We start from the raw sequence: 55,934 nt of genomic DNA on the forward strand, positions 1-55,934 counted from the left end.
CGTACGGACGACAGCCGACAGTCGTCGGCTCGCCCAGGAGAACTCCGAGCTCAAGGGCCAGATGGACCGGCTCCGGCAGGAGGCCCAAGCAGCCCAGCAGGCCGCTCAGCAGGCCCAGCAGGCGGCATCTCGTGCCCAGGACGCCCAGCGTGGCAGCCAGCCTCAGATGGCCGGCGCGATGGGGGGTCTCACTTTCCGGAGAACCCGGCGGTGAGCAGGCGTTGCGGGTGCTCATGTTGGCACAGCGCACCGCCGACGATCACGTCGGGGAGGCCCGTCGGGAGGCTGAGAAGCTGCTCACCGACGCGCGCGCCAAGGCTGACGAGCTGACCCGCAACGCGCGGGCCAAGGCCGAGGCCCTGGAGCAGGAGGCCCGCCAGCGGCACCAGGAGGCCATGGGCAGCCTGGACGCGAAGCGCTCCGCCCTGCAGAAGCACATCGAGGAGCTCAAGTCCTTCGAGCGGGAGTACACAGGACCCGCCTGAAGGCGTTCTGGAGACCCAGTTTGCGCGACCTGACCGACCGTGGCCAGGCCATCGAGACCGAGAGCCGGAGCGACCGTTCGTCGGCCAGCACCAGCTCGACCGGGATCAACACTCTCGACCGGTGTGTCCGGCTCGTTCGGTGGCGGTGTGTCCGGGGCCTGGGCCTGGACAGCGGCCACGACAGCCGCTACTGATCGCGTACGAAGCACTGAACGGGAGCTGAGCGGGTGCTCGTCGGGAGCCTGCTGCTCATCGTGGCGGCCGCCGCGGTGCTGATCTATGGAGCGGTGACCAGCAATGTCCTGCTGATCACCGGTGCCATTGGCATCAGCGTGGTGGCCGCCGTTTTGCTGTACCTGGGAGCCCGCCAGGTCCGTCGACTGCCGGCCCGATCCGTCGCCGAACCGGTCAAGAAGGCGGCGAAGACCCCCGCCTCTCGCAGTTCTGAGAGCAAGACCGAGACCGCGGTGCTGCCGCGGGTCCCAGCCGCCGCTCCACCCGCGGCCCACCCATCGTCGGCCGTCCCGCCCGCTGTCGTCCCGCCTGCTGTCGTGCCGCCTGCTGTCGTACCGTCCGCGAAGAGGCCACCGGTGGTGGCCGAACGGGGCCGGCGCAAGCCCGTACCGCCAGAGGACCTGCCCTTCGCCCCGCCGCCGGCCGCCGACCGGTCTTCCACCAGCGGCATTCCGGCCCAGCCGGCCGGGAAGTCCGCGGAGCGCAGCGGGCCGGTCGGATCGGTGGATCCAGCGCTCGACAGCCCGACGACCCAACTGCCGGTCACGCCACCACCACCACCCGCCCTCAAAGCCGAGCCTCTCAAAGCTGAGCCTCTCAAAGCTGAGCCTCTCAAAGCTGAGCCCGCCAAGACTGAGTCGGCCAAGACTTCCCAGGTCAAGCCGCCGGTCAAGGCGCCGCCGGTCAAGGTTCCGCCGCTGAAAATCCCGCCGGTGAAGGTCCCGGTTGGCAAGATCCCGGTTGGCAAGGGCCCGGCGGAGAAGTCGAATGCGGCCGAGACCGCCGGCAAGGAGCCGGTCGAGCGGCGGGACGTGCTGCGCGATCCGGACGACCCGGCGGACGAGCCCGGCATCGAGCCGATCGGCACCGGGGTGGCCGACGAGTTCTCCGCCCGCGATGACGAGGTCTTCGTGGTAGATGGACGACCGCGGTTTCATCTGCCCACTTGTGCACACCTGGCGGACAAGGAGTCCGAGCCGGTGCCGGTGTGGGAGGCATTCGAGCTGGGTTTCACCCCCTGTGGCGGATGCCGTCCGGTGGCCGCCTTGATGGCCGTACGGCAATAGCGGTACGCATAACTTCCGGCTGCCGCGGTTTCCCGCTAGCGGATCCAGAATCCCCGCCTACCCTGGTCTGACAGCCACATGCATTGGCGCATGTCACGTTGTGGCGAACACGGACGTTACGTATCGTGTCTGCCTCGGGGAAGGCGTCTCGGCGAGACCTCGCGACCGGTGATACCGGGGTCGTGGGCGACAGCGGGGCCGCGCTCGCCGGCATGCAAGAGCGCAAGACAGGACATCCACTGTCGGACCGGATCCCGCCAGGTGCGCCGCGGCGGCGAGCAGAATGGACCAGGCCCGTGAGCCCCAACACCTCATCAGCGCCGCTGGCCGGCGCCAGCACGGAATATGCGGACATCAGAGCCGATCTGGCCGCCCGCGCCGACGACCTGCGCGGGGAACACGCCCGTGCCGTCGAAGAGATCTCCGAACTGCAGCGGGACCGGGTCTCCGACGGCGCCGGCGACGACCAGGCAGACGCCGGCAGCAAGGCCTTCGAGCGGGAGCAGGAGCTGTCGCTGGCGCGTGGCATCCAGGCCCGGCTGGACCAGGTCGAGCGTGCGCTGTCCGGTTGGACTCCGGCACGTACGGCATCTGCGAGCAGTGCGGCAACAAAATCCCGACCGCCCGGCTGGAGGCTTTCCCGTTCGTTACGCTGTGCGTGACCTGCAAACAGCTTGAGGAGCGACACTGAGCGCGATGTCCACCACCGGGGACGATGAGCCGGCCGCTGTTCGCCCCCGCCCACTGCTAGGGCGCATCCTGCCGTTCGCGGTGATCGCCGTGGTCGTCATCGGTTTGGACCAGCTGACCAAGGCACTTGTGGTCGCCTACCTGGAGGGCCGGCCGCCGATCTGGCTGATCGGCAACCTGGTGTCGCTGCAGCCGACGCGCAACACCGGTGCCGCGTTTTCGTTGGGGCAGACGTACACAGTGGTGTTGTCGCTGTTCGCCATTGGCGTGATCGGCTACATCATCCGGATCGCCCGGAAACTGAAGTCGCTGGGCTGGGCGATCGCGCTCGGGCTGATCCTGGGCGGCGCGGCCGGCAACCTGACCGACCGGATTTTCCGTGCGCCGGCACCATTGCAGGGCGGAGTGGTCGACTTCGTCAGCATCGGCTGGTGGCCGATCTTCAATGTCGCCGACTCGTGTCTGTGCGTTGGAGTGGGGCTGGTGGTGTTGCTGGTTTTCCGCGGCATCGGCGTCGACGGGCAACGAATGGGTGACCAGTCGGCGAAGTCTGACGGACCGGTGTCAGACTCGTCCTCGTGAGTGACTCCCTGACTGGCGACCGCCGGTCCATGCCGGTGCCCGACGGGTTGGACGGCATGCGGGTCGATGCCGCGCTGGCCCGAATGTTCGGCCTGTCGCGTACGACGGCCGCCGCGCTGGCCGCCGCCGGTGACGTCAGCGTCGATGGGGTGGCGCAGGGCAAGTCCGACCGGGTGACCGGCGGCGCGTGGCTGGAAGTGACGTTGCCGCCGCCGCCAGGCGCGCCGAAACTCGAGATCGCCACCGTCGAGGGGCTGAGTGTCGTCTATGCGGACGACGACATCGCCATCGTCGACAAGCCCGTTGGCGTCGCCGCACATCCGAGCCCCGGCTGGACCGGGCCGACGGTGATCGGCGGCCTGGCCGCGATGGGGCACCGCGTCTCCACCAGTGGCGCGGCCGAGCGACAGGGCGTGGTGCACCGGCTGGACGCGGGCACCACCGGGCTGATGGTCGTCGCGAAAAGCGAGCGCGCCTACACGTTGCTGAAGCGGGCTTTCAAGGAACGTACGGTCGACAAGGGTTATGCGGCTGTCGTGCAAGGACATCTGGATCCGCTGCGCGGCACCATCGACGCCCCGATCGACCGACACCCGTCGTCGGACTGGAAGTTCGCGGTGGTGGCCGGCGGCCGGCCGAGCGTCACGCACTACGAGACGGCGGAGGCTTTTCGGGCGGCCAGTTTGGTCGACGTGAAGCTGGAAACCGGTCGTACGCACCAAATCCGCGTGCACATGGCGGCGATGCGGCACCCATGTGTCGGCGATCTGACGTACGGGGCCGATCCCACGCTCGCCCAGCGGGTGGGCCTGACCCGGCAGTGGCTGCATGCCGCCCGGCTTGGTTTCGAGCATCCGGCGCACGGCCAGTGGGTCGAATTCACCTCGCCGTATCCGGCGGATCTGCAGCACGCCCTCGACCTGCTGCGTGACGCCTCGGTATGAACCCGCTCCGGCGGCTGCGGCGCGGCGCAGCCCGGTTGGTCGCGGGATTTCGCCGGCTCGCGGTTTTCTCGCAGGTTTTGCTGGGTTTGGCGGTCGTCGCGGTCCTGATCGGCGGAACAGTAGTTTTCGGTGCCGCGTCGGCGCCACCGCCGTCCAATGTGGACGACATTGACGTCGTACGAGCCGGTCCTTCCCAAGGCGCCAACATCGCGGCGTACCTCGCGTCGACCCGGCAATCGCTGGCCGCGTTGTCCGGAACCGAACCGGTGCTCGCTCTCGTGTCATTTCGGGACTATCAGACGGCTTCTTCGGCCGCTTCGGTTTTGTCCGGTACGACGGTAAAACTGGCCTTCGCGAGAGTGCCGCTGCCAGGCGTACAGACGCGCCTTTCGTCTTTTCCGGTCACCCATGCCGGCACCGACCTGGCAGCGGGAATGGCCCGGCTGGCCACCGAACGCTCCACCGAATCCACCCAGTTGCGGCAGTCCGCGGCCACCGACCCCGCCGGCCGAACCCAAGACCTCATCGGCGCCGACATCGCTCGTCGCGAGGCCACCGCCTACCGCTCCGGCTGCGGCTGCCTCTACGCCGCCGTCATCTCCGGCGCGCCGGCGGCCCTTCGCACCTTCGCCAGCCGGTCGGCCGTACGCGCCGTCGACCCCACCCCGCAGATTACCGACCCTTACTCCGCGGTCTTCACCCCGCTGCTCCCCGAACAACTCACCACCGTCGCACCGCCCCCAGACACCGCCGGTTAGGCGGGTTTGTTTTCGGCGGCGCGTACGAGCAGCTCGGCGGCCTCGACGTGGGTGGGTAAGCCGGTGACATCACCGAGCGTGGAGACGATGCCGGCGGCCAGCTGGTTGCCGAGCCACGCGGACGGCAGCTCGGCCAGCCCGCGGAGCCGACCGACCAGATAGCCGGCGGCGACCCGCGTCGCCGGCGCCGACCGGATCCACCACCGAGGAGGCCGCGGATGGCAGGTGGTACGTGTCAGCGCCGGCGTCGACCCACAGGCCGTCGGCGCCGGCCTTGACGACGGTCTCGGCGACGCCGGCCGAGCGGGCGGCGGCGATGATCGCGTCCGGGGCGTCGACGCCGAAGACCGGCAGCGCCTCGTCCGTACCGATGAACAGTCGGCCGCAGCCCTCCAGCAGCTCCCGAGAGCGCTTGCCCTGGCCCCTCACATCGCCCAACTGCGGGCGGATGTTCACGTCGAAGGCGACCTCGATGCCGGCCGCCGGCGCCTCCCGGCAGAGCCGGGCGACCAGCGCGTACGGGCCCTCGCCCAGGGCCGCGGTGAGGCCGGACGTGAGGATCGCGGTCGGCCGCGCCGCCAGCACCCCGGTCCGCGTCGGCGGCGGTCAGCCCGGCGGCCGCCGACCCGGCCCGGTAGTAGTAGACCCGGCGGGCGCCGTCGTCGGTCACGTCCTTGAGGAACAGCCCGGTGGGGCGCTCCGGGTCGGTGGCGATCAGGGTGGTGTCAATGCCGAGATCGGCGGCGGCGGCGATCAGCCGGGCGCCCAGCGGGTCGGCGCCCACCGCCGTACAGAGGGCTGTCCGGACGCCGAACCGGGCGGTGCCGGCCGCCACGTTCAGTTCGGCGCCGGCGACGTGTACGTCCAGCCTGGGGGCCGTCAGCAGGCGCTGGTCGGCCGGCGGCTGGAACAGGACCATCGGCTCGCCGACGGTGATGAGGTCGAGGGAGTCAGGCACGCGTTGCATTCTGCCTGCCCGCTGGCCTGTTCAGCGAACTCCGCAAGATCAGACGGCGGGCGCGATCTGGGCGTCCGGGTGGGCCGCGGTCTCCAGGGCGGCTGCGAGCGCGGCGACCTGGCCGATCTTGGCGGCGAGCGAGCTGGTCGGCGGTCCGGTCCCGGAGCGGGATGTGTACGAGCACCGCACGGTCGGCGAGCGTGACGAAGTCGGTGCTCACCGGCGCGAGGGCGGACCGTACAGCCGGCAGCGCCAGCAGCCGGGCGCCGTCCTGGTCCGCCTCGGCCAGCTTGAAGTGCTGGTTGCTCGGCAGGCCTTGGTCGACGAGCTCGGGGCCGACGTACCGGATGCCCAGCCGGAACTGTCCGGCGGGCCTTGCGAGGTGCGCGACCACGCTCATCATCGACAACCAGTCGGCCGGCCGCGGCCCGATCGCGGCGGCCCAGTCGTCGCGGCCAGCCAACACCGGCTGTCGCCACTCGAAGAGCTCGACCGGCACGGTCCCTACGGACCCGTACCAACCGTCTGAGACGGGCACGGGCCCGCCGGCGCGCCCGTCGATCTCCCGCGGGCCCAGCTCGGTCGCCCACACCCGGATGGCCCATGGCCACAGCGCTGTCCGCTGCAGACGGGCAGCGGTCGCTGCCGTGCCGACCAGCGCTGACATCTCATTCCCCTTCGGCTGGTGAAACCCACCCGCCGCCATTCTGCTGCTTACAGTGTGTTGCTGGCGTAAAGCGGTCCGGGTTCCATCGGACCGAACCGGTCCGACACGCGCCTTGGCCAACGCCAAAGTTGTCATACCGGCGTGCGAGGATCGCTGACGGACCCACACCACTTTGGGTCGTTGGTTTTGAAAAAAAGAGGGGGGTCAAGCCGAGGATGTCGTCGCCCGGCTCGTCCAGTGATTCGTTCGTACACCTGCACGTGCATACGGAATACTCGATGCTGGACGGCGCGGCGCGCCTGAAGGATCTGTTCGCCGAGGTGGCGCGCCAGGAGATGCCGGCGGTCGCGATGACCGACCACGGCAACATGCACGGCGCGAACGACTTCTACAAGCAGGCGATGAAGGCCGGCGTCACGCCGGTGATCGGCATTGAGGCGTATGTGGCGCCGCCTCGCGCGCTCACAAGCAGCCGGTGAAGTGGGGCGATCCGCACCAGAAGCGCGACGACGTCTCCGGTGGCGGCCACTACACCCACAAGACGCTGTGGGCGCGCAACGCGCAGGGCCTGCACAACCTCTTCAAGCTGACCTCCCGGGCGTATACAGAGGGTTTCGTACGCAAGTGGGCCCGGATGGACGACGAGACGCTGGCCGAGCACGCGGCCGGGGTGATGGCGACCACCGGCTGCCCGTCCGGCGAGGTGCAGACCCGCCTGCGGCTCGGTCAGTACGACCAGGCGCTCGCCTCGGCGGCCAAATACCGCGACATCTTCGGCGCGGACAACTACTTCATCGAGTTGATGGACCACGGGCTGGACATCGAACTGAAGGTGCGGGACGGGCTGCTGCGGATCGGCAAGGAGCTCGGCCTGCCGTTCGTGGTGACCAACGACTCGCACTACACGCACGAGGCGGACGCGGACTCGCACGACGCGTTGCTGTGCATCCAGACTGGCAAGACGCTCGCCGACCCGGATCGGTTCAAGTTCTCCGGCAGCGGCTACTACATCAAGACCGCGGACGAGATGCGCGGCATCGACTCGTCCGACGCCTGGCAGGAAGGCTGCCGGAACACCCTGCTGATCGCCGAGCGGGTGGACACCACCGGGATGTTCCAGTTCAAGGACCTGTCGCCGCGTTACCCCGTGCCGGAAGGGGAGACCGAGGAGTCCTGGTTCCGGATCGAGGTCGAGCGCGGGATGCGCCGGCGCTTCCCGGACGGCATTCCGCCCAAGCACCAGGAGCAGGCCGACTACGAGATGAAGGTCATCCTGGACAAGGGATACGCATCGTATTTCCTGGTCGTGGCCGACTTCATCGTGTGGTCCAAGAACAACGGCGTGCGGGTCGGCCCCGGCCGAGGCTCGGCCGCCGGTGCCATCGTCGCGTACGCGATGGGCATCACCGACCTGGACCCGTTGCTGCACGGCCTGTTCTTCGAGCGCTTCCTGAATCCCGAGCGCGAGTCGATGCCCGATATCGACATCGACTTCGACGAGCGTGGCCGCGGCGAGGTTATCAAGTATGTGACGGAAAAATGGGGCGAGGACAAGATCGCCCAGATCGCCACGTACGGCACGATCAAAGCGAAGGCGGCCATCAAGGACGCCGGCCGGATCCAGGGTTTCCCGTACGCGCTGGGCGACCGGATCACCAAGGCGTTCCCACCGGCGGTGATGGGCAAGGACATCCCGCTGTCCGGGGTGTTCGACGAGAAACACCCGCGCTACAACGAGGCCGGCGAGCTTCGCCGGCTCTACAACGACGAGGTCGACGTCCGGCAGGTTTTCGACCGTGCCAAGGGAATCGAGGGCCTGATCCGGCAGACCGGCGTGCACGCGGCCGGGGTGATCATGAGTTCGGAGACGATCACCGACTACATCCCGGTGATGCGGCGGGACTCCGACGGCGTGATCATCACCCAGTTCGACTACCCGACGTGCGAGTCGCTCGGCCTGCTGAAGAAGATGGACTTCCTGGGCCTGCGCAACCTGACCATCATCGAAGACGCGCTGCGCAACGTAAAACTCAACCACGACGTCGACATCGACCTGGACCACCTGGCCCTGGACGACCCGAAGACGTACGAGCTGCTCGGCCGCGGTGACACGCTCGGCGTCTTCCAGTTCGACGGCGGTCCGATGCGGTCGCTGCTGCGGTTGATGCAGCCGGACAACTTCGAGGACATCTCCGCGGTCGGCGCGCTTTACCGACCCGGACCGATGGGCGCGAACTCGCACATCAACTACGCGCTGCGCAAGAACAAGCAGCAGGACATCACGCCGATTCATCCCGAGCTCGAGGACGCTCTCAAGGACATCCTGTCCAAGACCTACGGCCTGATCGTTTATCAGGAGCAGGTCATGGAAATCGCGCAGAAGGTCGGCAACTACACGCTCGGTCAAGCGGACCTGCTCAGGCGTGCGATGGGCAAGAAGAAAAAAGAAGTCCTGGACAAGGAATTCGTGCCATTCAGTGAGGGCATGAAATCCAACGGCTTCTCGATGGCCGCGGTGAAGGCGCTGTGGGACATCCTGGTGCCGTTCTCCGACTACGCGTTCAACAAAGCGCACAGCGCCGCGTACGGTGTCGTCTCGTACTGGACGGCATTTCTGAAAGCCAACTATCCGGCCGAATACATGGCCGCGCTGCTGACTTCGGTACGGGATGACAAGGACAAGTCGGCGGTCTACCTGAACGAATGCCGCCGGATGGGCATCCAGGTGCTGCCGCCGGACGTGAACTCCTCCAGCGCCGACTACACCCCGGTCGGCACCGACATCCGCTTCGGCCTGGCGGCCGTGCGCAACGTCGGCGCCAACGTGGTTGCCGCGATCGAGCGCTGCCGCAAGGAAAAAGGCGCCTATACAGACTTTTACGATTTCCTCCGCAAAGTCGATGCGGTGGCCTGCAACAAGAAGACGATGGAAGCCCTGGTCAAGGCCGGGGCCTTCGACTCGCTCAACCACCCGCGCCGTGGCCTGCTGGCGATCCACGCCGATGCGGTCGACGCTTTCAGCGCCACCAAACGAAATGAGGCGATCGGCCAGTTCGACCTGTTCGGCGATGTCGGCGCCGACGAGGAAGCGGTCGTCGTCACGCCGGCGATCCCGGCAGGCGAGTGGGAGAAGGCCGATCTGCTCGCGTTCGAGCGGGAAATGCTCGGCCTCTACGTTTCGGACCACCCACTTTCCGGGGTGGAACACGTCCTTTCGGCGGCCGCGGACACTTCTTTGGTGGCGTTGAACGAAGACGCTGTGCCAGACGGCAAACTCGTCACCGTCGCCGGCATCCTCGGCGGCGTGACCCGCAAGGTCACCAAGGCCGGCAAGTCGTGGGCGATGGCCCAGCTGGAGGACTTGTCGGGCTCGGTCGAGGCGCTGTTCTTCCCAGCCACGTACGAGCTGGTCAGCATGCACATTGCCGAGGACGCGATCGTCGTGTTGAAGGCCCGCGTCGACAAACGTGACGACGTGCCGCGACTGATCGTCTCGGACCTGTCGATCCCGAACCTGACCGACATCTCCAAGGCCCCGGTGACCCTGTCGCTGGCCGCCAACCGCTGCACCCCGCCGCTGGTGAACCAGCTCCGCGAGGTGCTGGTCACCCACCCCGGCACCACCGAGGTCCGACTGAAAGTCACCAACGGCGGTCAAGCCACCATGCTCCGCCTCCAGGACGGCCTGCGTGTGACACCTTCTCCGGCGCTGATGGGCGACCTCAAAGCCCTCCTGGGCTCCGGCTGCATCGTCGCCTAGATGTGCCGGCGCATGCCTCGGCTAGGATGTCGTCAGCGGTTGGTGAGAGGAGGGTGTCATGAGTATTTCAGCACACGTGTCTGACGGTGATGGGCCGGGCGGCGAGGATCCTCGTGTCACTCTAGGGCAGCTGATTGTCTTCCACCGGGGGGGGGGGAATGGACAGAGGCCGACTACAACGCACTCCCAGAGGGCGTCCATGTCGAGCGCTGCACGACGGAAGGCTGATCCTGGTGCCCGAGCCGACGTATGAACATCAGTACGCGGCAAGAGTTCTTGCCAACGATCTATCCGAAGCGATCGGGGATCCGCACCTCGTGGTAGGACCGGTAGACGTACGGATGGCTGACGGTCATCGCTACAGGTCACCCGATCTGGTAGTCCTGCGAAGCCGTTACCGCGGTCGACCGGCTGATCCGCAGAACGTCCAACTCGTGGCCGAAATCGTGTCGCCTGGTGGAGGCGACGAGTACGACCAGAAGATGATCGTCTATGCCGAGGCTGGCATCGCGTGGTATCTGATCGTGCAGGAAACCCCAGCTGGGTATTTTGCCGAGCTTTACGAGCTCGAAACCACGTCGAACAAATACGTACGTCACTCGGCGACCGCGCCGGCTGGTGAGTTGGACCTGCCCGAGCCTTTCCACGGCACCCTGCGGCTGCGCCAGCTGTCCTGAGGTCCGATAGCGCAGCCGGTTGAGAAAAGGTCGACGCGCGGGCGCCCGTACCAGGAGCATGGTGGGTATGGGAACGGATATTTACGGATGGCTGGAGTGTCGGGCGTGGCCGGGCAATTTGGATGAGACCTCATGGTCGGCGGCGATCAACCTGTCGCTTTTGACCACAGCACGGGACTACGACGCCTTCGGCTGTCTTTTCGGAGTCCGGAACTACGCGAAGTTCGGTCCGATTGCTGCCGATCGTGGCCTGCCCGTGGATGTGTCCGACGTAGTGAGACAGGATCACGCCGAGTCGCTGGAGGACATGGGTTTCGGGGACACCTGGATCGGCTGGGACGAGCTGAAAGCGGTTGACTGGGACGAGTTCGCGGAGGCGCCGGACAGCCGGATCCATCAGTACGAGCGAGGCGCCGCCGGTGAGTTACGGATGGTGGAAAAGGCGGTCTGGAGCCGAAAGTTCACTGAAGTCGCCGGGATCACCGGTCCGGTCGGCGGCTATGGCGAGCGGAACTGGCCGGACGGTACCGAATGGGTGGACGGCACCACTGTCTTTCGGGCCGAGCGGCTTCGCCGCCGGGATGCCCTGTCCCTTGACTCGGGAGGCGATTGGCAGCCTTTGTGGGACGCCTGCGCGTTGCTGGCTTCGGTGCACGGCGACGAAAACGTACGACTCGTCGTCTGGTTCGTGTCCTAAAGGGCTGTGGCTACGTTCGGAGGGTGGCGACGGCGTTGGCGGCGGCCAGGCCAATGGCGGTGTTGATGTGGCTGTCGTTGGCGGGATGGGTCAGTGCTCGGGTGAAAACCGCGGCGGCGTAACGCGAGCCGTCCGGAAACTGGATCACGCCGGCCTCGTTGCGTACGACGCCGAGCAGCCCGCCGCTCTTAGCGGAAACCCTGACCGGGCGCGGAAAACCCATGGCCAGCCGGTGCCGGGTGAGTTGGGTCGCCATCAACTGTCTGACCTGCGCGCAGGCTTGCGGCGGGCCGGCTTCGTCGCGCCAGATCAGGCTCACCAGAGTGGCTGCTTCGCTTGCGGTCGTACGCATCGCCGTCGCCGGCCGCATAGCGCGAGACCGGGAAACCAGTTCGTCGACATGCGGGTCGGCGGAGGCGTTGACCAGCTCTTTCCAGTCGGCGAAGCCAGCGTCCGTGCCGACGGAGTCGAGCATGTCCCGCAATGTCGTCGGGATGATCGTACGCGTGAGCCCGAGCGAGGTCAGGGTGGCGTGGATGCTGTCCAGACCGACCTTGTCGATCAGTACGTCGGTGGCCGCGTTGTCACTGATCACCATCATCATCCGAGCCAGGTCCCGTACGGACACCTCAACGTCGTCGGCGAAGTTCGAGAATCCGGTTGGCCCGGCGGTGTTGCTGGTGGGGGAGAGGCGGACGCGCTCAGTCGGGTCGAGTTTTCCGCCGGAGATCTGCCTAAAGACCTCTAACGCCACTGGGGTCTTGGCCACCGAGGCGGAAACCACCAGATCATCGGCGCCGACGGCCACCTCGCCGGGGCCGTCGATTTCCCGTACGCACAGCCATCCCTCGCACCCGGCATCGGCGAAACACTCATAGGTTCAGTCTTACAAACGCAGTGCCTGCTTCACGAGAGAGAGCGCCTTGTCGGCGTCGATGCCGAGTTGCCGGACACGAGCCGCGTACGCGAGCGCCGCTTCGTGAGCGGCTTGCAGACCGGCGTCTGGACTGGCGGCCACAAAAGTGCCATGTCGGCCGCGGGTGACGACGACGCCGTCCTGCTCCAGCTCACGGTACGTACGGGCGACGGTGTTCGCGGCGATGCCCAGATCGGTGGCGAGTTGGCGGACCGGCGGCAGTCGGGTGCCGGCCGGCAGCACGCCCGAGCGGGCCTGCTCGGTGACCTGAACGCGCAGCTGCTCGTACGGCGGTGTCGCCGACCGCGGATCGATCTCGACGATCATGACAGCGACCTTTGGGTATGTTTTTCGTCGAGTGCGGGACATTGTGCCGCACTCGACGTCGAGTGCGGGGTTTTGTCCCGCAGTCGACGTGGCGGCCGACACCAGTGGGGTGTCGCGGACTCGGCGCGCCCTAAGCGAGGGCGGCGTCGATGGCGGAGGTGACGATCTCGTCCTCGGGCTCGGTGCGCGGACGGAAGCGAGTGACCGAGCCGTCGGCGGTGACCAGGAATTTCTCTCGAGTTCCACTGCACGTCGCCAGCTGCGCCCTCAGCGTCGGCGACCTTGGTCAGTTCGGCGTAGAGCGGGTGCCGGCTCTCGCCGTTGACGTCGATCTTCTCGAAGAGCGGGAAGCTCACGCCGTACGTGGTGGAGCAGAACTCCTGGATTTCCTCGGCGGAGCCGGGTTCCTGGCCGGCGAACTGGTTGCAGGGGAAGCCGACGACCGAGAATCCGCGGTCGGCGTAGCGCTTCTGTAGCCGCTCCAGGCCCTCGTACTGCGGGGTCAGTCCACATTTGGACGCCACGTTGACGACCAGCAGCGCCTTGTCGCCCAGCGCCCCGAGGGTGGACGGCGAGCCGTCCAGGGTGGTCAATGGAATGTCTTGAATGCCCATGTCAGTGCACCTTTGCTCGGTCGACTACTAAGTTAAAGCCTCTGACATTCAGCCGTTGGTGGCGAGTGTCAGCTCGTGTTAGGTGGGACACAGTCAGGACACTAGTGCGACTCGCGGGGCACGTCGTGTCCGCTCGCGCCGACCAGGAAGTCGAGGTCGACGCCTTGATCGGCTTGCAGAACATGCTCGCCGTAGAGCCGTACCCAACCGCGGGTGGCGTGTGGTGCGGGCGCCTTCCAGTCGGCCCGGCGGCGGGCCAACTCCTCGTCGTCGACCTCCATGGCGATCGTCCGTGCCGGCACGTCCAGCGAGACGATGTCCCCGGTGCGTACGAGTGCGAGCGGACCGCCGACCGCGGCTTCCGGCGAGACGTGCAGGACCACCGTGCCGTACGCGGTGCCGGACATCCTGCCGTCACAGATCCGTACCATGTCGGTGATGCCGCGCTTGAGCAGTTTCGTCGGCAGGGTCACGTTGCTGACCTCCGGCATCCCCGGATAGCCGCGCGGGCCGCAGTTTCTGATGACCAGCACGGTGTTCTCGTCGACCGGCATCTCCGGGTCGTCGGCGACCGCGTAATATTCCTCTGGAGACTCGAAAACCATCGCCGGGCCGCGGTGTGTCATGAGCTTCACCGAGGCCGCCGACTGTTTGATGACCGCTCCGTCCGGTGCCAGGTTGCCGCGCAGTACGGCGGTGCCGGTGCCGGCTTCCTGGAGCGGGTTTTCCAGCGTACGAATGACTTCCCGGTTATAGCATTCGGCGTCGGCGATGTTCTGGGCGAGCGTCGCGCCGGTCACTGTGATCGCGGACGTGTCGATCAGTGAACTGAGCTCGGCCATCACCGCCGGAATCCCGCCGGCGTAACAGAAATCCTCCATCAGGAAACGTCCGGACGGCATCAGGTCAACCAGGGTCGGAATGTCCCTTACCAGCCGGTCGAAATCGTCCAGCTCCAGCGGCACCCCGAGCCGGCCGGCGATCGCGGTCAAGTGAATCACCGCGTTTGTCGAGCCGCCAATGGCGGCATTGACACGAATGGCGTTCTCGAAAGCGGTACGCGTCATGATCTGGCTCGGCCGCAGGTCTTCCTCCACCATTTTCACGATCCGCTGGCCGGCCTGCGTCGCGGTCTTGTAACGGCGCGCGTCGACCGCTGGCCAGGTGGCCGAATAAGGCAGCTGCATCCCCAAAGCCTCGGCCATGCTGGCCATCGTGGACGCGGTGCCCATCGTCATGCAGTGACCGTTTGACCGGGACATGCAGCTTTCCGCGAAGAAACATTCCTCCTGAGTCATCCGACCGGCGCGTACTTCCTCGTCGAACTTCCACACGTGCGTACCGGATCCGATGTCCTGGCCCTTGAACTTGCCGTTCAGCATCGGCCCGCCGGTCACCATCAGCGCCGGAATGTCCACACTGGACGCGGCCATCAACAGACCCGGAGTTGTCTTGTCGCAGCCGGAAAGCAGCACTACGCCGTCCATCGGGTTGGCGCGCATCAGCTCTTCGGCTTCCATCGCGAGCAGGTTGCGATAAAGCATCGCGGTCGGACGCAACAAAGTTTCGCCCAGTGCCATCGCCGGAAACGCGAGCGGGAATCCGCCGGCCTGCCAAACCCCGGTTTTCACCGCGTCCGCGACCTGGGTCAGGTGCGCGTTGCAGGGCGCCAGATCGGAGGCGGTGACCGCGATCCCAATCACCGGCCGGCCGTCGAAAACCTCGTCGGTGTAGCCCTGGTTTCGCATCCAGGAACGGTGAATCATGCCGCTCTTGTCCGACCCGCCGAACCAGGTCGCGCTGCGCCGCCGCGTGTTGCCCTGCTCCACTGCGCTGTCTCCTCGCTGAAGCCGATGGTTAGCCAACTCGACCTCATCAGTCGATGACTCAGTACGCAAGCGAGGTCCTTGAGAGTGATACGAGAAACGGGTATGACAAGCTCAAACGGTCATGACGAGCGAGCAGAGCGCCACCGAAGCGGCCGAGGACGGCAGTCAGCCGCCGCCGCCCCGGAGCCCAACAGCCGGGTCCACCTGAGAAAGCCCGACCAGAGCCAGCCAACACAGGCCCAGGAGGACCCAGAGCAGGCTGACCCGTACGCCGACTGGCAACCGCCGGCTCTGTCGATCGGCCGCGCCTTCGCCGTCGCGGACCTGGTGCGAGCCGGCATCGCCGCCGCGGTGCTGCTCGTCCTCGGCGCCCCCCTTGGCCTGCTGTGGTCGGCGATCGCGCCGCACGCGATGGCCGCGCAAACCGCCGGCGGTGCGATCTACACCGGTTTCGACAACGAGGTCTTCGTCGCGGCGGACGCCGTCCTTGGTGCGATCGGGCTGGTGGTGGGCATCCTGGCCGGCGTCGGCGGATACCTGTGGCTTAGCCGGCGCGGTCCGTGGATGGCCATCGGGCTGGCTGTCGGTGGCGCCGCCGGCTCGGCGTTGGCGATGGTCGTTGGCCACCAGATCGGCCTCGCGACCTCGACCGGTTGGTGGCCAGCGGCCCGGTCGGCACCCAGTTCACCGCGCCGGTGAGCGTACGGGCGACCGGCGTCCTGCTGATCGAGCCGCTCGTCGCGGTGCTGGTGTACGTGGTGACCGCGGGCTGGTCGAAGTACGGCGACCTGCGCCGCGGCGACTTCGAGATCCCGCCGGAGGTTTGGGGCGAGCATGCGCCCGCGGAAACTAGTTCAGACTTAGCGGCGCCCGCAGCTCGGCCAGCGGCACCGGAACAGCCCGAAGCCGCCGAAGCATCGTCGCCTCCCGCTTGAGCAGCAGCCGCAGCTCGCGGCGCAGCCGGGCGATGGTGGACACCTCGGCCAGCAGGTCCTGACGGTCCCGCTGCGGCAGCGGTGCGCTCGCGGCGACCAGATGGGACAGCGTGGTCGGCTCGGCTGGCAGCTTCAGCGCCGTGGCGCCGGCCGCCGAGCGCAGCTCGATGTGTTCGGGCTGCGGCGGCAGATCCTCGTCCCGTTGCGTCTCGGTGACGCTCGCGATCAACGCGACATAGCGCTGGAACACCTCGGCGACGCTCACCGACAGCAGGGTCGCCTCGGCCAGCTCGTACGGCTCGTCCGGCAGCCACTCGACCTCGCCGAACGGGTACGGCGCGGACGTGGTGTCCAGGTCGTGCAGCCGAAATCGGCGGCGGCCCACCGACACGATGTCGTAGCGGCCGTCCGGATATGCCGCCACCTGCCGCAACTCCGCCGTACAGCCCACGTCGTAGAGCGCTTTCACGCCGTCGACGCCGACCTCCCAGCCCTGCTTGATGCTGACCACGCCGAACTCTCGGCCAGGGCCTTCCGGAGCTTCCATGAGAAGCCTGGTCAGGGCGCGATAACGGGGTTCGAAAACGTGTAGCGGCAACACGACACCCGGGAACAGTACGGTCCCCAAGGGGAACAACGGGATTGCCTCCACTCGGGCGAGCGTATGCCGGTGCCGGCCGGTTCGCCTGGTGAATCTCAGGTCTAGACAACGCATCCGCCCGTACCGGCGCGCCGAAAGTGGTCCCTGCCACGCCCGATGCGCCGGCCGGATCACCGGGCGCGCCGGGCCGTAGACTCGCAGGAGTGCTGACGACGACCGACCTGCGTGGAAGTGACACCGACCCGCGGACCGTGCTGCCCCGGGCCGCGGTGGACGTCGGTGCCGCCGCGCAGCGGATCCAGCCGATTCTCGACGACGTGCGGGACCGTGGGTTGCCGGCCGTGCTGGCCGCCACCCAGCGCTTCGACGGTGTCGAGCTGTCCGACGTACGGGTGCCGCGTGAGCATCTGCGGACGGCACTGGAGGGCCTGGATCCGGCCGTGAGAGCCGCTCTGGAGACCACTATCCAGCGGGCCCGCGCGGTGCACGCGGACCAGCGCCGGCAGGATGTGACGACCCGGCTGGCGCCCGGCGGCACGGTCACCGAGCGGTGGGTGCCGGTTGAGCGGGTGGGCCTTTATGTGCCGGGCGGCCTGGCCGTCTATCCGTCGTCGGTGGTGATGAACGTGGTGCCGGCGCAGGAGGCCGGCGTCGCTTCGCTGGCGATCGCCTCGCCGCCGCAGCGGGACCACGGTGGCCGCGTGCACCCCGCCATCCTGGCTGCCTGCGAGCTGCTCGGGGTCGACGAGGTCTACTCGGTCGGCGGCGCCCAGGCGGTCGCGATGTTCGCGTACGGCATCGAAAACGTCCGTGCGGTCGACATGGTGACCGGCCCCGGGAACATCTACGTGACGGCCGCCAAGCGGCAGCTGCGCGGCCTGGTGGGCATCGACTCCGAGGCCGGTCCGACCGAGATCGCCATCCTCGCGGACCGTACGGCCGATCCCCTACATGTGGCCGCGGACCTGATCAGCCAGGCCGAACACGACCCGGCCGCGGCGAGCGTGCTGGTCACGGACTCCGAGGAGCTGCTCGCCGAGGTGCAGCGGACGCTGCCGAAACTGGTCGGCGCGACCAAGCACACCGAGCGGGTCACCGAGGCGCTGAGCGGTCCGCAGTCCGGCGCGATCCTGGTCGACGATGTCGAGCACGGGCTGCGGGTCGTGAACGCGTACGCGGCCGAGCACCTGGAGATCCAGACCGCTGACGCCCGCGAGATGGCGTTGCGGGTACGCAGCGCCGGCGCGATCTTTGTCGGGCCGTACGCGCCGGTCAGCCTCGGCGACTACTGCGCCGGCTCCAACCACGTGTTGCCGACCGGCGGCTGCGCCCGGCATTCGTCCGGGCTGAGCGTGCAGACGTTCCTGCGTGGCGTCCACATCATCGAGTACGACAAACCCGCGCTCGCCGAAGTCGCCGGGCACGTGGTGGCGCTGGCGAACGCCGAGGACCTGCCGGCGCACGGCGAAGCCGTCCAGGTGAGGTTCCGGTGACCGACCTTGAGGATCTCCCGCTGCGGGCGGACCTGCGCGGCCAGCACCCGTATGGTGCGCCTCAGCTGGACGTGCCGGTTCGGCTGAACACCAACGAAAACTCCAGCCCGCCGCCGGCGGCGGTGGCGGCCGCGATCGTGGCCGCGGTGGCCACCGAGGTCGCCGAGGTAAACCGCTATCCGGACCGGGACGCGGTCGCGTTGCGCGAGGAGCTCACGGCATATTTGGCCAAGCAGACCGGCGAGCCGCTGACCGTCGACCAGCTGTGGGCGGCCAACGGCTCGAATGAGATCCTGCAGCAGCTTTTACAGGCTTTTGGTGGCCCAGGACTAAAAGCGCTGGGCTACACCCCCTCGTACTCGATGCATCAGCGGATCGCCGAGGCGACCTGTACGCCGTGGGTCGACGGCCGGCGGGCGTCGGACTTCACGCTCGACCCGATTTCCGCGGTCGAGCAAGTAAAAGTCGTGCGGCCGAACCTGGTTTTCCTTTGCTCGCCGAACAATCCGACCGGCACAGCGATTGATCTCGACACGATCAGAGCGGTCGCCGACGCGACCCCCGCGATGGTCGTCGTCGATGAGGCGTACGGCGAATTCGCCAGGCCAGGGACGAAAAGCGCGGTGACGTTGCTGCCGGAATATCCGCGGCTGGTGGTCACCAGGACGATGAGCAAGGCCTTCGCCTTCGCTGGCGGCCGGCTCGGTTACCTGGCCGCGTCGCCGGCGGTGGTGCAGGCGCTGCAGCTCGTACGCCTGCCATATCACCTGTCCGCGCTGACCCAGGCCGCCGCGAGAGCCGCGTTGCGGCACGCGACCGAGCTCCAGGCGGGTGTGGACAGCATCCGCGGTGAGCGGGACAGATTGGTCAGCGAGCTGACCGCGCGGGGTTGGGAGGTGGTCCCGTCGGACGCCAACTTCGTGCTGTTCGGCCGGTTCGCCGACGCTCCCGCGTTATGGCAACGTCTGCTCGGCGCGGGAGTTCTCATCCGGGACGTGGGGATGCCCGGGTGGCTCCGGGTGACCGCCGGCACGCCGGCTGAATGCAGCGCGTTCCTGGGCGCGTTCGACCAGGTGGCGACGGACGCGGACCGGATGGCATGACGGGTACGCACGGAAGACGGGATGGGGGAGCGCCGATGAGCCGGACCGCCCGGATTGAGCGGAAAACGGCCGAGTCCAAGGTGCTGATCGAGATCGAACTCGACGGCCGTGGCATCACCGACGTGGAGACCGGGGTCGGTTTCTACGACCATATGCTCGCCCAGCTGGGCAAGCACGGGCTGTTCGATTTGACCGTACACACCGTCGGTGACCTGCACATCGACCCGCATCACACGGTCGAGGACACGGCGATCGCGCTCGGCCAGGCGTTCGCCGAGGCGCTCGGGGACAAGACCGGCATCAGCCGCTTCGGGCAGGCCGCGGTGCCGCTGGACGAGGCACTCGCCCAGGTGGTCGTCGACCTGTCCGGGCGGCCGTTCCTGGTCCACAACGAGCCGGCCGTGATGGACACCGCGGTGATCAACGGTGTCTTCAGCTGCACGCTCGTACGCCACGTGTGGGAGGCCTTCGCGCACAACGCCAAGATCGCGCTGCACATCGACGTGACCCGCGGCCGCGATCCGCACCACATCGCCGAGGCGCAGTTCAAGGCCGTCGCGCGGGCGCTGCGGGCGGCCGTCGAGGTCGACCCGCGGGTGCGAGGCATCCCGAGCACCAAGGGCGTGCTGTGACCCCCCTCGGGTGGTTGTGGTCGACCACGGCTCGGGCAACCTGCGCTCCGCTGAGCGCGCGCTCGCCCGGGTTGGCGCCGACGTGATCGTCAGCCCGGACGTGTCCGCTGCCGAGACCGCCGACGGCTGTGTGGTGCCCGGGGTCGGCGCTTTTTCGCGGCCTGCATGGAGGGCGTCGTCGCGTGCGGCGCCGATGTGATGGTCCGCAAGCGGCTCGCTGACGATCGGCCCGTGCTCGGGATTTGTGTGGGAATGCAAGTGATGTTCGCGCGCGGTGACGAGCACGGCGTGCGCACGGACGGCATTGGCGCGCTGCCCGGCGAGATCCGCCGGCTGCGGGCCGAGCGAGTGCCGCACATGGGTTGGAACACCGTTTCCGTACCAGCCGGATCGCGGGTTTTCGCCGGCGTCGAGGACCAGCGGTTCTACTTCGTGCACTCGTACGCGGCTTGCGACGTTTCGGTGCTGCCTCCCGACGCGCTCGTCACCACCACCCGCCACGGCGAGGACGACTTCATCTCGGCCGTCGAATGGCGAGCCTTGACCGTCACCCAGTTCCACCCCGAGAAGTCCGGCGACGCCGGCGCCGACCTCCTCTCCTCCTGGGTCCGCTCGCTCCGCTAGCGGTCAACCAGGTGCAGGGACAGTGTCCGATCGAGGTAGGCAGTGAGGTCGGCGACCTCGCGTACGACGGCACCGATGTACCCGTCGGGGCGGATCACGACGAAGGTGCCGGGTCGGACGCCGTACGCGCGGCGGATGTCGGCGGAGTCGACCGAATAGCCGCGTACAGCCGGGCCGTAGAGCGCAAACTGGTCCAGCGGCTGTCCGAAAGCCAGCACGGTCAGGTGGGATCCGCGGTAGAGGTCGAAAAGTCGGCCGGTCCCATAGCGGCCGTCCGGTGCGCTCACGCCGGCTCCCGGGCCGACACTCAACGAGCTGTCCGGATAGCTCGGGTGGTCGTAGCGGCCGCGTTTGTTCAGGCGAGTGAGGTACGGCCTGACCAGCAGCGGGAGGAGCGGGCGCAGGAAGGCCGGCGGTCGGGCGGCAGTGGAGAAGGTGCGGTCGCTCTCGGCCAGCACGGCCCGGGCGACCGGCAGCCGCTCCTGCTCGTACGTGTCGAGCAACCCGTCGTCGGCGTGACCGCGCAGCACCCACCCGAGTTTCCAGCCCAGGTTGTCAGCATCCTGGACCCCGGTGTTCATCCCGAAGGCGCCGAACGGGCTGTGCACGTGGGCGGCGTCGCCGGCCAGGAACACCGGGCCGACGCGGTAGGTGTCGACCATCCGGAGGTGGTAGCGCCAGACCGACAGCCAGTTCGGGTCGACCAGACGCAGGTCCAGGCCAGTACGTTCGCGGGCCAGTTTTTTTTTCCAGCAGCCGCGCCGAAGGCTCGGGGTGGTCCGGGGGCACCGAGGCGACGAGCTGCCACCGGCCGCCCTCGCCGGACGGGCGTGCCACGAACGTGTCGGCCCCGAGCCAGATCTGGGTGGCATTGGAATGTGCGAGCCCCTCGACGTACGCGTCGGCGAGCAGAACCTGGACGTCTTCCTCCGTACGACCGGAAAACCGAAGCCCCAGCCGCTTGCGGACGGTGCTGCGGCCGCCGTCGCAGCCGACCAGATAGGACACCTGGGCGCTTTCGCCGGTGTCCAGCTCCACCACCACCCCGCCGGCGTTGGCCTGGAAGTCTCGTACACCGGTGCCGAATTCCACCCGTACGCCGAAATCGGCGAGCCGGTCGCGTAGGATCTCCTCGGTCTTGAACTGGGGGAGGGCCAGCGAGTTCGGGTAGGGCCGGGTGGCGCTCGGTTTGTCCTGCCCGATCGAGAAATCCGCGAGCAGTGACCCGCCGAGATGCACCCGGGTGCGGGCCGCGACCCAGCCGGCGGCCATGAACCGGTCGGCGATCCCGAGGTCGTCGAAGACCTCCAAAGTCCGCGGCTTGACCGTAAAACCGCGTGATCCCGGCTGAGCCGACGGCGACCGGTCGACGATCCTTACAGACACTCCCTGCCGGGCGAGCACGCAGGCAAGCGTGAGCCCGGTTGGGCCGGCGCCGACCACGAGTACGTCCGTCATGACCAGCTCCGGGCACCGCGCAGGTCAGTCATGAGGGCACTCCTTTGGGAGATGGCGAAGGGGGGATGCCGTGATCAGCGGCGTGCTCTCACTCTGACAGCCACGAGATCGAGTGTCAATATGTACATGTCCGGACGGACACTAAAGCTGCTATGCTGCCGTCATGTCACTTCGCCATGCCCTGCTCGGCCTGCTGGCCGAAGGCCCCGCGAGCGGGTACGACCTGACCAAGCAGTTCGAGGGTTCGCTGATGCAGTGGGCCTGGCACACGACTCACAGCCACGTCTATCCGGAACTGCGACGGATGACCGAGGACGAGCTGGTCGAGGTGGTCGCGACCGCGTCGCGAGGGCGCAAGACGTACGGGATCACCGACCCGGGCAGGCAGGAGCTGCGGCGCTGGCTGCTGGCGGATCCGCTGACCGAGGAGGCCGTCCGCAGCGAGGCCGCGCTGCGGATGTTCCTGCTCGGCAACCTCGAACCGGCCGAGGCGATCAAAATCCTGCAGGACTACGCCGACCGTACGACCCAGCGCCTGGAGACGATGCAGGCCCAAATCAACCAGGCACCGGCACAGTGGCGGGACAACCCCTTCGCGGTCGGCCGACTGGTCGCCGAGCGCGGCCTACGCACCCTGCCGGCCGTACGCGACTGGGCACTGTGGTGCATTGAGCAGCTCTCGCAAGCCCAACGGCCCAGCTGAGCGGCCGCAGCGCCGGATCGGGAGAATGGGTGGCATGACGAACCGCTTGACGTTGTTGCCGGCTGTCGACGTGACCCAGGGGCGGGCCGTGCAGCTCGTGCAGGGCGAAGCCGGCTCCGAGAAGGTGTACGGGGACCCGATCGCGGCCGCGGTGAACTGGCAGAGCGGCGGCGCCGAGTGGGTGCATCTGGTCGATCTCGACGCGGCGTTCGGGCGGGGCCACAACCGGGAGTTGCTCGCCGAGGTGGTCGGCAAGCTGGACGTGCAGGTCGAGATGTCCGGTGGGATCCGTGACGATGACTCGCTGAAGGCGGCGCTCGCGACCGGTTGCCGGCGGGTGAACATTGGCACGGCGGCGCTGGAAAATCCGGACTGGTGCCGGAAAATCATCGCCGAGTACGGCGATCGGGTGGCGATCGGCCTGGACGTGAGAGGTGACAGGCTCGCCGCTCGCGGCTGGACGCGCGAGGGTGGCGATCTCTGGGATGTGTTGCAGCGGCTGGAAAACGACGGCTGTCAGCGGTACGTGGTGACCGACGTGCTCAAGGACGGCATGCTCCGCGGGCCGAACCTGCAGCTGCTGATCGATGTCTGCGCGCGTACCGAAAAGCCGGTCATTGCCAGCGGCGGCGTGACGACCATCGAGGACCTGAAACAGATCTCGCGGCTCGTGCCGAACGGCGTCGAGGGCGCGATAGTCGGGACTGCCTTGTACGAAGGCAATTTCACGTTGCCCGAGGCGCTGGCGGCGGTCCGATGACCGTCGCGGTCAGGGTCATTCCGTGCCTGGACGTGGACGGCGGCCGGGTCGTCAAGGGTGTCAATTTCACCGCGTTGCGAGACGCCGGTGACCCGGTCGAGCTGGCCCGGGCGTACGACGCGGCCGGCGCGGACGAGCTCACCTTTCTGGACATCACCGCGTCCTCGGCCGGCCGGGCGACCACGCTTGAGGTGGTACGCCGGACCGCGGAGTGCGTGTTTATCCCGCTGACCGTGGGCGGTGGGATCCGAGCCGTGGAAGACGTCGACGCGTTGCTGCGCGCCGGTGCCGACAAGATCGGCGCGTGAACACCGCGGCGATCGCCCGCCCGGAAGCTGCTCGGCGAGATCTCCCGGCGGTTCGGCGCGCAGGTCCTGGTGCTGTCGGTCGACGCGCGCCGCGTTGTCGATGGTCCACCGACGCCCAGCGGTTTCGAGGTGACTACGCACGGTGGTCGCCGAGGGACCGGTCTGGACGCGGTCGAGTGGGCCGCCCGCGGCCAGGAACTGGGGGTCGGCGAGATCCTGCTGAACTCGATGGACGCGGACGGTACGACCGCCGGTTTCGACCTGGAGATGATCCGTGCCGTCCGCGCGGTGGTGGACGTGCCACTCATCGCGAGCGGCGGTGCCGGCAGCGTCCAGGACTTCGCCCCGGCGGTCGCGGCGGGCGCTGACGCGGTGCTCGCGGCGAGCGTCTTCCACTTCGGGACGGTGGCCATTCCGGCCGTGAAGCAGGCCCTCCGGGAAGTCGGAAACCCAGTGCGTTGATGTCGCAAGTGGCTGGCTATCGATCAACTGCAAACATTTTTCTGACTGCTTTGTGCATCTATGCCATGATTTGTGGGTGGATAATCGACGGGTGCCGCCGAATCGTTAGTTGACTGTTCGCGAGTGGACGGGCACCGTACCCAACGACACTTACGAATCATGCTCATCCGGGAGACGATCGGTGCCTGCCCGCTGTGCCCCCCGCCGCCTCCGCGTGGCGTGCGAACCGCGATCGGCGGTGGCCAGCGGTGTGGCGGGAGGCTGGGACGCGGTGCTCTGGAGGCCGCTCGCGGCCGAGCCGAAGGGGAGTCGCGGGGCATTCGCCCGGGATGCCACTTTCGGTCCGGGTAAAGGACTCCTGGCTGGCCCTCTGGGCCGAAACGGCGGCCGTAGCCGGTCGTCCGGACTCGCCGGCAAAGCCGGGAATCGGCACCGCTGGCTCCAAGATCCCCGGTACGGTGGCCACACCACGGCCAACCCGGCCGTTGCGCAGGCACTTTCGGCGATGCGGACCGTTCACCGCCGGAGCTCGGCACGGGAACGGAAGTTGCGAGACAAGCTCACGGATCTGGTTGGCGCCCGCCGGCGGCGGACAGCGCCCGCGGCGCAGCCGTCGTCACTCGGTGTAACAGCGCCGGGACGTACTCACCTCCACCGCGTTGGTCGTCATACCCGGCGACCCGCGATGGGGACAACTGGTCGTCGCCCGGCGTGGGGCAGCGACCCACGGCTTTGGAGTGGATATCTTTCACCTCCGGCTCGGCTGAGGTAGTCAGCAGGATCGGTGAATGGCATCAAAAGCCACCATGGTGGTGGCACCTGAAAAACAGAAAGAGGAGAGGCAATGGGCGGACCATCTGAGGTGTCCCGGCGGACGCTGCTCACTCGGGCGGCGGCGCTGGGCGCCCTGGCTGTTCCCGGCGCGGCACTGCTGGACGCCTGCGCCACCGGTGGCGGTTCAGGCAACGCAAGTTCCGACAAGGGCACGGTCACCAAGGACAATCCGCTCGGCGTGAAGGTCGACGCGCCGCTGGACGTGGTGATCTTCAAGGGCGGCTTCGGTGACAAGTACGCCACCGACGCCGAGGCCGCGTTCAAGCAGAAGTATCCGAAGGCGACGATCAAGCACACCGGTACGCAGACCATCACCCAGCAGCTCGCGCCGCGGTTCGTCGGCGGCAACCCGCCTGACCTGATCGACAACTCCGGTGCGCAGCAGCTGGACATGAACAGCCTCATCAGCAAGGGCCAGCTGACCGACCTGACGCCACTGCTGGACGCGCCCTCGTTCGACGACCCGACCAAGAAGGTGCGGGACACCCTGCTGCCCGGTTCGGTTGAGCAGGGTCAGTACGGCGGCAAAGAAGTCTATGCGATGAACTACGCGCAGAACGTCTTCGGCGTTTGGTATTCGCAGGCGCAGCTGGACAAGTACCAGATCAAGTACCCGCAGACCTGGGCCGACATGATCACGGCCTGCGAGACGCTGAAGGGCAAGGGAATCGCCGGTTGGACGTACGCCGGTAAATACCCTTACTACGTCCACTTCGCGATGTACGGCATGATCGCCAAGATCGGCGGTCTGGACGTGATGAAGTCGATCGACAACCTGGAACCGAACGCCTGGAAGAACCCGGCGGTCAAGACGGCGGTGGACGCGTTCGCCGAACTGGCCGCCAAGGGCTACATCCTGCAGGGCAGCGAAGGCCTGACGCACATCGAGTCGCAGACCGCGTGGAACCAGGGCAAGGCCGCGTTCATCCCGAACGGTTCGTGGGTGGAGAACGAGTCCAAGCCGACCACCCCGGCCGGCTTCAACATGGCCGTCGGCGGCCCCCCGTCGGCGTCCGCCGCGGACAAGCTGCCGTACGGGTCGACCTGGTCGGCCTCCGGCGAGCCGTTCATCGTGCCGAAGCAGGGCAAGAACGCCCTCGGCGGCCAGGAACTGCTGCGGATCATGCTCTCCAAGGCGCAGTCGCAGAACTTCGCGAAGCTGGTCAGCTCGCTGACCTGTGTGGCTGGTGCCGCTGACGGCATCCAGCTGCCGCCGGGCCTGACCTCGGCGAACGCGCTGCTGAAGGCGGCCGGCCAGGGCGTCAGCAACCCGCGGCTGCCGGACTGGTATCCGGACCTGGAAAAGAAGTCGCTGGGTCAGAACACCGGTCTGCTGATGCACAAGGAGCTCTCCACCGCCGACTGGATCACCCGGGCGCAGGCCGCCGCGGCCGACGCGGTCGCATCGAACTCGGCGATCAAGAAGTTCAAGCACAGTTCCTAGTCGGTAACCCAGCCTGAAACGGAGTAACAATCAGCGATGCGGCACGGTAGGAACCGGTTCATCGTCTCGTTCTTGGCGGCACCGGTGGCAATTTATCTGATCTTCGTGATCTGGCCATATGTGCAAGCCATCGGCCTGTCGATGACGGACTGGTCGGGCCTGACGCCGACCCAGGATTTCACTGGGTTCGCGAACTACATCAGGTTGGCGCACGACCCGGTCTTCTGGCTCTCGTTATGGCACAACGTGATCCTGCTTATCGTGCTGCCGCTGATCACCCTCACCCTGGGCCTGTTCTTCGCGTTCATGATCAACGTCGGCGGCCGCAAACGAAAGAACCAGACGGTCGCCGGCGTCCGGGGCAGCAAGCTCTATCAGGTGGTCTATTTTTTCCCGCAGGTGCTGTCGATCACCGTGATCGCGGTGCTCTGGGGCGCTATTTACAATCCCAACAACGGCGCCTTGAACTCGGGGTTGCGGGCAATCGGGATCCCATCGACCATCTCCTGGCTGTCCGACCCGAAGCTCGCTCTGGGTTGCGTCATCGCGGTGATGGTCTGGTGGCAGGTCGGTTTCTACGTCGTACTGTTCTCGGCCGGGATGAGCGCCATCCCGGACGAGATCTACGAGGCGGTCCTGCTGGATGGCGCCAACCGTTTCACCACCTTCTTCAAGATCACCTTCCCGCTGATCTGGGACACGATCCAGACCGGGTGGGTCTATCTGGGCATCATCGCGATGGACGGCTTCGCGATCGTCCAGATCATGACGAACGGACCGGGCGGTCCCGACGGCGCCACCACCGTCGTGCCGTTCTACCTGTGGGATTCCGCTTTCAACCACGGGCAGGCCGGCTACGGCATCTCCATGGGAGTGGCCATGCTCATCGTGACCTTGCTGTTCGCCGTCCTGACGCTGCGGTTCTCACGCCGTGAGCGGATCGAGTTCTAGGGGAAGTTGATGACGACTCAGATCCAGAAAGCGGAACCAACCGCAGTCTCGGTGGCGAAAACCCCGACCAAGCCGGAGAAGATTCCCAGCGAGGGCGGCGTTCTCAACGTCTTCTCGCACGGAATTCTGATCTTGTGGGCCGCGATGGTCATTTTGCCGATGCTGTGGGCATTCATGACCTCGTTCAAGACGAACGCGGAGATTTTTGAGGCGCCGTGGGCGCTCCCGACCAAACTGCATTTCGAGAACTGGTCCGGTGCCTGGATCAACGCGAACTTCGGCGCGTTCTTCTTCAACAGCCTCATCGTGGTCGGCGGTGGCGTGATCGGCACCATGATCCTGGGCTCGATGGCCGCGTACGTGCTGGCGAGGTTCGACTTCAAGGGCAACCGGATCATCTACTTCCTGTTCATCTCGGGAATGACCTTTCCGGTGTTTCTCGCCCTGGTGCCACTTTTCTTCGTACTCAAGAACATGGGCCTGCTCTCCACATACCAGGGCCTGATCGTGGTCTACATCGGATACTCGCTGCCGTTCACGGTGTTCTTCCTGACCTCGTTTTTTTTCCGTACGCTGCCGACCTCGATCGCCGAGGCGGCGCTGATCGACGGCTGCGGGCACGCCGGCACCTTCTTCCGGATCATGCTGCCGCTGGCCCGACCTGGCCTGATCAGCATCGGCATCTTCAACGTCCTCGGCCAGTGGAACCAGTATTTGCTGCCGCTGGTGCTCAACTCGGATCGTGACAAGTTCGTGTTGACGCAGGGACTCGCCGATCTGGTGGTGAGCCAGGGTTATGCGGGCGACTGGGGACAGCTGTTCGCCGGCCTGATGATCGCGATGCTCCCGGTCCTGATCGTCTACATCATTTTCCAGCGTCAGGTCCAGGCCGGCATGACGGCCGGAGCCGTTAAGTAGGTTTTCCGGTTTGCTGCAATGCCCCGTGGCCGGCGCCACGGGGCATTGTGCGTTAGAAGTCGAGTCGGTATTCGACCGTGGTTCTGGTCGGCAGATAGCCCAGAATCTCGTTCGTACGCCGCATGGGCAAGTTGGTGTCAACCGTGTCGGTCAGCAGCCCGGACACAGTTCCGGATGCCTCGCTCGTACCAGCCGGATCGACTCCGCCTTCATCCAGAGCGCGAGGCCGTGACCTCGATGTGTGGCCAGCACCGCGGTCCCCGAGCCATGGCCGTCGCCGGTCCCGTCGGCTGGCACCACCACATCGGTGAATCCGGCGACCGTGCCGTCGCCGGCGATCGCTGTCACGGTGTGCAGAACCGAGCCGCGGTCGGCCACCGCTTTCGCGACCGTGCGCACCCGTTCGGCGTCCCACCTGATCGCCTCGCCTTACGTCCTGAGTCGCCCACCGGCATGTCGTTCATCGCGTTGTGCGCGCCGGCCAGCGACTCGGCGAGTCCGTCCGGCGCGACACCTTCCCAGGAGACCAACCGATATCCGGGATGCGGCTTCTCCACGAGCGCGGCGATATCCACTTCTGTCAGGGAAAGTCTGGTATGCACCAGCGTGAGTACGGGTCGGAACCCCTTGTTGACAAGGAAAGTCGCGCCAGACGTGTCCGCCTCGACATCGCTGAGCACGATTTTGGCGCCAGTCGTACGCGCGTGCCCCAAGGCCGTTTCCAGTAACTGCGTGCCGACACCGGTCCGGCGGGCGGCTGGATGTACTGCTCCTTCCAATAAAACCAGGTGGCCGCGGTCAGGCGCGGTATAGATGCGAAGAAAAACGCGGTGCCAGCGCAGATACCGTCGGCATCAGTCGCCAGCATGGCCAGCCGGTAGTTGGTCGGGCCGTGGTCGTGCTCAGTCCAGGTGGTTATCCGAAAAGACAAGAGATCTCCAAGATGAGGAAGCCAAAAGAGTCGTCACCGAGGTGGCGCTCACCGCAGTCGTACGCATCAGCCGCACACCTCCTCCTCGTTTTTGTTGATCTCGGTTAGCTACAGCGCGAAACTCGCGGACATCAGGGTGGCTATCGCGTCGGCGTCGCCGTCCATCTGGAGACGGGCGGAATTTTGCCGGCCGGAGACGAAAAGGAGCAGCTCGCTGGGTTGGCCGTCCAGGCGTACGGTCGGCTCGCCGCGCGGTTCGGGCGGATGGTGCGACCGCCGTTCGCGGTCAGCAGCACGCCGACCGGCGCCCGGCGCAGCGCGAGCGGAGCCATGATCCGCAGGTTCGACCAGAACTTCTGTTCCACGTCGGCGGGGATGGCCCGCGGGCCCCATTCTGGCTGGGCGCGCCGGACGTCCTCATGGTGGATGAAGAACTCGGCCAGGTTGACCACGCCGTCGGCGAGCGGGTTGCCGGTCGGCGACCACCAGGCGCCGGAGTCGATCAGGTCGAGCAGCTGCTCGTACGACTTGGCTTCCATCACCTGGGTGCGGACCCGCTCGGTGTAGCCGGCGAGCTGGGGCAGCAGGATACCGAGGCTGCTGTCCGGCCGGCGCTCCCGGATCACCAGGTGCGCGGCGAGGTCCCGGGTGGTCCACCCGGTGCACAGCGTCGGCGCGTCCGGACCGACCTCGCGCATCGCCTCGACCAGCGCCGTTCGTTCCAACCGTGCGTGCGAAGTCATTCCGGCATCGTACGACCGGTGACCGCGGCCGGCTCCCGCTGACGGCTCGATGTGGCGGAGCCGACCCGGATGGTCAGGCCGAGCAGCCCGGCGGCCAGGAAGAGCGCGGCGATGTACCAGGCGGTCGCGGTCCAGCCGGCGGCGCCGTAGACCATCCCGCCGACCGTGCCGCCGACGCTGGCGCCGAGGTAGTAACCGAAGGTGTAAAGGCCGCCGGCAAGCGCCGCGCCGCCGGGGGAGCGGAGGCTGACCGACCGCCGCGGTGGCGGCCGAGTTGCTGGCGAAGAACCCGGCCGTCAGCGCGATCAGGCCGATCAGGATCAGCGGCAGCGAGTCCGGCAGCGTCAGCACTGCCGCGAGCGCCGCGACAGCTGCCGTCATCAGCAGCACGTATCGGTGCGGGAAGCGATCCGTCAGCCGTCCGCAGATCGCCGATCCGGCCGTACCAGCCACGTAAGTCAGGAAAATCAGCCCGACCAGGGTCGCCGGCAGGGCGAAAGGTGCGGCCAGCAAACGAAAACCGAGGAAGTTGTACGCGGTGACGAAGGCGCTGATCGCGAGCCCGCCGATCAGGCACAGCCGGAGCAGCACCAGATCGGACAGGTTTTGCTTCAGTAATGGCCAAAGTGGTGCGGGCGGACGATCTGCGTGCGGTGCCGACGCGGGCAGGATCCGTACTGCCGCGAAGGCGCCGACCAGCGCCAGCAGGCCGGCGATGGCGAGCGCCGCGCGCCAGCCGAGCAGATCGCCGGTCGCACTGAGCACCCGACCGACCATCCCGCCGACGCTGTTGCCGGCCACGTACAAGCCGGCCGCGGACCCCAGCTGCCCCGCCGGCACTTGCTCGGCCAGATAGCCCATGGCCACTGCGACCACGCCCGCGAAGGCCACCCCGGCGAGGCCTCGCAGGACCAGCAGCATCGGATAGCTCTTGCTCGCCGCGCCCGCCAGCGTCAGCACGCTGCCGGCCAGCACCGAGGCGGCCATCGCGCGGCTGCGGCCCAGCCGGTCGGCCAGCAAACTGGCCGGGATGACGAAAACCGCCAGCGCGCCGGTGGTGACCGACACCGTGAGGCTCGCCTCGCCCGGGGTGATCCGCCACGCCGTGGCCAGCACCGGAAGCAACGACTGTCCACTGTAGACAGCGCCGAAGGTGACCAGGCCGCAGAGGAAAAGTCCGAGGCTGACCCGGCGGCGGTTGGCGGTCATGTTCGCAACGTAAGGCTGGTCAGATCGATACGTCCAATACATGATTAATGGGTGACTGATACGGATCTGTATAACGGCGAGTGGACAGATCAGGTGCGGGCGCTGAGCCAGCGACTGTTGCCCTTTCTGGCCGTGGCCACCGAACAGCACGTCACCCGTGCCGCGATCGGGATGGGGGTGCCACAACCGACGGTCAGCCGGGCGATCGCTCGGCTGGAGGAGGAGCTCGGCGTCGCGCTCTTCGCGCGCAGCGGCCGGGGCGTACGACTGACCAGACACGGTCGCGCGCTGCTTCCCGCGGCCGAGCGAGCCGCCCGTGAACTCGCCGCCGGCTGCCAGGCGGTGCTCGCCGAAACCGATCCGGACGCTGGCCGGGTGTCCTTCGCTTTCCTGCACACCATGGCACCGCGTACGGTCCCGGAGCTGCTGCGTACTTTCCGTGCCCAGCACCCGCTGATCACGTTCACCCTGACCCAGGCCAGCACCGACGACATCCGCGAACGCGTTCGCAGCGGCGAGATCGACCTCGGCCTGGTCTCCCCAGGCACCGCTGGCCCCGGCATCGCCGTACGCCCGCTGGCCACCCAGCCGCTTGTCCTCATGGTCCCCGCCGGCCACCGCTTCGCCAGCCGTCGCCAGGTTCGGCTGGCCGAGGCCGCGACCGAGGCTTTCATTTGCCTGGAGCCGCAATACGGCCTGCGGCGGATCTGCGACGACCTCTGCCACGCGGCCGGATTCACTCCACGGATCGCCTTCGTCGGCCAGGAAGTCGAAACCGCCCGCGGCCTCGTCGCCGCCGGTCTCGGCGTCTCCATCCTGCCCATCACGTCTGCCGAAACGACCCCCGGCGCGGTCGCCGTCCGGATCAGCTCCCCGGTCGCCGCCCGTACGATTTGCTTGATCTGGCCAGCGGATCGGGACGACCCGTCGGCGGTTCACGACCTGCATCCGCCGGCCCGGCGGTTTCGCGAGTTCCTGCTGGCGAACGCTGGTCGCCTCCTGGCTGTTTCGGATTAGTTAGGTTCCCCAGAGCCGTCCTTGGTTTGGTCGGGACTGGGTGGGAATGGCGGGCCTGGTTCGGGTCCACTGCGGACGCGACAGCCCTGGTTGAGAGCGGTGTGTTGGGGAGGTGAGCGGCCTGGTTGGGGTGGTGTGTGCTGGGGACGCGACAGCCTGGTTAAAAGCGGTGTGTGCTGGGGAGATGAGCGCCCTGGTTAAAAGCGGTGTGCTGGGGAGATGGGCGCCCTGGTTAAGAGCGGTGTTTGTGAGGGTGCGGCGTCTCGTCTACCAGCCATCAGAAAATCCCGTCCCGCCACCAAAGACCGGTGGCGGGACGGGATTTTCTGATGGTTACTGCCGATGCGCCCTGTGTTTCTGGCGCCTTCGGCGCGGGCGCCGTCGACTACGGCTACGAGAGTCCGCCTTTGTAGGCCCGCAAAGACCGCGGACCTGCAAAAGGCGGACGCTCCTGCCGGAGGGGCGACAACATCGGCCTGGCGGCCGATGGCGCCGAACGGGGCTGGGTCCCGTTGAAGTTGACCAACTTGATGGGAATGGTGGCGGTTCCGCTCGGGGTGGGGACTGAGGGTCCCGTACAAAGTCGACCAACTTGATGGAAATGGTGACGGTTCCGCGCGGGGTGGGACCGTGAGGTTGGGTCCGTTGAAGTTGGCCGACTTGGTTTAAAAGTGACGGGTCCGGTCGGGGTGGGGACCGTGGGGTGGGTCGCGTTGGAGTGGCCGGCTATGGGGTGGACGGTGCGGGCTGCGCGGGGTTGGCGGGGGTGTTGTTGGGGTGGTGGTTGACGGCTTTGCGGAGCAGGAGGGGGGTGGCCAGTAGGAGGAGGCCGGCGGCTGCGATGGCGAGGCGGGGGGTGGTGACGGTGGCGAGGAAGCCCCAAAGGACGGTCAGGGTGGCGATGCTGGCGTTGCTGGCGATAGACCAGGCGGACAGGGTACGGGTGACGCGGTCGGTGGGAGTTTGTTCCAGGCGGTAGGTGGCGTAGACGGGATTGAAGACGCCACAACACGCGATCAGGATGAACTCGACGGCGATCACGACCAGGAGCCCGGGGACACCGGGACTGACGAAGGCCAGACCGAGGGGCCAGCAGGCGCGCAGCGTCCCGAACGTACGCAGGATCCGGTGCTGACCGAAGCGTGCGACCAGTGGCGGGGCCAGCCGGGAACCCAGCAGGCCGCCGGTGCAGGCGACCCCGAACGCCAGGCCGTACTGCCAGGGAGCGAATCCGAGGCGGCCGAGCATGAGGACGGCGAGCAGTGGGGCTGGGGCCATGATCAGGCCGTTGACCAGGATCGCGTTGAAGAACAACGGACGCAGCGACGGGTGGGTGAGGATGTGCCGCCAGCCGTCGAGCAGGTCGGCGGGCCGCAGCCGGGCCGCGTTGGTACGAGTGGGGTGTGGTTCCGGCCCGCCGATCGCCCGCAGCGCGCGCGCGGCCGACAGCAGATAGCTCACCGCGTCCGCCAGTACGGTCGTGACCGGTCCGAAGATCCCGACCGCGGCCATCCCGATCGGGGTCCGACCGCGCTCGCGGTCCAGGTGACGGACTCGAACCGGCCGTTCGCGACGAGCAGGTGCTCCGGGCGTACGAGCCCTTTCAGGTACGCGCCGCTGGCCGACTTGAAGGCGATGTCGGCCGCCGCGACGATGACCGACACAACCAGAAGCTGGCCGAAGGTGAGCATCCCGAGCGCGAACGCGGCCGGAATGCTGAGCACCGCGGCGAACCGGGTCAGGTCCGTCGCGACCAGCACCGGCCGCTTGCGGCGGAACTCCACCCACGGGCCGAGCGGCACCGCCACCGCCGCGCCTACCGCGAGGCCGGCCGCGGCCAGCACCGACACCGCGGCCGGACTGGAATGCAGCACCAGGATCGCGATCAGGGTGAACGCGTCGAACGCGAGCCAGGTGCCGAACGTACTGACCGCGTACGCGCCCCAGAGCCATCCGAACCGTCGGCCAAGCGACCGTCTCACCATCGCGCCCTCCTTGCCTCACAACCTCACGTTGGCCTTCACGATCTAAGCGAGCGGCCGGCCAGCGGATCAAACAACCGTTCGGTCGGCGAGCCACAACCGCGCGTTGTTTATCTACTGTGAGGTCATGGACATCGAAGCCGTACGGACCTTCGTCGCGGCGGTGGATGCGGGGCAGTTTCAGGAGGCCGCGACTGACCTGTCGATCACCCAGCAGGCGGTCTCGAAACGCATCGCCGCTCTGGAGAAAGATCTCGGTGTACGGCTGTTCATCCGGACCGCGCGGGGCGCTCGGGTCACCATCGACGGGCAGGCGTTCCTGCCGCACGCCCGCGAGCTGCTGCGGGTCGAGGAGCGGGCCATTGCCTCAGTACGCCCCGACCGCCGAGCGCTGCGCGTTGACGTGATCGGCCAGCGGATCGCCCCGGCCGGCTTGCTGCGCGACTTCCACCGGGCGCATCCCGAGACCGAACTCGACGTGGTCACCCACGTCCTGGACACGGACGCGGCCATCGAGGCGATCCGGTCCGGTGCCCTCGGACGCATCCATCCGTGCCGTCCCGCTGCCCGCGCGCCAGCTCACCGACGGCGTCCAAGCGGTCCGGGTCCTCGACGAGCCGATTCACCTGCTGACCGGTCCCGCGCACGCGTTCGCGATCGCTCGTACGATCGCGTCGAACGAGCTGGCCGGGCAGCGGATCTGGATGCCCGGGATCGTGCCCGGCACGGAGTGGGCCGCGTACTACCAGGAGTTCGCGACCGCGTTCGGCGTCACGATTGACGTGATCGGGCCCAACTTCGGCATCGAGCACCTGCTGGACATGCTCGCCGACTCGGCGGCGCTCGCGACCTTCGTCGGCGAGCAGACCCGGCTCGTCTGGCCGGCGAACTACGACCTGCGGCGGGTGGTCGTACGAGACCCGACGCCGGTCTATCCGCACTCATTGATCTGGCATGCGGGCAATCCGCACCCGACTCTCGCCACGCTGCGCGACTACCTGCGCTCCACCCGGCCCACCCTGGGCAGGCCCGGGACCTGGGCACCAGCCTGGTGATCGCGCGGAGTTCCGACTTTCGTCGCCCTAAGTAGCGAAAAGAGTCACAACGTGTGGCGTGGCGGGTGCCGGTAGGGACCCTGTCACCATGGAGGCATGAGCAGCGTACGTGACGATGAGCCGACCGAACCGGAGCAGGAGGAGGCCGCCGAAGCCGTCGTGGTGCCGGCGCCCCCCGGTTTGTCGTTGATCAAGGACGAGGAGCCGGACGCGGCCGAGTCCGACGACGACCTGGCTGGTCAGCGCAATGTCTCGGTGTTCCGCGGCCGAGTCGTCGGCGAGGAGCCGCTCGGGCTGGCGGGCGCGCCGACGCCGCTGCGGGTGGCCCGCTGGATCGCGCTCGGGCTGGCGGTCGCCGGCACCATCGGCGGGTGCGGGGCCGGCGCGGAGGTCGTGCTGCTGAGCCTTGCCGGCCTGCACACCTCGTTCGTCAGCGGGCTGGCCGCGATCGTGGCGGGCAGCCTGGTGCTGGTCTGGCTTCAGGCGTGGCTGGTCGACCGGGCCGCCCGGCGGCGCAGCAGCGGCGCCTGGTTCTGGTCGGTGGCGCTCTGCTGGCTGACGTTGTTGGCGCTGGTGGCCGCCGTGATCGCCGGCTGGGTCACCATTCCGGCGGCGGCCGGCGGCGTGGTGATCAACGTGATCCTGTTGGGCTGCCTGCAGTTTCATCGGGACACTCGGCGCTATCTGGGAGAGGACCTGTGAGATAGCGCTGTACGGTCGGGCCGACGGTGCCCACCAGCGTCTCCAGCGAGGCGGACCTGATGGGCTCAAGCTCCAGCACGTACCGAGCGAAGGCCAGCCCGATCATCTGGGAGGCGACCAGCGGCGCCCGGATGGCCCGCTGGTCGACGGCGAGCTGGCTGGTCGCCGGGCCGATGACCATGTCGGTGACGAACTCCCGCAGCATCGCGGTGGCCTGCGGGTTGCTGATCGCGCTTCGCAGCAGCGCCATGAACGGGCTGATGGTGTCGGAGCGATCCCAGATGCTGAGGAAGAACCGAACCAGCCGCTCACCGGCGCCTTCCGGGCCGCCGGCCATCACGGTGTGCACCAGTTGCGGGATCTCCGCCGGGAACTGCAGAGCGGCCAGAAAAAGGTCCTGCTTGGAGCCGTAGTAGTGATGCACCAGCGCAGGGTCCACGCCGGCCGAGGCGGCGATGCCGCGGATGGTGGTCCGGTCGAACCCGTACTGATGGAACTCACCGCGAGCGGCCGCGAGGATGTCCTCACGAGTACGGGTCTCGCCGCGCGGCCGCCCAGATCGCCGCCGGGCCGGTGCCGTGGCCGCCTGCCTGCCGCTGTGCCGGCTGGTCGCCGCCTTCCGGTTCGTTCCGCGCTGCCACCGATCACCCTTCGCTTGTGCTGCCCGCGACCACCGGGTCGCTGCCGCCCATCGTCGCACCTCGGACGGCCGCGGGGTCACAATGGAGGCATGGACACGGCCGTACGCCCCACCGCACTGGATCCCGCGGTGGCGGCGCGCCTCAAGCGGGACGACGCCGGCCTGGTGGCCGCGGTGGTGCAGGAGCAGGGCACCGGGGTGGTGTTGATGGTCGGCTGGATGGACGACGAGGCGCTGCACCGGACGCTCACCACCGGCCGTGCCACCTACTGGTCGCGCAGCCGGCAGGAATACTGGGTCAAAGGCGAGACCTCGGGGCACACCCAGCAAGTCCGCTCCGTCGCGATGGACTGCGACGGCGACGCGCTGCTGGTCACCGTCGAGCAGGTCGGCCCGGCCTGCCACACCGGCCTGCACAGCTGCTTCGAGACCATCGTCCTGCTAGACAATCAACCTCCGCGAACCTGACGTTTTCGTTGTCCACACCGGTGTGTCGGCGACGAAATGGTCAAGCTCGCGGTGGGTTTATTGGGCGTACGAGCCGACGATTCGCTCAAAGGTGTCGCGGTTGGCGTGCATTTCCCAGGCGGTCTCGGCGAGTTCGTCCGGGTTGACGCGGGGGACCGGGCCAATGTCCGCTGGTGCGTGCTTTTCGAAGATCTTGCTGGCATCGCTGCGGTCGATCAGGCCGCCGACGTGGATGACCCCGACGTAGACACCTTTGTCCGCGACCGCTGCGTTCAGATTTTGTACGTACTGACGAAGTCCGCCCAGCGCGATGCCGACGTTTCCGAGCGCTGGCACCGGGCGTACGGCTGACACACCGGAGCCGAGCAGGATGGTGCCGTCGCGGCGTTCGATCATGCCCGGCAACAGCGCTTTGACCAGCGCGATGGGAGCCCACAACGGCATCTGGAACTGGGCCGGCAGGTCATCTGGGTCGACGTCCAGGACATTCACCACCGGCGTGTCGAGATTGGACGGGCTGAACTGGGCCACGTCGATGTGCCCGAACCGTTCGTTGATCTCGCCGATCACCCGTACGAGCTCGCCGCGGTCGGTCACGTCGGCCGTGAAGGCCGCTGCCTCGATCCCGTTGGCGGCCAGCTCCTGAACGTATTTCTCCAGCTTGTCCAGGTTGCGGGCACCCAGCGCGAGGCGGAAACCTTCGCGCCCGAAGCGATTCGCGACGGACCGGCTCATGCCGGGGCCGACTCCGAAGATGGCAAGGGTTTTGGGCATGACTGTGTTGCCTTCCGGGTCCAGTGACTAAATTGAGGTGACCCTCAACTTGAATCGAAGGTAGCACGAAGTTGAGGGATGTCTCAAGTTTTGTACACTGGAGTCATGGCACTCACCGACGGTTCGACCGCACGGCCGGCGAAGGTGTTACGCCGCGACGCGGCCGCGAACCGCCGCAAGCTGGTCGACGCTGCGCATGTGGAGTTCGCTGGCCGGGGACTGGACGTGCCGCTGGAGGAGATCGCCCGGCGGGCAGGCGTCAGCATCGGGACGCTCTACAACCATTTCCCGACGCGTGCGGCGCTGCTCGACGAGGTCATGCCGGCCCGGCTGGCTCCGCTGATCGAGCTCGGCGAACAGGCGCTGGCCTGCGCCGACCCATGGCAGGGCTTTGAGTCGTACGTCTGGGTACGTGCGAGCGGCAGGCTGGGGACCGGAGCCTGAACGACATCCTGTCGCGCCGCTATCCGGACGCGTCGCTCGCCGAGTCCGCCTGCGGGGAGGGCTTCGCGCAGGTCGGTGCGATCGTCGAGAGAGCGCGGCGAGCTGGTGCGCTGCGGGCGGACTTCACGCTGGTGGACTTCGCGTACGTGCTCTGGTCGGCCGCGCGGATCATCGACGCCACTCGCGCGGTGGCGCCGCACAGTTGGCGGCGCCACCTCGGTTTTCTACTGGACGGGTTGCGTACGGCGGCCGCTACCCCCATCGACGAGCCGCCGCTCACCGCCGACCAGCTCCGCCAGTCGATGGTCAGTCTTGGCCAGGGTGAACAAAAACTGGGCTCTCGGTCAGCTTCAGCCGGACCTGGCCGTCGCTGACCTCGACCTCGTGAGCCTGACCGGCCAAGTCGATGGCGACAAGCCTCCAGTCCTGAGGAGCAGGTCGGGCTGGGCCTGGACTTGATGCTGGCCGGCATCGCCGGTCGGCCGCGGAGGCTGGCGTGTGACGATGGGGGTGTGGCGCAGCAGCACAAGACCGAGAATCCGCCCCGGCGCACCGTGGGCCTGGCGGCTAGCTTCGTGCTCTGCGCGGCCGGCGCCGGCCTCGCGCTTTGGGCCACCACCCAGCCGTGGGGCACCTCCCTCATCCACCAGGTTGCACCCCTCCCGCCGGTCACCAAGTCCATCGCGGGAGGCGCCGTCGCCCCGATCTCCGCCGCGCTGGCCCTGGTCGCGCTGGCCGGAACCCTCGCGTTGCTGGCCCTCAAACGGATCGGCCGTACGATCGTGGGCGCTTTCCTGGCGCTCTGTGGGCTGGGGATCCTCGCCGACGCGGTCGCCGCGGTGGCCGGTCCTGACCTGCGGCCGACCACCGCGTCGATGTCCGTGACAGTGACGGTGTGGTGGGTGTTTTTGGCTCTGCTCGGCGGTTTCCTGGTGCTGGTCAGCGGTGTCTGGGTGGCGTTGTACGCGCGCCGGTGGACGGCTTCGCAGCGGTACGAGTTGGGTTCGGACGGCAAGGCCCGGGTCGCCGCCGGCGGGTCCAACGACGCCGAGACGTGGGACGCCCTCGACCGCGGCGAAGACCCGACCCGGTAGCTCGCGCGGGGGTAGCGTCACCAAGATCGGTAGAGGAGGCGGTCAGTGACCCGTGCGGTGCCTAATGGTGGGGTGTCGTTTTGGTACGCCCAGCTGGGAAAGCCGGACTATCGGCCGGGTTTGCCGGGCGACACGGCCGTGGATGTGGCGATTGTGGGGGCTGGGTATACCGGGTTGTGGACGGCGTACTACCTGAAGAAGGCGCAGCCGGATCTGCGGATTGTGGTGCTGGAGAAGGAATTCGCGGGTTTCGGCGCATCTGGACGCAATGGCGGGTGGTTGACGGCGAACCTGGCCGGGTCGGCGAGTCGGTATGCGGCGAGTCACGGGCGGGCGGCGACGCTGGCGTTGCAGCGGGCCATGATGGCGACCGTTGACGAGGTGATCGAGGTGGCCGCGGCCGAGGGAATTGACGCGGACATTCACAAAGGCGGGAATCTGGAAATAGCCCGGAGTCCGGCGCAGCTCGGCCGGCTGCGGGACGAGTACGAGCAGTTGCGGCACTGGGGTTACCAGGACACCGACGTGTCCATATTGGACGGTGCTGAGCTGGCGGGCAGAATTCGGGTCCAGGGGGCGGTTGGCGGCATCTACAGCCAGCATTGCGCGCGCCTGCAACCGGCAAAGCTCGTCCGCGGGCTGGCGCGGGTCGTGGAGGGTCTCGGGGTGCGCTTGTACGAGCGGACCGAGGTGCTCGACATCGAGTCGCGGCGGGTGCGTACGAACCGGGGGACGGTGACCGCGGACGTTGTTTTGCGATGCCTGGAGGGATTTACCGCCGGACTCGCCGGCGAGCGGCGGAGTTGGTTGCCGATGAATTCTTCCATGATCGTGACCGAGCAGCTGCCGGACTATTTCTGGGCCGAAGTGGGCTGGCGGGAAGCGGAAACCCTTGGCGATATGGCCCATGCGTACATGTACGCGCAGCGCACCGCGGATGGCCGGATCGCGCTTGGCGGGCGTGGCGTGCCCTATCGATTCGCCTCTCGTACCGATCACAGTGGCGCCACCCAGATCCGTACGGTGGCAGCACTTTCCGAGCTGCTGCGGCAGCTGTTCCCGGCGGCCGTCGGAGCGTCCGTGGCGCACGCGTGGTGTGGGGTGCTGGGCGTGCCGCGGGACTGGTGCTCGACCGTACGGTTCGACCGGCCCAGTGGCCTTGGCACCGCGGGCGGTTATGTCGGTCACGGAGTGGCGACGACGAATCTGGCCGGGCGGACGTTGCGGGATCTGGTGCTGCGCCGCGACAGCGAGCTGACCAGATTGCCGTGGGTCGGCCGGCGGGTCCGCCGCTGGGAGCCCGAACCGCTGCGTTTTCTTGGCGTACGGTCGCTTTACGCGCTCTACCGGTTCGCCGACCGGCAGGAATATCGGGGCCGTCCGACCACCAGCCCGATTGCCCGGATCGCCGACCGGGTGGCTGGCCGCTACTGAGCTGACTGTTATCAAGGAGACCAGGACTAGCTATTTGCAGGTCTAAAGGCTGTGTTTTACCGGGCGATGACCGAGCCCGAATTGTCGGTCGGTAGCATCCCACGCATGGGATCGGGCGGGCTCGGAACAGGCCTGAAAAGAGGCGAGGTGCGCGGGAGCGATCGGTCGTGCCCGAATGTGGTTGTGGGCGACCGATGAGTGTTCTCGACGACATTCTCGTCGGGGTGAAAGCGGACGTCGAAGAACGTCAGGCCGCCGTCCCGCTCGACGAGGTCAAAAGGCTCGCGGCCGCTGCTCCGGCGGCAAAAGACGCTCTCCGTGCCTTGCGCGCGCCGGGCGTCGGCGTGATCGCCGAGGTGAAGCGTGCGTCGCCGTCGGCCGGCCAGCTGGCCGATATTCGCGACCCCGCCGCGCTCGCGGGGAGTATGCGGGCGGTGGAGCGCGGTGTATCAGCGTGCTCACTGAACGCAACTATTTCCACGGATCACTGGAAGACCTTGCCGCCGTACGAGCGGCTGTCGACGTTCTGGTGTTGCGCAAGGACTTCATCTTCAGCTCGTACCAGGTGCACGAGGCCCGCGCCCACGGCGCCGACATGGTGTTGCTGATTGTGGCCGCGCTGGAACAGAACGTGTTGATGGGGTTGCTGGAGCGGACCGAGTCGCTCGGCATGACCGCGCTGGTCGAGGTGCACGACGAGGCCGAGGCGGATCGCGCGCTGGAAGCCGGCGCGAAGGTTATCGGCGTGAACGCGCGAAACCTCGCGACTCTGGAGGTGGACAAGTCCATCTTCGAGCGGATCGCGCCCGGCCTGCCGTCCAGCGTGGTGAAAATCGCCGAGTCCGGGGTGAAGAGCACCCACGACCTCATCGCGTACGCCTCAGCCGCGCGCCGACGCGGTGCTGGTCGGTGAGGGCCTGGTGACCGACCGCAGCCCGCGGCAGGCGGTCGCCGACCTGGTCACCGCCGGGTCGCATCCGGCGATGCCGCGGCCGTCCCGATGAGGAGCGCATGACGATCAGCCAAGGCCCGGATTCCCGCGGCTATTTCGGCCTGTACGGCGGACGGTTCGTGCCGGAGGCACTGGTCGCGGCCCTCGACGAGCTCGACGTCGAGTTTCACAAAGCGCTCGCCGACGACGAGTTCACCACCGAGCTGTCCCGGATGCTGCGGGAATACGGCGGCACCCCGAGCCTGCTCTACCAGGCGAAGCGGCTGTCCGCGAAGGCCGGCGCGCGGATTCTGCTCAAGCGCGAGGACCTGAACCACACCGGCGCGCACAAGGTTCGCAACGTGCTCGGCCAGGCGCTGCTCACCAAGCGGATGGGCAAGCAGCGGGTCATCGCCGAGACCGGCGCCGGCCAGCATGGTGTCGCGACCGCGACGGCCGCCGCGTACCTCGACCTCGAGTGCACCGTACATGGGCGAGGAGGACACCCGCCGGCAGGCCCTGAACGTGGCCCGCATGCGGATGCTCGGCGCCGAGGTGGTGCCCGTCAAGTCCGGCAGCCGGACGTTGAAGGACGCCATGAACGAGGCGTTCCGCGACTGGGTGTCCACTGTGGACCACACGCACTATCTGGTCGGCTCGGTGGGCGGCCCCCATCCGTTCCCGGAAATGGTGCGCGAGTTCGCGGCCGGCATCGGGGTGGAGGCGCGGGCGCAGAGCCTGGCACTGCTCGGCGGGCTGCCGGACGCGGTCTGCGCGTGTGTCGGCGGCGGATCGAACGCGATGGGCATCTTCCACGCGTTCATCCCAGACGCGACTGACGTGCGTCTTTACGGCTTCGAAGCCGGCGGTGACGGGGTGCAGAGCGGCCGGCACGCGGCCAGCATCACCGGCGGCTCACCCGGCGTGCTGCACGGCGCCCGTACGTACTTGCTGCAGGACGCGGACGGCCAGACCATCGAGTCGCACACTCGATCTCGGCCGGCCTGGACTACCCGGCCGTCGGACCGGAGCACGCGTGGCTTGCCGACACCGGCCGCGCCACGTACGAGGCGGTCACCGACGCCGAGGCGATGGAGGCTTTCCGGCTGCTGTGTCGTACGGAGGGCATCATCCCGGCGATCGAGAGCGCGCACGCGCTGGCCGGTGCCGTGCGGCTGGCGCCGCAGCTCGCGCATACCCTCGGCCGGGAGCCGATCATCCTGGTCAACCTGTCCGGTCGCGGCGACAAGGACATGGAGACCGCAGCGAACTGGTTCGGTCTGTTGGGGGAGAAGTCGTGAGCGTCGCTACCGCTTTCGAGAAGGCGTCCGGCCGGTCCGCACTGGTCGGCTATTTGCCCGCCGGCTATCCGTCGGTGACCGGCGCGATCGACGCGATGAAGGCGATGGTCGACTCCGGCGTCGACATCATCGAGGTCGGTCTGCCGTATTCCGATCCGGTGATGGACGGCCCGACCATCCAGGCCGCCCCGCCGCGCAGGCCGCGCTGGACCGGGGGGTGCACACCGCGGACATCCTGCGGACCGTCGAGGCGGTCGCCGCCACCGGCGTACCGACCGTCGTCATGACGTACTGGAACCCGATCCTGCGATACGGCCCAGAGCGGTTCGGGCAGGACCTCGCGAACGCTGGCGGCGCCGGCCTGATCACGCCTGACCTGATCCCGGACGAGGGCGCAGACTGGATCGCGGTCGCCGACAAGCACAGCCTCGACAAGATCTTCCTGGTGTCGCCGTCGTCCACCGACGCACGGTTGGCCGCCACCGTCGCGGCCTGCCGCGGTTTCGTCTACGCCACGTCCGTGATGGGTGTGACGGGCGCGCGGGCGAAGACCTCCGACGCCGCGCCGACGCTGGTCGCGCGCGTACGTAGGGTTGCCGGCGGCCTGCCGATCGGGGTTGGCCTCGGCGTCAGCAACGGTGAGCAGGCCGCCGAGGTGGCCCAGTTCGCGGATGCGGTCATCGTCGGGTCGGCGCTGGTCCGGTCCGGTGCCTGCTCGACGCTCCTGACGAGGCCGCTGGCGTACGCGCCGTGGCTGCCCTCACCACCGACCTGGCTGCCGGCGTCCGCTCCTGACCCCGCCCGCCGGGGCGTGTTCAGCGGGGCTGGCGGTCACCGGTAGCGTGGCGGCGTGACTTCGGCCTCCCTGGCATCGCTTCCCAGCCCGACCCAGAACGTGTGGTTCCTGTTCGGGTGGATTCCGCTCCGCGCGTACGCGTTCGCCATCATCGTCGGCATCGTTGTCGCGGTGTTGCTGACCGACCGGCGACTGCGGGCCCGCGGCGGGCCGCCCGGCGCGGTCACGGACATCGCGCTGTGGGCGGTGCCGTTCGGGATCGTCGGCGGCCGGATCTATCACGTGATCACCACCCCGGAGCCGTATTTCGGCGCCAGCGGGCATCTGATCGACGCGCTGAAGATCTGGAACGGCGGCCTCGGGATCTGGGGTGCGGTGGCGCTGGGCGCGGTCGGTGCCTGGATCGGCTGCCGCCGGCTGGGCATCCCACTCGGCGTGCTGGCCGACGCGGCCGCGCCCGGACTGGTGTTCGCGCAGGCAATCGGCCGGCTCGGCAACTGGTTCAACAACGAGTTGTACGGCGCCCAGACCAACCTGCCGTGGGGCCTGGTCATCCACCAGATGGACCCGGCGACCGGGCATGCGGTGGCGACGTTGCCGGGCACGTACCACCCCACTTTTCTGTACGAGCTGCTGTGGAACATCGGCGTCGGCCTGCTGGTGATCTGGGTGGACAAGCGTTTCCGGCTCGGTCACGGAAGGGCGTTCGCGGTGTACGGGATGGGTTACACGGTCGGCCGGTTCTGGATCGAGGCGCTGCGGATCGACGACGCGCACCATTTCCTTGGTCTGCGGCTCAACGACTGGACGTCGATCGTCGTCTTCCTCGCGGCGCTCGCGTACTTCCTGTGGCAGCGCGGGCCGCGCGAGAAGCTCCGGATCGTGGACAACCGCAAGGTCGAGTTGGTCGCCGAAGGCGCGGCTGCTGAGAGTGACTCTGAGGGCTCGGTGGGTGCCGCATCCGAGGACTCGACGAGCGCGTCCGACGCATCGGCGGGCAGCGTCGAGACAGCCGGCGAAACCAAGGTGGACGTGACGAAAACGGACGCTGAGCCACCGTCCGGTGACAGCCCGGCGGACACCCCCGAACCGGAGTCCGCGGACCGCGCCTGAGCGCCGCTGGATTTACCACGTCAAGGCCCGTTTACGCAGCTCAGTATGTCCGTGCCCGGCGGTGGCATCGATCACTCGCGGCGAGATCGCGCCCGATGCCTACAGCCGTGTAACCTCGGAAGGTGCGCCGGCGATCCCGTGCGCAAACTTTGTCATCCGCCGGGCCGGAACGCTGGCCCGTCCCCCAGGGCCAATGATGTCCCGCCCCCGCCCGGTGCACTCGTGCGGTCTGCCTTGACCGAGAAAACGAGTGCCCATTAACGACGAGGGAGCCTGCGGGTGAATTTCTCTGCGGTTCCGCCTGCCCAAGGTCTTTATGACCCGGCATTCGAACACGATTCCTGTGGTGTCGCCTTTGTTGCCGACGCCAAGGGCCGACGCTCACATCAGATCATTGCCCATGGACTGACAGCCGTTCATAACATGGAGCACCGCGGTGCCGCCGGCGCCGAGGTGAATTCCGGCGACGGGGCCGGCATCCTCTTCCAGGTGCCGGACCGATTTCTCCGCGAGGTGGTGGTGGATTTTCCGCTGCCCGACGCGGATCCGGACGGTCAGCTGGCGTACGCGGTCGGCCTGGTTTTCCTGCCAGCCAACGATGACGGCGAGGCCGCCGCGCGGGACCTGATCGACGAGGTCGTCGCGCAGGAGCAGGGCCAGGTGCTGGGCTGGCGTCAGCCGCCGGTGGATTCGTCCATGCTCGGCCCGACCGCACTCGGCGTGCTGCCCAGGGTGCGGCAGATTTTCCTGACTTTTAGCGACTCCGCCGGCAATCTTCGTTCCGGACTGCCGTTGGAGCGGATGGCTTTCGTCGCCCGCAAACGCATCGAGCGGATTTCCGCGGAACGCGACTGCGGTGTCTACTTTCCGTCGCTGTCCAGTCGCACGATTGTTTATAAGGGCATGCTAACCACCGATCAGCTGCCTGCCGTCGTTTTTCGGCGACCTGACCGATCCGCGTACGGACAGCGCCATCGCCCTGGTGCACAGCCGGTTCTCCACGAACACGTTCCCGTCGTGGCCGCTCGCGCATCCGTACCGGATCATCGCCCACAACGGCGAGATCAACACCATCCAGGGCAACCGGAACTGGATGCAGGCCCGCGAGGCGTTGCTTGCCACGCCGGCCATTGATGAGGCATTCGGCGGCGATGTCGAGCGGATTTTCCCGATCTGTACGCCCGGCGCGAGCGACTCGGCGACTTTCGACGAGGTGCTGGAGTTGCTGCACCTGGGCGGTCGGAGCCTGCCGCACGCGATGTTGATGATGATTCCCGAGGCCTGGGAAAACAACGCCGACATGGATCCGGCGCGGCGGGCTTTTTACGAGTTCCATTCGTCGCTGATGGAGCCGTGGGACGGCCCAGCCTGTGTCGCTTTCACAGACGGCACACAGATTGGTGCGGTGCTGGACCGCAACGGCCTGCGGCCGGGCCGCTGGTGGCGGACCCGCGACGACCTGGTCGTGTTGGCCAGTGAGGCCGGCGTGCTGGAGATCGACCCGGCCCAGGTGGTCGCGAAGGGCCGGCTGCGGCCGGGCCGGATGTTCTTGGTGGACACCGCTTTGGGCCGGATCGTCGAGGACGACGAAATCAAGGCCGAGTTGGCCGCCGAGCAGCCGTACGACGAATGGTTGCACGCGGGCCTGACCCGGCTGGGAAACCTGCCCGAGCGCGAGCACGTCACCTACGGGCACGAGTCGGTGCAGCGCCGGCAGCAGACTTTTGGCTACACCGAGGAAGAACTCCGGATCATCCTGACGCCGATGGCGACCTCCGGTATGGAGGCCATCGGTTCGATGGGCAGCGACACCCCGGTGGCGGTGCTGTCCCATCGCGCCCGGCTGCTTTATGACTATTTCTCGCAGCTTTTCGCGCAGGTCACCAATCCGCCACTGGACGCGATTCGCGAGGAAATCGTCACCAGTGTCGGTGACACCATCGGGGCGGAGCAGAACCTGCTCATTCCCGGCCCGGCCAGCTGCCGGCAGATCGTGTTGCCGTTCCCGGTGATCGACAACGACGAGCTCGCGAAGATCGTGCACATCGACGACGACGGTGACATGCCGGGATTCCGGGCGGTCACGGTTTCCGGCCTTTACCGGGTGGTCGAGGGCGCGGCCGGAATGAAGGCTCGGCTGGTGGAGATCTGCCGGCTTATTTCCGAGGCGATCGAGGATGGCGCCCGGATTATCGTGCTCTCGGACCGGGATTCCACCGCGGATCTCGCGCCCATTCCGTCGCTGCTGCTGACTGCCTGCGTTCACCATCATCTGGTGCGGGAGCGCACTCGTACGCGCGTCGGTCTGGTCGTGGAGGCCGGCGACGCCCGCGAGGTGCACCATGTGGCTCTGCTGCTGGGATACGGCGCCGCCGCGGTCAACACGTATCTGGCTTTCGAGACCATCGAGGACATGGTCTCCGGCGGCCAGCTGACCGGAATCGCGGCGCAGAAGGCGATCCGGAACTACGTGAAGGCGCTCGGCAAGGGCGTCCTCAAGGTCATGAGCAAGATGGGCATCTCGACGGTCGCGTCGTACACCGGCGCGCAGGTGTTCGAGGCGATCGGCCTCAGCCAGGACCTGGTTGACCGCTACTTCACTGGTACGACAAGTAAACTCGGCGGCGTCGACCTCGGGGCGATCGCCGCCGAGGTGGCTGCTCGGCACGCCAAGGCGTGGCCGGCGAACCCGGCCGACCGGGCGCACCGGCGCCTGGACGTGGGCGGCGAATACCAGTGGCGCCGCGAGGGTGAGGTGCATCTTTTCAACCCGGAAACGGTTTTCCTGCTCCAGCACTCCACTCGTACGCGCAAATACGAGATCTTCAAGCAATACACCTCGGCCGTGGATGACCTGTCCAAACAGGCCGCGACTCTACGAGGGCTCTTCGACTTCTCCTCTGGTCGCAAGCCCATCCCGATCCAGGAGGTGGAGCCGGCCAGCGAGATCGTCAAGCGGTTCTCCACCGGCGCGATGAGCTACGGCTCGATTTCGATTGAGGCGCACGAAACTCTGGCGATCGCGATGAACTCGATGGGCGCCCGGTCCAACACCGGTGAGGGTGGCGAAGACGCCGATCGGCTCCGCGACCCGCGCCCGGCGGCGCAGCTCGATCAAACAGGTCGCGTCCGGCCGTTTTGGTGTCACCAGCGACTATCTGGTGCTGGTGCACGCCGACGACATCCAGATCAAGATGGCGCAGGGCGCCAAGCCCGGTGAGGGCGGCCAGCTGCCCGGCCACAAGGTCTATCCGTGGATTGCCCGTACGAGACATTCCACCCCCGGGCGTCGGCCTGATCAGCCCGCCGCCGCACCACGACATCTATTCGATCGAGGATCTCGCGCAGCTGATCCACGACCTGAAGAACGCCAACCCGGAAGCGCGGATCCACGTCAAGCTGGTCGCCGAGGTCGGGGTGGGTACGGTCGCGGCCGGCGTCAGCAAGGCGCATGCCGATGTCGTGCTGATTTCCGGCTATGACGGCGGTACGGGCGCCGCGCCGCTCACCTCGCTGAAGCACGCGGGCGCGCCGTGGGAGCTGGGTTTGGCGGAAACGCAACAAACCCTGCTGCTGAACAACCTGCGCGACCGAATCGTGGTGCAGACCGACGGCCAGCTCAAGACCGGCCGAGATGTCGTCGTTGCCGCGTTGTTGGGCGCTGAGGAGTACGGTTTCGCCACCGCTCCGCTGGTGGTTTCGGGCTGCGTCATGATGCGGGTCTGCCACCTGGACACCTGTCCGGTGGGCGTCGCCACCCAGAACCCGAAGCTGCGGGAGAAATACACCGGCAAGGCCGAATATGTGGTGACCTTCTTCGAATACATCGCCGAAGAGGTTCGGGAGTTGTTGGCCGAGCTGGGATTCCGGTCGATCCAGGAGGCGATCGGGCACGCTGAGGTGCTCGACACCCGGGCCGCCGTCGATCACTGGAAAGCCTCCGGGATGGACCTCTCGCCGTTGTTCGTGGTGCCGGAGCTGCCCGAAGGCACGTCCCGGCACAACACCACCGAGCAGGACCACGGCCTGGAGAAAGCGTTGGACAACACGCTTATCCAGCTCTGCGAGGGCGCGTTGCTGGATGGTTCGCCGGTGAAGTTGGAATTGCCCGTACGCAACGTCAACCGCACCGTCGGCACCATGCTCGGCTCCTTCGTGACCCGGCGATTCGGTGCGGAAGGCTTGCCGGCCAACACCATCGACATCACTTTCACCGGCACGGCCGGCCAGTCGTTCGGCGCGTTTGTGCCGCCGGGGGTCACTTTGCGACTGCTCGGCGACGCGAACGACTACGTCGGCAAGGGTCTTTCCGGCGGACGTATCGTGCTGCGGCCGGATCCCGTCGCGCCTTTTGAGGCGGAGCGCAACATCATTGCCGGCAACACGATTCTCTATGGCGCGACCCGCGGCGAAGCGTTCATTCGCGGCATCGTGGGGGAGCGGTTCGGCGTACGGAACTCCGGTGCGCTCGCCGTTGTCGAAGGCGTCGGCGACCACGGCTGTGAGTACATGACCGGCGGCACGGTCGTCGTCGTTCTTGGGCCCACCGGCCGGAACTTCGCGGCTGGCATGTCGGGCGGCAGCGCGTACGTCCTGAATCTCGACCCGCGGTTGGTGAACCGCGAGATGGTCGACCTCGAAGCAGTGTCCGCGGAGGATGCTGACAGGCTGCGGAACATCATTGGCCGCTACGAAGCCGAAACCGGTTCGCCGGTGGCCGCCGAGCTGCTGGCCAACTGGGAACGGCGCAGGGCCGCATTCACCAAGATCATGCCGCGGGACTACCGCCGCGTGTTGGAGGCCACCCGGCAGGCCGAAGCGGCCGGCCGCGATGTCGGCGAGGCGATCATGGAGGCCGCACGTGGCTGACCCCACTGGTTTTCTCAAGTACGGCCGGGAACTTCCGCAGCGGCGGCCGGTCGACATCCGGATCTCCGACTGGCGCGAGGTCTACCAGGACTTTGACTCCGGCAAGCTGCGCAGCCAGGCATCTCGATGCATGGACTGCGGGATTCCGTTCTGCCACAACGGATGTCCGCTGGGCAACCTGATCCCGGAGTGGAACGACCTGGTGCGTACGGACCAGTTCCGGTCCGCCATCGAGCGCCTGCACGCGACGAACAACTTCCCGGAATTCACCGGGCGGCTCTGTCCAGCGCCCTGTGAGGCCGCGTGCGTACTCGGTATCAACAGCGATCCGGTGACGATCAAGCAGGTCGAGGTCGAGATCATTGACCGCGCCTTCGCTGAGGGCTGGGTGACGCCGTCTCCCGCGCAGCTGAAATCTGGCAAGAACGTCGCCGTCATTGGCTCGGGCCCAGCCGGACTCGCCGCGGCTCAGCAGCTGACTCGTGCCGGCCACGATGTCACTGTTTACGAGCGGAACGACAAAATCGGTGGGCTGCTGCGTTATGGCATCCCGGAATTCAAGATGGAAAAGCGCCATCTGGACCGCCGGTTGGAGCAGATGTCCGCTGAGGGCACCGAATTCCGTACGAGGGTGAACGTCGGCGCGGATCTCACCGCGGCGCAGCTGCGGGCGAATGCGGACGCGATCGTGTTGGCGATGGGTTCGACGGTGCCACGCGACCTGCCGGCTCCTGGGCGTGAACTTTCCGGGATCTACTACGCGATGGAGTATTTGGAGCCGGCCAACCGGGTCCAGAACGGCGACCTCGCTGAGCCGCCCATCGATGCCGCTGGCAAGCATGTGGTGATCATCGGCGGTGGCGACACCGGCGCGGACTGCCTCGGCACGGCACACCGGCAAGGAGCTTTAGTGTTACGCAGCTGGAGATCATGCCGATTCCGGCGGACGTACGCCCGGAAAACACACCGTGGCCAACCTGGCCGCTGATCATGCGTACGTCCAGTGCGCACGAAGAAGGCGGCGACCGGGTTTTCTCCGTCAACACCGAGAAGTTCGTCGGCGACGCGGCTGGCAACGTGCAGGCGCTGTCGTTGCATGAGGTCACGATGGTCGACGGCCGTTTTGAGAAGGTGCCCGGCAGCGAACGCGAGCTGCCGGCGCAGCTGGTGTTCCTGGCGATGGGTTTCACTGGGGTCGACAAGAGTTCGGACCTGTTGGACGAGCTGGGCACGGTCGTCGGCCCGCGCGGCACGGTGGCGCGGGACGCGGCATGGAAGTCCACTGTGGACGGTGTGTTCGTGGCCGGCGACGCCGGCCGCGGCCAGTCGCTGATCGTCTGGGCGATCGCCGAGGGCCGCGCCTGCGCCGCCGCTGTCGACGCTTACCTCACCGGCCACACCCAGCTCCCGGCCCCCATCAACCCCACCACCATGGCCCTGATCGCCCGCTAGCCGGTGGTGGGGAGAAGGGCGAGGAGGGCGGCGGCCGCCGGAGTGGGTGAGCGGGTGGCGGCGGTGACGACCAGAAGCGAGCGGCTGATGGGCGGGTCGGTGGGTAGGGCGACGACTGGACGCGACGCCGTACGCAACGTCATCGGCGGGAGCAAGGCGACGCCGAGGCCGTAACCGACGAGGTCGACCTGGGTCGTGATCGTGTCGACTTCACAGCGGATGCGGCGGTCCAGGCCGACCGACGCGCAGGCCGCGTCCAGGGTCGCCCGGAGCGCGGAATCGGCCCGGTACTCGACAAAATCGAGGTCCACGAGGTCGGCCAGTCGGACCCGGCTCCGGGCGGCCAGCGGGTCGTCGGCGGCGACGGCCAGTACGAGCGTCTCCTCGCCGAGCGGGACCGACCGGACCCCGGTGGCGTGCTCGCCGAGCGGAAGGTCCACGAACGCGAGGTCCAACCGGCCCGTCACGGTGTCGTGGACGAGCGCGCTGACGTTGGCGTTGCGCACCTGGATGGTGATCGCTGGATGCCGCCGGTGATAGCGCGACAGCAGCGCCGCGAGGTCGAGGATTCCCAGCGTTTGCAACGATCCGATGGTCAGTTGGCCGCGCAGCAGTCCGTGCACACCAGCCACCGCGTCGCGTCCGTCGTCGGCGGCGGCCAGCGCCCGGAGAGCGGCCGGCAGCAGGGCGCGACCGCTTCGGTCAGCTCAACGCGGCGAGTGCTGCGTACGAACAGGCTGCCGCCCAGCTCACGTTCCAGCGCACGGATCGAAGCGGACAGGCTCGACTGGGTGTGAGGTGCAGCTGGGTCGCGGCGCGGGTGAAGTGCCGCTGCTCGGCGACCGCGACGAAGTGGCTCAGCTGGCGGAGCTCCATTGAGTGATCATATCGATCTCAACAAGCGGAATTATCAATTTTATCTCTGGATCACGATGGCGCAGACTGGGGTACGTGAAACGACGAAAGCGATTGTGTCCGTGGCGTACGCGTTCGCCGCGATCATGGTCGGTACCACGCTGCCGACCCCGCTCTACCCCATCTACCAGCACCAACTCGGCTTCGGCAGCGGCCTGACCACGGTCATCTATGCGGTTTACGCGGCCGGCGTACTGGTGCCGCTGTTGCTGTTCGGCCGCGCGTCCGATGTGCTCGGCCGCCGTCCGGTGCTGCTGGCCGCGCTGGGCGTCTCGGCCCTCAGCTCGCTGATCTTCCTGACCGGGCCGAGCCTGCCGGTGCTCTTTCTTGGACGGGTCGTCTCCGGTGTGTCGGCGGGGCTGGTGACCGCGGCGGCCGTCGCGACGATGGTCGACCTTGCCGACCCACACCACCGCCGCGTGGTCACGATGGCCGCCACCGCCGTCAACATGCTTGGCCTCGGCTGCGGGCCGCTGCTGTCCGGCCTGCTGGCCGACCTCGTGCCGCTGCCGCTCTACCTCCCGTACGCGGTGCAGTTCGCGCTGCTCGTACCGGCGACGGTGCTGGTCTGGCGGGCTGCACCGGCCACCCCGGCGGCGTCCGGGAAGGCGTTCCAGCGGCCACGGCTGGCGGTGCCACCGGAGGTGCGAGGGGTGTTCGTGCCGGCGGCGATCGCGGCTTTCGCGGCTTTCGCAGTCCTCGGGCTACTGACCGCGGTCGAGCCCGGTCTGCTCGCGACCACCCTTCACCAGACCGGGCACGCGGTGGCCGGCGCCGTGGTGTTCTCGATGTTCGCCGGCTCGGCGCTCAGCCAGCTCGTCTCGTCGCGCTGGCGGGACCACCTCGCGCTGCCGGCTGGCTGCCTCACGCTGGTCGTCGGGCTGGCCGCGATCGGCATCGCGCTGGCGCTCGCGTCGCTGCCGTTGCTGGCGATCGGCACCATCGTGGCCGGCGCCGGGCACGGCCTCAGCTTCCGGGCCGCGATGAACGCCATCACCGAGTACGCGCCAGCGGACCGCCGAGCCGAGGTCGTCGCCGCTCTGAACGTGGTCGCGTACGTCGGGATCTCCATCCCGGTGGTGCTGGTCGGCCTGGCGACCGCGGTCGTGGATCTGCGTACGGCCGCGATCGCCTTCGCGGTGGTGATGTCGCTGGTGGCCCTCGCCGCGATGGCCGCGCTGTTGCGGCTGAACCGGTCCGGCGCGGTCGTCACGTCCGCTGGCTGAGGACCTCCCGCAGGGTCGCCGCGAACTCCGCGGGCTTGCCCGGCATGCCGTATTCGTCGCCGAGGAAACCGCCGTGGTTGCTCGGAAAAGTCACTGTGGTCGTGCCCAGTCGCGCGGCCACCGCGCGCGTCGCGCGGGCCGGCAGCTGGTCGCTGGACTCCGCGCCAACGCCGAGTACGAGGCGGCTTGACGCCGACCCGATGGCGTCGAAATCGTGCTGGTAGTAGTTGCACGAGATGATGTTCAACCCGAGCAGCGCGTCGTTCCGGGTGCCGTCGTCGTCAGTTGGCAGCCCGAAGTCAGCGGGGTTGGGCGCCGTTGTTGGTCGGCGAAGTCGGCGGTGAACAGGCCGTCGTGGCTTACCAGGGCGATGAACTTCGCCATCGCGTGGCCGCTGCCGCTGCGCAGGTAGGTCTCGTGGATGTCCGTACACGCGGCCAGCGCCGCCTCGCGGTCCGGCAGCTCCTGGGTGACCGGCGGCTCGTGCGCCACGAGCGTACGAACCTGGTCCGGATGCTGAGCGATCAGCGCCAGTCCGTTGACCGCGCCGCCGCTGCTGGCGAAGATGTCGACCGGCCCGACGCCGAGCGCGGTGATCAATCGGTGCAGGTCATCGGCGTGTTCGTCGGGAGTGTTCTGCAGAGCTCCGTCGGTACGCTCGCTGCGCTCTGAGCCACGCGGGTCGTACGTGACGACCGTACGGTCGGTGAAATAGCTCGCGAGCGTACCGAATCCGCTGGCCGCCATCGGCGACCCGATCATCAGCAGCGTCGGCTCGGTGTCCGCCTCGCCTTCTCGCACGTCGTAATGCAGCACCGCGCCGGGAACTTCCAGTGTGTGCATTTTCGCCTCAGTCATGTCTTCTCCTCCTTGCCAGCTGTGACTCACCATGCCGGCGAAACTCATCGGTCCTTCGCCAACTCGCTCAGGAGAGCAGTCGGTCGTACGCGCCTTCGCTACCGCGGCGGCAACGGATGATAGGGCTGGTAGAGGCCGATTTCGGTGCCGCCGGGCAGTGCGATCGCGGTGATCGCACCCCAGCGCTGCTCGTCGACCGGCTTGGTGAAGGTGACGCCTTTCGCGGTCAGCTCCGTCATGGTGGCCGGGAGGTCGTCGCACATCAGGTAAAGCTCCTGGCGTGGCTCGTCGCCGGGATGGACCGCCAGTTCGGCGGGTGGCATCGCGAAGATCAGCCAGCCGCCGCCGGCGGCGTCCGCGCTGGGATAGTCGAGCACGTCACGGAAGAACGCGCGGACTTCCTCGGCGTGGCTGCTGTAGACGATGGTGTGCAATCCAATGATGGCCATAGCTGTGTCTAGCGCACCTTGCTATCCGGTGGCGAGCTTGGCCAGCAGGCGGGTGAGTTGGGCCTGTTCTGGCTCGGTGAGCCGGGCCAGCAGCTCCGCGCTCATCCCGTCGACGACCGGCCGGGCACGTCTGAGCAGCTCACGGCCCCCAGGAGTCAGCCGCAGGAGCTTGCGGCGACGGTCCTGCGGGTCCACGGCCCGCCCGATCAGGCCACGACTTTCCAGGCGGAGCAGCAAAACCGCGAGAGTGGCCTTGTCGGTGGCGGCTGCCGAGGCAGCCGCGGACTGCTCGAGGCCGGGCTCGGCCTCGATCGCGCGCATGACGGCATACTGCGGCTTGGTCAGCTCGGGCACCTGGGCCTGCCAGTGCGCGTTGTGTTCCTGCAACACGATCCGCATCTGGTGGAATGCCGGCCAGTCCATCGAGCTAGTATAGGTCGTAGACGAATCGTTCGTGTACGAATAGTCTTCCCCCATGAAGGTGATCGTGGGCATGACCGGCGCGACAGGGCGCGCTGATCGGCGTACGACTGCTGGAAGCGCTGCGGGACCTGCCGGCGGTCGAAACGCATCTGGTGATGACGCGATGGGCGAAAGTCACGCTGGAGCTGGAAACGTCGTACGCGGCGCATCAGGTGACCGCGCTGGCCGATGTCGTTTACGGCCCGGGGGACCAGGGAGCGCCGATCTCGTCGGGGTCTTTCCTTACCGATGCGATGATTGTCGTCCCATGCAGCATGAAAACGCTGGCTGGCATTCGCGCTGGTTACGCCGACGGGCTGGTGGGCCGGGCGGCTGATGTGACGCTGAAGGAAAGGCGTCGACTGGTGCTGGTGCCGCGCGAGACACCGCTCAGTGAGATTCATTTGGAGAACATGCTGGCGCTGGCCCGGATGGGTGTGTCGATCGTGCCGCCGATGCCGGCTTTCTACAACAACCCCAAAAGTGTCGACGACATCGTCGATCACCTCGTGGTCAGGATTCTCGACCAGGTCGGACTGCCGGCGTCGGACGCCGGCCGATGGAACGGACGCGGCTGATGGCGTACGACGACCTTCGGGCCTTTCTCGCCGAGTTGGACAAGAACGGCCAACTGCTGA

Annotated in this window: 54 protein-coding genes and 11 pseudogenes (1 of these 65 running past the window's edge); 41 read left to right on the forward strand and 24 right to left on the reverse strand. The window is 67.5% G+C overall.

Annotated features, from left to right (window positions below):
* The 8 genes from GNX96_RS30805 to GNX96_RS30835 form a co-directional block, all read left to right on the forward strand.
* Positions 1 to 214 (forward strand): hypothetical protein (locus GNX96_RS30805; RefSeq protein WP_279581954.1); only part of this gene is annotated, 214 nt, incomplete at its 5' end.
* Between the two features lie 7 nt (positions 215 to 221).
* The gene (locus GNX96_RS30810; RefSeq protein WP_279581955.1) at positions 222 to 485 is read left to right on the forward strand and encodes a hypothetical protein; all 264 of its coding nucleotides are present in this window, start codon (positions 222 to 224) and stop codon (positions 483 to 485) included.
* A gap of 20 nt (positions 486 to 505) precedes the next feature.
* Entirely contained in the window at positions 506 to 679 is a 174-nt protein-coding gene (locus GNX96_RS56615; protein WP_279581956.1) for a hypothetical protein, read from the forward strand.
* 33 nt (positions 680 to 712) lie between these two features.
* A complete protein-coding gene (locus GNX96_RS30815) occupies positions 713 to 1,786 on the forward strand; it encodes a hypothetical protein (protein ID WP_163571521.1) in 1,074 nt (357 codons plus the stop codon).
* Positions 1,787 to 2,069: 283 nt separating this feature from the next.
* Complete coding sequence (locus GNX96_RS30820) at positions 2,070 to 2,477, forward strand: TraR/DksA family transcriptional regulator (protein ID WP_390624181.1); 408 nt, start codon at positions 2,070 to 2,072, stop codon at positions 2,475 to 2,477.
* 5 nt (positions 2,478 to 2,482) lie between these two features.
* On the forward strand, positions 2,483 to 3,058 hold the full coding sequence (gene lspA, locus GNX96_RS30825) for a signal peptidase II (protein ID WP_163571523.1): 576 nt from the start codon (positions 2,483 to 2,485) through the stop codon (positions 3,056 to 3,058).
* A 29-nt stretch (positions 3,059 to 3,087) separates the two neighbouring features.
* On the forward strand, positions 3,088 to 4,002 hold the full coding sequence (locus GNX96_RS30830) for an RluA family pseudouridine synthase (RefSeq protein WP_163571604.1): 915 nt from the start codon (positions 3,088 to 3,090) through the stop codon (positions 4,000 to 4,002).
* Positions 3,999 to 4,760, forward strand: coding sequence for a hypothetical protein (locus GNX96_RS30835; RefSeq protein ID WP_163571525.1), 762 nt, complete (start codon positions 3,999 to 4,001; stop codon positions 4,758 to 4,760). Before GNX96_RS30830 ends, GNX96_RS30835 begins: the two co-directional genes overlap by 4 nt.
* 69 nt (positions 4,761 to 4,829) lie before the next feature.
* On the opposite strand, the gene GNX96_RS30840 is transcribed toward GNX96_RS30835, so the two are convergent.
* The 3 genes and pseudogenes from GNX96_RS30840 to GNX96_RS30850 all read right to left on the reverse strand — a co-directional run bounded on the left by GNX96_RS30840 (position 4,830) and on the right by GNX96_RS30850 (position 6,385).
* Positions 4,830 to 5,345, reverse strand: coding sequence for a PfkB family carbohydrate kinase (locus GNX96_RS30840; protein WP_163571526.1), 516 nt, complete (start codon positions 5,343 to 5,345; stop codon positions 4,830 to 4,832).
* A gap of 34 nt (positions 5,346 to 5,379) precedes the next feature.
* Positions 5,380 to 5,727 (reverse strand): annotated as a pseudogene (locus GNX96_RS65255) (PfkB family carbohydrate kinase); the annotation flags it as partial.
* Entirely contained in the window at positions 5,711 to 6,385 is a 675-nt protein-coding gene (locus GNX96_RS30850) for a hypothetical protein (RefSeq protein ID WP_163571529.1), read from the reverse strand. The gene GNX96_RS30850 and the pseudogene GNX96_RS65255, both read right to left, overlap by 17 nt.
* 215 nt (positions 6,386 to 6,600) lie before the next feature.
* On the opposite strand from GNX96_RS30850, the pseudogene dnaE reads away from it, so the two are divergent.
* The 3 genes and pseudogenes from dnaE (at position 6,601) to GNX96_RS30865 (ending at position 11,519) form a co-directional block, all read left to right on the forward strand.
* A pseudogene (dnaE, locus tag GNX96_RS30855) lies at positions 6,601 to 10,145 on the forward strand (DNA polymerase III subunit alpha).
* Between the two features lie 158 nt (positions 10,146 to 10,303).
* Positions 10,304 to 10,822, forward strand: a complete 519-nt coding sequence (locus GNX96_RS30860) for a Uma2 family endonuclease (protein ID WP_279581988.1) — start codon at positions 10,304 to 10,306, stop codon at positions 10,820 to 10,822.
* Positions 10,823 to 10,940: 118 nt separating this feature from the next.
* A complete protein-coding gene (locus GNX96_RS30865; protein ID WP_279581958.1) occupies positions 10,941 to 11,519 on the forward strand; it encodes a hypothetical protein in 579 nt (192 codons plus the stop codon).
* Between the two features lie 10 nt (positions 11,520 to 11,529).
* Here the strand turns inward: GNX96_RS30865 and GNX96_RS30870 are convergent, their stop codons facing one another.
* From GNX96_RS30870 to GNX96_RS30885, 4 genes and pseudogenes are all read right to left on the reverse strand, one after another.
* On the reverse strand, positions 11,530 to 12,360 hold the full coding sequence (locus GNX96_RS30870; protein WP_313885824.1) for a serine hydrolase: 831 nt from the start codon (positions 12,358 to 12,360) through the stop codon (positions 11,530 to 11,532).
* A gap of 45 nt (positions 12,361 to 12,405) precedes the next feature.
* The gene (locus GNX96_RS30875; RefSeq protein ID WP_163571536.1) at positions 12,406 to 12,762 is read right to left on the reverse strand and encodes a GntR family transcriptional regulator; all 357 of its coding nucleotides are present in this window, start codon (positions 12,760 to 12,762) and stop codon (positions 12,406 to 12,408) included.
* A gap of 130 nt (positions 12,763 to 12,892) precedes the next feature.
* A pseudogene (locus GNX96_RS30880) lies at positions 12,893 to 13,376 on the reverse strand (glutathione peroxidase).
* A 101-nt stretch (positions 13,377 to 13,477) separates the two neighbouring features.
* Positions 13,478 to 15,205: an IlvD/Edd family dehydratase gene (locus tag GNX96_RS30885; RefSeq protein ID WP_163571537.1), complete on the reverse strand. Its 1,728-nt coding sequence runs from the start codon at positions 15,203 to 15,205 to the stop codon at positions 13,478 to 13,480.
* Positions 15,206 to 15,307: 102 nt separating this feature from the next.
* Here GNX96_RS30885 and GNX96_RS30890 point away from each other — a divergent pair, with 102 nt between their 5' ends.
* On the forward strand, positions 15,308 to 15,904 hold the full coding sequence (locus GNX96_RS30890; protein ID WP_163571538.1) for a DUF2567 domain-containing protein: 597 nt from the start codon (positions 15,308 to 15,310) through the stop codon (positions 15,902 to 15,904).
* A 150-nt stretch (positions 15,905 to 16,054) separates the two neighbouring features.
* On the opposite strand, the gene GNX96_RS30895 is transcribed toward GNX96_RS30890, so the two are convergent.
* On the reverse strand, positions 16,055 to 16,855 hold the full coding sequence (locus tag GNX96_RS30895; protein WP_163571539.1) for an LON peptidase substrate-binding domain-containing protein: 801 nt from the start codon (positions 16,853 to 16,855) through the stop codon (positions 16,055 to 16,057).
* An 89-nt stretch (positions 16,856 to 16,944) separates the two neighbouring features.
* Between GNX96_RS30895 and hisD the strand changes: the two genes are divergently transcribed.
* From hisD to hisH, 4 genes and pseudogenes are all read left to right on the forward strand, one after another.
* Positions 16,945 to 18,234, forward strand: a complete 1,290-nt coding sequence (hisD, locus tag GNX96_RS30900) for a histidinol dehydrogenase (protein WP_163571540.1) — start codon at positions 16,945 to 16,947, stop codon at positions 18,232 to 18,234.
* The gene (locus tag GNX96_RS30905) at positions 18,231 to 19,337 is read left to right on the forward strand and encodes a histidinol-phosphate transaminase (RefSeq protein WP_163571541.1); all 1,107 of its coding nucleotides are present in this window, start codon (positions 18,231 to 18,233) and stop codon (positions 19,335 to 19,337) included. Before hisD ends, GNX96_RS30905 begins: the two co-directional genes overlap by 4 nt.
* Before the next feature lie 35 nt (positions 19,338 to 19,372).
* On the forward strand, positions 19,373 to 19,969 hold the full coding sequence (gene hisB / locus GNX96_RS30910) for an imidazoleglycerol-phosphate dehydratase HisB (protein WP_163571543.1): 597 nt from the start codon (positions 19,373 to 19,375) through the stop codon (positions 19,967 to 19,969).
* Between the two features lie 10 nt (positions 19,970 to 19,979).
* A pseudogene (hisH, locus tag GNX96_RS30915) lies at positions 19,980 to 20,593 on the forward strand (imidazole glycerol phosphate synthase subunit HisH).
* Here the strand turns inward: hisH and GNX96_RS30920 are convergent.
* Complete coding sequence (locus tag GNX96_RS30920) at positions 20,590 to 21,465, reverse strand: FAD-dependent monooxygenase (protein WP_163571545.1); 876 nt, start codon at positions 21,463 to 21,465, stop codon at positions 20,590 to 20,592. The pseudogene hisH and the gene GNX96_RS30920 sit on opposite strands and share 4 nt — an antisense overlap.
* A pseudogene (locus GNX96_RS56620) lies at positions 21,440 to 22,051 on the reverse strand (FAD-dependent monooxygenase); the annotation flags it as partial. The pseudogene GNX96_RS56620 and the gene GNX96_RS30920, both read right to left, overlap by 26 nt.
* 163 nt (positions 22,052 to 22,214) lie before the next feature.
* Here GNX96_RS56620 and GNX96_RS30930 point away from each other — a divergent pair.
* The 6 genes and pseudogenes from GNX96_RS30930 to GNX96_RS30955 all read left to right on the forward strand — a co-directional run bounded on the left by GNX96_RS30930 (position 22,215) and on the right by GNX96_RS30955 (position 28,431).
* The gene (locus GNX96_RS30930) at positions 22,215 to 22,754 is read left to right on the forward strand and encodes a PadR family transcriptional regulator (RefSeq protein WP_163571549.1); all 540 of its coding nucleotides are present in this window, start codon (positions 22,215 to 22,217) and stop codon (positions 22,752 to 22,754) included.
* A 34-nt stretch (positions 22,755 to 22,788) separates the two neighbouring features.
* On the forward strand, positions 22,789 to 23,514 hold the full coding sequence (gene priA, locus GNX96_RS30935) for a bifunctional 1-(5-phosphoribosyl)-5-((5-phosphoribosylamino)methylideneamino)imidazole-4-carboxamide isomerase/phosphoribosylanthranilate isomerase PriA (RefSeq protein ID WP_163571550.1): 726 nt from the start codon (positions 22,789 to 22,791) through the stop codon (positions 23,512 to 23,514).
* Positions 23,511 to 24,284, forward strand: a pseudogene (gene hisF / locus GNX96_RS30940) (imidazole glycerol phosphate synthase subunit HisF). Before priA ends, hisF begins: the two are co-directional and overlap by 4 nt.
* Positions 24,285 to 25,128: 844 nt before the next feature.
* Complete coding sequence (ngcE, locus tag GNX96_RS30945; RefSeq protein WP_163571553.1) at positions 25,129 to 26,562, forward strand: N-acetylglucosamine/diacetylchitobiose ABC transporter substrate-binding protein; 1,434 nt, start codon at positions 25,129 to 25,131, stop codon at positions 26,560 to 26,562.
* Positions 26,563 to 26,646: 84 nt separating this feature from the next.
* A complete protein-coding gene (locus GNX96_RS30950) occupies positions 26,647 to 27,513 on the forward strand; it encodes a carbohydrate ABC transporter permease (protein WP_279581959.1) in 867 nt (288 codons plus the stop codon).
* 9 nt (positions 27,514 to 27,522) lie between these two features.
* Positions 27,523 to 28,431, forward strand: a complete 909-nt coding sequence (locus GNX96_RS30955; RefSeq protein WP_163571557.1) for a carbohydrate ABC transporter permease — start codon at positions 27,523 to 27,525, stop codon at positions 28,429 to 28,431.
* 150 nt (positions 28,432 to 28,581) lie between these two features.
* Here GNX96_RS30955 and GNX96_RS56625 read toward each other — a convergent pair whose 3' ends face one another.
* The 3 genes from GNX96_RS56625 to GNX96_RS56635 all read right to left on the reverse strand — a co-directional run bounded on the left by GNX96_RS56625 (position 28,582) and on the right by GNX96_RS56635 (position 31,314).
* Complete coding sequence (locus GNX96_RS56625; protein ID WP_279581960.1) at positions 28,582 to 28,779, reverse strand: hypothetical protein; 198 nt, start codon at positions 28,777 to 28,779, stop codon at positions 28,582 to 28,584.
* The gene (locus tag GNX96_RS56630; protein WP_313885825.1) at positions 28,776 to 29,273 is read right to left on the reverse strand and encodes a GNAT family N-acetyltransferase; all 498 of its coding nucleotides are present in this window, start codon (positions 29,271 to 29,273) and stop codon (positions 28,776 to 28,778) included. The genes GNX96_RS56625 and GNX96_RS56630 overlap by 4 nt, the downstream gene beginning before the upstream one ends.
* 229 nt (positions 29,274 to 29,502) lie before the next feature.
* On the reverse strand, positions 29,503 to 31,314 hold the full coding sequence (locus GNX96_RS56635) for a TIGR03085 family metal-binding protein (protein ID WP_279581961.1): 1,812 nt from the start codon (positions 31,312 to 31,314) through the stop codon (positions 29,503 to 29,505).
* A 51-nt stretch (positions 31,315 to 31,365) separates the two neighbouring features.
* On the opposite strand from GNX96_RS56635, the gene GNX96_RS30975 reads away from it, so the two are divergent.
* Positions 31,366 to 32,331: a LysR family transcriptional regulator gene (locus tag GNX96_RS30975; protein WP_279581962.1), complete on the forward strand. Its 966-nt coding sequence runs from the start codon at positions 31,366 to 31,368 to the stop codon at positions 32,329 to 32,331.
* A gap of 726 nt (positions 32,332 to 33,057) precedes the next feature.
* Here the strand turns inward: GNX96_RS30975 and GNX96_RS56640 are convergent.
* Both GNX96_RS56640 and GNX96_RS56645 read right to left on the reverse strand, forming a co-directional pair.
* A complete protein-coding gene (locus GNX96_RS56640; protein ID WP_279581963.1) occupies positions 33,058 to 33,843 on the reverse strand; it encodes an MFS transporter in 786 nt (261 codons plus the stop codon).
* Complete coding sequence (locus tag GNX96_RS56645) at positions 33,789 to 34,316, reverse strand: MFS transporter (protein ID WP_279581964.1); 528 nt, start codon at positions 34,314 to 34,316, stop codon at positions 33,789 to 33,791. Before GNX96_RS56645 ends, GNX96_RS56640 begins: the two co-directional genes overlap by 55 nt.
* Before the next feature lie 124 nt (positions 34,317 to 34,440).
* On the opposite strand from GNX96_RS56645, the gene GNX96_RS30985 reads away from it, so the two are divergent.
* From GNX96_RS30985 to GNX96_RS30990, 3 genes are all read left to right on the forward strand, one after another.
* A complete protein-coding gene (locus tag GNX96_RS30985) occupies positions 34,441 to 35,094 on the forward strand; it encodes a LysR family transcriptional regulator (protein WP_279581965.1) in 654 nt (217 codons plus the stop codon).
* Positions 35,030 to 35,368 (forward strand): hypothetical protein, encoded by a 339-nt coding sequence (locus GNX96_RS56650; RefSeq protein WP_279581966.1) that lies wholly within the window; start codon positions 35,030 to 35,032, stop codon positions 35,366 to 35,368. The genes GNX96_RS30985 and GNX96_RS56650 overlap by 65 nt, the downstream gene beginning before the upstream one ends.
* Before the next feature lie 96 nt (positions 35,369 to 35,464).
* Complete coding sequence (locus GNX96_RS30990; protein ID WP_163571559.1) at positions 35,465 to 36,070, forward strand: hypothetical protein; 606 nt, start codon at positions 35,465 to 35,467, stop codon at positions 36,068 to 36,070.
* Here the strand turns inward: GNX96_RS30990 and GNX96_RS30995 are convergent.
* The gene (locus GNX96_RS30995; RefSeq protein WP_279581967.1) at positions 36,000 to 36,791 is read right to left on the reverse strand and encodes a TetR/AcrR family transcriptional regulator; all 792 of its coding nucleotides are present in this window, start codon (positions 36,789 to 36,791) and stop codon (positions 36,000 to 36,002) included. The genes GNX96_RS30990 and GNX96_RS30995 overlap by 71 nt on opposite strands.
* Positions 36,792 to 36,800: 9 nt before the next feature.
* Here GNX96_RS30995 and hisI point away from each other — a divergent pair, with 9 nt between their 5' ends.
* Positions 36,801 to 37,178 carry a phosphoribosyl-AMP cyclohydrolase gene (gene hisI / locus GNX96_RS31000; protein WP_163571561.1) on the forward strand — a complete coding sequence of 126 codons (378 nt, stop codon included), beginning with the start codon at positions 36,801 to 36,803 and terminating at the stop codon, positions 37,176 to 37,178.
* Between the two features lie 57 nt (positions 37,179 to 37,235).
* Here the strand turns inward: hisI and GNX96_RS31005 are convergent, their stop codons facing one another.
* Positions 37,236 to 37,952 carry an SDR family NAD(P)-dependent oxidoreductase gene (locus GNX96_RS31005; protein WP_163571563.1) on the reverse strand — a complete coding sequence of 239 codons (717 nt, stop codon included), beginning with the start codon at positions 37,950 to 37,952 and terminating at the stop codon, positions 37,236 to 37,238.
* Between the two features lie 105 nt (positions 37,953 to 38,057).
* On the opposite strand from GNX96_RS31005, the gene GNX96_RS56655 reads away from it, so the two are divergent.
* The 11 genes and pseudogenes from GNX96_RS56655 (at position 38,058) to GNX96_RS31050 (ending at position 51,386) form a co-directional block, all read left to right on the forward strand.
* Positions 38,058 to 38,396: a TetR/AcrR family transcriptional regulator gene (locus GNX96_RS56655; protein WP_279581968.1), complete on the forward strand. Its 339-nt coding sequence runs from the start codon at positions 38,058 to 38,060 to the stop codon at positions 38,394 to 38,396.
* 8 nt (positions 38,397 to 38,404) lie between these two features.
* Complete coding sequence (locus GNX96_RS56660) at positions 38,405 to 38,770, forward strand: hypothetical protein (RefSeq protein WP_390624187.1); 366 nt, start codon at positions 38,405 to 38,407, stop codon at positions 38,768 to 38,770.
* A 138-nt stretch (positions 38,771 to 38,908) separates the two neighbouring features.
* A complete protein-coding gene (locus GNX96_RS31015) occupies positions 38,909 to 39,490 on the forward strand; it encodes a Trp biosynthesis-associated membrane protein (protein ID WP_163571565.1) in 582 nt (193 codons plus the stop codon).
* Between the two features lie 45 nt (positions 39,491 to 39,535).
* The gene (locus GNX96_RS31020) at positions 39,536 to 40,924 is read left to right on the forward strand and encodes an NAD(P)/FAD-dependent oxidoreductase (RefSeq protein WP_163571566.1); all 1,389 of its coding nucleotides are present in this window, start codon (positions 39,536 to 39,538) and stop codon (positions 40,922 to 40,924) included.
* Positions 40,925 to 41,118: 194 nt separating this feature from the next.
* Positions 41,119 to 41,928, forward strand: a pseudogene (gene trpC, locus GNX96_RS31025) (indole-3-glycerol phosphate synthase TrpC).
* A gap of 7 nt (positions 41,929 to 41,935) precedes the next feature.
* Positions 41,936 to 43,156, forward strand: a pseudogene (gene trpB / locus GNX96_RS65260) (tryptophan synthase subunit beta).
* Positions 43,153 to 43,443, forward strand: a complete 291-nt coding sequence (locus GNX96_RS65265; protein WP_390624182.1) for a tryptophan synthase subunit alpha — start codon at positions 43,153 to 43,155, stop codon at positions 43,441 to 43,443. Before trpB ends, GNX96_RS65265 begins: the two are co-directional and overlap by 4 nt.
* Positions 43,374 to 43,997 (forward strand): tryptophan synthase subunit alpha, encoded by a 624-nt coding sequence (trpA, locus tag GNX96_RS31035; protein WP_390624183.1) that lies wholly within the window; start codon positions 43,374 to 43,376, stop codon positions 43,995 to 43,997. Before GNX96_RS65265 ends, trpA begins: the two co-directional genes overlap by 70 nt.
* Before the next feature lie 9 nt (positions 43,998 to 44,006).
* On the forward strand, positions 44,007 to 45,065 hold the full coding sequence (lgt, locus tag GNX96_RS31040; RefSeq protein WP_163571567.1) for a prolipoprotein diacylglyceryl transferase: 1,059 nt from the start codon (positions 44,007 to 44,009) through the stop codon (positions 45,063 to 45,065).
* A gap of 279 nt (positions 45,066 to 45,344) precedes the next feature.
* Positions 45,345 to 49,934 (forward strand): annotated as a pseudogene (gene gltB / locus GNX96_RS31045) (glutamate synthase large subunit).
* A pseudogene (locus tag GNX96_RS31050) lies at positions 49,927 to 51,386 on the forward strand (glutamate synthase subunit beta). The pseudogenes gltB and GNX96_RS31050 overlap by 8 nt, the downstream one beginning before the upstream one ends.
* On the opposite strand, the gene GNX96_RS31055 reads toward GNX96_RS31050, so the two are convergent.
* The 3 genes from GNX96_RS31055 to GNX96_RS56685 are packed head-to-tail and all read right to left on the reverse strand — an operon-like array spanning position 51,383 to position 52,262.
* On the reverse strand, positions 51,383 to 52,018 hold the full coding sequence (locus tag GNX96_RS31055; RefSeq protein WP_163571568.1) for a LysR substrate-binding domain-containing protein: 636 nt from the start codon (positions 52,016 to 52,018) through the stop codon (positions 51,383 to 51,385). The pseudogene GNX96_RS31050 and the gene GNX96_RS31055 sit on opposite strands and share 4 nt — an antisense overlap.
* Entirely contained in the window at positions 51,982 to 52,167 is a 186-nt protein-coding gene (locus GNX96_RS65270) for a helix-turn-helix domain-containing protein (RefSeq protein WP_390624188.1), read from the reverse strand. Before GNX96_RS65270 ends, GNX96_RS31055 begins: the two co-directional genes overlap by 37 nt.
* Complete coding sequence (locus GNX96_RS56685; RefSeq protein ID WP_279581971.1) at positions 52,089 to 52,262, reverse strand: LysR family transcriptional regulator; 174 nt, start codon at positions 52,260 to 52,262, stop codon at positions 52,089 to 52,091. Before GNX96_RS56685 ends, GNX96_RS65270 begins: the two co-directional genes overlap by 79 nt.
* A gap of 101 nt (positions 52,263 to 52,363) precedes the next feature.
* Between GNX96_RS56685 and GNX96_RS31065 the strand changes: the two genes are divergently transcribed.
* On the forward strand, positions 52,364 to 53,527 hold the full coding sequence (locus tag GNX96_RS31065) for an MFS transporter (protein ID WP_279581972.1): 1,164 nt from the start codon (positions 52,364 to 52,366) through the stop codon (positions 53,525 to 53,527).
* Here the strand turns inward: GNX96_RS31065 and GNX96_RS61575 are convergent.
* The 4 genes from GNX96_RS61575 to GNX96_RS31080 all read right to left on the reverse strand — a co-directional run bounded on the left by GNX96_RS61575 (position 53,511) and on the right by GNX96_RS31080 (position 55,329).
* Positions 53,511 to 53,774 carry a hypothetical protein gene (locus tag GNX96_RS61575; RefSeq protein ID WP_313885822.1) on the reverse strand — a complete coding sequence of 88 codons (264 nt, stop codon included), beginning with the start codon at positions 53,772 to 53,774 and terminating at the stop codon, positions 53,511 to 53,513. The genes GNX96_RS31065 and GNX96_RS61575 overlap by 17 nt on opposite strands.
* Positions 53,771 to 54,385 (reverse strand): alpha/beta fold hydrolase, encoded by a 615-nt coding sequence (locus tag GNX96_RS31070; protein ID WP_313885823.1) that lies wholly within the window; start codon positions 54,383 to 54,385, stop codon positions 53,771 to 53,773. Before GNX96_RS31070 ends, GNX96_RS61575 begins: the two co-directional genes overlap by 4 nt.
* A 98-nt stretch (positions 54,386 to 54,483) precedes the next feature.
* Entirely contained in the window at positions 54,484 to 54,834 is a 351-nt protein-coding gene (locus GNX96_RS31075) for a VOC family protein (RefSeq protein ID WP_163571570.1), read from the reverse strand.
* 21 nt (positions 54,835 to 54,855) lie between these two features.
* Entirely contained in the window at positions 54,856 to 55,329 is a 474-nt protein-coding gene (locus GNX96_RS31080) for a MarR family winged helix-turn-helix transcriptional regulator (protein WP_279581973.1), read from the reverse strand.
* Between GNX96_RS31080 and GNX96_RS31085 the strand changes: the two are divergent.
* Both GNX96_RS31085 and GNX96_RS31090 read left to right on the forward strand, forming a co-directional pair.
* Positions 55,310 to 55,874 (forward strand): annotated as a pseudogene (locus tag GNX96_RS31085) (non-oxidative hydroxyarylic acid decarboxylases subunit B). The gene GNX96_RS31080 and the pseudogene GNX96_RS31085 overlap by 20 nt on opposite strands.
* A protein-coding gene (locus GNX96_RS31090) for a non-oxidative hydroxyarylic acid decarboxylases subunit C (protein WP_279581974.1) crosses the window boundary here: on the forward strand, positions 55,856 to 55,934 show its 5' portion. The gene runs 1,364 nt beyond the window's last position; only the first 79 of its 1,443 coding nucleotides appear in the window; it begins with the start codon at positions 55,856 to 55,858; its stop codon lies off the right edge, out of view. Before GNX96_RS31085 ends, GNX96_RS31090 begins: the two are co-directional and overlap by 19 nt.

It is taken from the genome of Fodinicola feengrottensis (assembly GCF_010993775.1).
GTDB classification, from domain to species: Bacteria; Actinomycetota; Actinomycetes; order Mycobacteriales; family HKI-0501; genus Fodinicola; species Fodinicola feengrottensis.

Excerpts from the sequence above, each read along its gene's own strand:
- GNX96_RS30860 (WP_279581988.1), top strand. The coding sequence starts at position 10,304 with ATGGACAGAGGCCGACTACAACGCACTCCCAGAGGGCGTCCATGTCGA.
- GNX96_RS30930 (WP_163571549.1), top strand. The coding sequence starts at position 22,215 with ATGTCACTTCGCCATGCCCTGCTCGGCCTGCTGGCCGAAGGCCCCGCG.
- GNX96_RS30990 (WP_163571559.1), top strand. The coding sequence starts at position 35,465 with ATGAGCAGCGTACGTGACGATGAGCCGACCGAACCGGAGCAGGAGGAG.
- hisB (WP_163571543.1), top strand. The coding sequence starts at position 19,373 with ATGAGCCGGACCGCCCGGATTGAGCGGAAAACGGCCGAGTCCAAGGTG.
- GNX96_RS56655 (WP_279581968.1), top strand. The coding sequence starts at position 38,058 with ATGGCACTCACCGACGGTTCGACCGCACGGCCGGCGAAGGTGTTACGC.
- ngcE (WP_163571553.1), top strand. The coding sequence starts at position 25,129 with ATGGGCGGACCATCTGAGGTGTCCCGGCGGACGCTGCTCACTCGGGCG.
- GNX96_RS30875 (WP_163571536.1), bottom strand. The coding sequence starts at position 12,762 with ATGATCGTCGAGATCGATCCGCGGTCGGCGACACCGCCGTACGAGCAG.
- GNX96_RS30895 (WP_163571539.1), bottom strand. The coding sequence starts at position 16,855 with ATGCGTTGTCTAGACCTGAGATTCACCAGGCGAACCGGCCGGCACCGG.
- GNX96_RS31070 (WP_313885823.1), bottom strand. The coding sequence starts at position 54,385 with ATGACTGAGGCGAAAATGCACACACTGGAAGTTCCCGGCGCGGTGCTG.
- GNX96_RS30985 (WP_279581965.1), top strand. The coding sequence starts at position 34,441 with ATGGACATCGAAGCCGTACGGACCTTCGTCGCGGCGGTGGATGCGGGG.
- GNX96_RS30920 (WP_163571545.1), bottom strand. The coding sequence starts at position 21,465 with ATGCCACCCAGATCTGGCTCGGGGCCGACACGTTCGTGGCACGCCCGT.
- GNX96_RS30890 (WP_163571538.1), top strand. The coding sequence starts at position 15,308 with ATGACAAGCTCAAACGGTCATGACGAGCGAGCAGAGCGCCACCGAAGC.
- priA (WP_163571550.1), top strand. The coding sequence starts at position 22,789 with ATGACGAACCGCTTGACGTTGTTGCCGGCTGTCGACGTGACCCAGGGG.
- GNX96_RS30955 (WP_163571557.1), top strand. The coding sequence starts at position 27,523 with ATGACGACTCAGATCCAGAAAGCGGAACCAACCGCAGTCTCGGTGGCG.
- GNX96_RS31005 (WP_163571563.1), bottom strand. The coding sequence starts at position 37,952 with ATGCCCAAAACCCTTGCCATCTTCGGAGTCGGCCCCGGCATGAGCCGG.
- GNX96_RS30820 (WP_390624181.1), top strand. The coding sequence starts at position 2,070 with ATGGACCAGGCCCGTGAGCCCCAACACCTCATCAGCGCCGCTGGCCGG.
- GNX96_RS31075 (WP_163571570.1), bottom strand. The coding sequence starts at position 54,834 with ATGGCCATCATTGGATTGCACACCATCGTCTACAGCAGCCACGCCGAG.
- GNX96_RS56645 (WP_279581964.1), bottom strand. The coding sequence starts at position 34,316 with ATGGTGAGACGGTCGCTTGGCCGACGGTTCGGATGGCTCTGGGGCGCG.
- GNX96_RS30830 (WP_163571604.1), top strand. The coding sequence starts at position 3,088 with ATGCCGGTGCCCGACGGGTTGGACGGCATGCGGGTCGATGCCGCGCTG.
- GNX96_RS56685 (WP_279581971.1), bottom strand. The coding sequence starts at position 52,262 with ATGGAGCTCCGCCAGCTGAGCCACTTCGTCGCGGTCGCCGAGCAGCGG.
- GNX96_RS31080 (WP_279581973.1), bottom strand. The coding sequence starts at position 55,329 with ATGCCCACGATCACCTTCATGGGGGAAGACTATTCGTACACGAACGAT.
- GNX96_RS30835 (WP_163571525.1), top strand. The coding sequence starts at position 3,999 with ATGAACCCGCTCCGGCGGCTGCGGCGCGGCGCAGCCCGGTTGGTCGCG.
- hisI (WP_163571561.1), top strand. The coding sequence starts at position 36,801 with ATGGACACGGCCGTACGCCCCACCGCACTGGATCCCGCGGTGGCGGCG.
- GNX96_RS30850 (WP_163571529.1), bottom strand. The coding sequence starts at position 6,385 with ATGTCAGCGCTGGTCGGCACGGCAGCGACCGCTGCCCGTCTGCAGCGG.
- GNX96_RS56640 (WP_279581963.1), bottom strand. The coding sequence starts at position 33,843 with ATGGCCGCGGTCGGGATCTTCGGACCGGTCACGACCGTACTGGCGGAC.
- lspA (WP_163571523.1), top strand. The coding sequence starts at position 2,483 with ATGTCCACCACCGGGGACGATGAGCCGGCCGCTGTTCGCCCCCGCCCA.
- GNX96_RS56635 (WP_279581961.1), bottom strand. The coding sequence starts at position 31,314 with ATGACCGCCAACCGCCGCCGGGTCAGCCTCGGACTTTTCCTCTGCGGC.